Origin of the sequence: Crenobacter intestini, from assembly GCF_004919095.1 — a bacterium.
Lineage (GTDB): Bacteria > Pseudomonadota > Gammaproteobacteria > Burkholderiales > Chromobacteriaceae > Craterilacuibacter > Craterilacuibacter intestini.
Genome location: NZ_STGJ01000002.1, coordinates 110,801 through 165,570 on the forward strand (window position 1 = coordinate 110,801; position 54,770 = coordinate 165,570).

The 54,770-nt window shown below is 68.1% G+C and carries 53 protein-coding genes (2 of these 53 running past the window's edge); 31 read left to right on the plus strand and 22 right to left on the minus strand.

The genetic code is table 11. The features are described 5' to 3' along the window. A protein-coding gene (locus E5K04_RS03025) for a hypothetical protein (protein WP_136551437.1) crosses the window boundary here: on the plus strand, positions 1-140 show its 3' portion. The gene continues 202 nt to the left of window position 1, outside the view; 140 of the gene's 342 nt are visible here — the last part of the coding sequence; the start codon falls outside the window, past its left edge; it ends in the stop codon at positions 138-140. A gap of 48 nt (positions 141-188) precedes the next feature. On the opposite strand, the gene ccsB is transcribed toward E5K04_RS03025, so the two are convergent. The 3 genes from ccsB to E5K04_RS03040 form a co-directional block, all read right to left on the minus strand. Continuing rightward, entirely contained in the window at positions 189-1,337 is a 1,149-nt protein-coding gene (gene ccsB / locus E5K04_RS03030) for a c-type cytochrome biogenesis protein CcsB (protein ID WP_136551438.1), read from the minus strand. Further along, positions 1,327-3,351 (minus strand): cytochrome c biogenesis protein ResB, encoded by a 2,025-nt coding sequence (locus E5K04_RS03035; RefSeq protein ID WP_136551439.1) that lies wholly within the window; start codon positions 3,349-3,351, stop codon positions 1,327-1,329. The genes ccsB and E5K04_RS03035 overlap by 11 nt, the downstream gene beginning before the upstream one ends. Before the next feature lie 73 nt (positions 3,352-3,424). After that, a complete protein-coding gene (locus E5K04_RS03040; protein WP_136551440.1) occupies positions 3,425-4,039 on the minus strand; it encodes a c-type cytochrome in 615 nt (204 codons plus the stop codon). A 90-nt stretch (positions 4,040-4,129) separates the two neighbouring features. Here E5K04_RS03040 and yihA point away from each other — a divergent pair, with 90 nt between their 5' ends. Continuing rightward, positions 4,130-4,744 (plus strand): ribosome biogenesis GTP-binding protein YihA/YsxC, encoded by a 615-nt coding sequence (gene yihA, locus E5K04_RS03045; protein WP_136551441.1) that lies wholly within the window; start codon positions 4,130-4,132, stop codon positions 4,742-4,744. Between the two features lie 127 nt (positions 4,745-4,871). Here yihA and E5K04_RS03050 read toward each other — a convergent pair whose 3' ends face one another. From E5K04_RS03050 to E5K04_RS03065, 4 genes are all read right to left on the minus strand, one after another. Beyond that, the gene (locus E5K04_RS03050) at positions 4,872-5,666 is read right to left on the minus strand and encodes an outer membrane protein OmpK (RefSeq protein ID WP_136551442.1); all 795 of its coding nucleotides are present in this window, start codon (positions 5,664-5,666) and stop codon (positions 4,872-4,874) included. A 118-nt stretch (positions 5,667-5,784) separates the two neighbouring features. Further along, complete coding sequence (locus E5K04_RS03055) at positions 5,785-6,120, minus strand: MGMT family protein (protein ID WP_205700283.1); 336 nt, start codon at positions 6,118-6,120, stop codon at positions 5,785-5,787. After that, positions 6,120-6,770, minus strand: coding sequence for an MBL fold metallo-hydrolase (locus tag E5K04_RS03060; protein WP_136551602.1), 651 nt, complete (start codon positions 6,768-6,770; stop codon positions 6,120-6,122). The genes E5K04_RS03055 and E5K04_RS03060 overlap by 1 nt, the downstream gene beginning before the upstream one ends. A gap of 70 nt (positions 6,771-6,840) precedes the next feature. Next, entirely contained in the window at positions 6,841-7,104 is a 264-nt protein-coding gene (locus E5K04_RS03065; protein ID WP_136551443.1) for a GIY-YIG nuclease family protein, read from the minus strand. Positions 7,105-7,296: 192 nt separating this feature from the next. Here E5K04_RS03065 and E5K04_RS03070 point away from each other — a divergent pair, with 192 nt between their 5' ends. After that, positions 7,297-8,754, plus strand: a complete 1,458-nt coding sequence (locus tag E5K04_RS03070) for a DUF2252 domain-containing protein (RefSeq protein WP_136551444.1) — start codon at positions 7,297-7,299, stop codon at positions 8,752-8,754. Here the strand turns inward: E5K04_RS03070 and E5K04_RS03075 are convergent. The 3 genes from E5K04_RS03075 to E5K04_RS03085 all read right to left on the minus strand — a co-directional run bounded on the left by E5K04_RS03075 (position 8,726) and on the right by E5K04_RS03085 (position 10,158). Continuing rightward, positions 8,726-9,157 carry a hypothetical protein gene (locus tag E5K04_RS03075; protein WP_136551445.1) on the minus strand — a complete coding sequence of 144 codons (432 nt, stop codon included), beginning with the start codon at positions 9,155-9,157 and terminating at the stop codon, positions 8,726-8,728. The two genes, E5K04_RS03070 and E5K04_RS03075, sit on opposite strands and share 29 nt — an antisense overlap. Positions 9,158-9,234: 77 nt before the next feature. Then, positions 9,235-9,534, minus strand: a complete 300-nt coding sequence (locus tag E5K04_RS03080) for a hypothetical protein (RefSeq protein ID WP_136551446.1) — start codon at positions 9,532-9,534, stop codon at positions 9,235-9,237. 48 nt (positions 9,535-9,582) lie between these two features. Beyond that, complete coding sequence (locus E5K04_RS03085; RefSeq protein WP_136551447.1) at positions 9,583-10,158, minus strand: hypothetical protein; 576 nt, start codon at positions 10,156-10,158, stop codon at positions 9,583-9,585. A gap of 171 nt (positions 10,159-10,329) precedes the next feature. Between E5K04_RS03085 and E5K04_RS03090 the strand changes: the two genes are divergently transcribed. Continuing rightward, positions 10,330-11,055, plus strand: coding sequence for a response regulator (locus tag E5K04_RS03090; protein ID WP_136551448.1), 726 nt, complete (start codon positions 10,330-10,332; stop codon positions 11,053-11,055). Next, positions 11,052-12,356: an ATP-binding protein gene (locus E5K04_RS03095; RefSeq protein ID WP_136551449.1), complete on the plus strand. Its 1,305-nt coding sequence runs from the start codon at positions 11,052-11,054 to the stop codon at positions 12,354-12,356. Before E5K04_RS03090 ends, E5K04_RS03095 begins: the two co-directional genes overlap by 4 nt. 27 nt (positions 12,357-12,383) lie before the next feature. Here the strand turns inward: E5K04_RS03095 and E5K04_RS03100 are convergent, their stop codons facing one another. Beyond that, positions 12,384-12,569: a YgaP family membrane protein gene (locus E5K04_RS03100; RefSeq protein ID WP_136551450.1), complete on the minus strand. Its 186-nt coding sequence runs from the start codon at positions 12,567-12,569 to the stop codon at positions 12,384-12,386. Positions 12,570-12,635: 66 nt separating this feature from the next. Here E5K04_RS03100 and E5K04_RS03105 point away from each other — a divergent pair, with 66 nt between their 5' ends. After that, complete coding sequence (locus tag E5K04_RS03105) at positions 12,636-13,331, plus strand: hypothetical protein (RefSeq protein ID WP_136551451.1); 696 nt, start codon at positions 12,636-12,638, stop codon at positions 13,329-13,331. Positions 13,332-13,335: 4 nt separating this feature from the next. Here E5K04_RS03105 and prfA read toward each other — a convergent pair whose 3' ends face one another. Together prfA and hemA are read right to left on the minus strand one after the other, a co-directional pair. Beyond that, positions 13,336-14,412, minus strand: coding sequence for a peptide chain release factor 1 (gene prfA, locus E5K04_RS03110; RefSeq protein WP_136551452.1), 1,077 nt, complete (start codon positions 14,410-14,412; stop codon positions 13,336-13,338). Continuing rightward, on the minus strand, positions 14,409-15,671 hold the full coding sequence (gene hemA / locus E5K04_RS03115) for a glutamyl-tRNA reductase (RefSeq protein ID WP_136551453.1): 1,263 nt from the start codon (positions 15,669-15,671) through the stop codon (positions 14,409-14,411). The genes prfA and hemA overlap by 4 nt, the downstream gene beginning before the upstream one ends. A gap of 117 nt (positions 15,672-15,788) precedes the next feature. Between hemA and pdxH the strand changes: the two genes are divergently transcribed. Both pdxH and E5K04_RS03125 read left to right on the plus strand, forming a co-directional pair. Next, on the plus strand, positions 15,789-16,430 hold the full coding sequence (gene pdxH, locus E5K04_RS03120) for a pyridoxamine 5'-phosphate oxidase (RefSeq protein ID WP_136551454.1): 642 nt from the start codon (positions 15,789-15,791) through the stop codon (positions 16,428-16,430). 37 nt (positions 16,431-16,467) lie between these two features. Further along, entirely contained in the window at positions 16,468-16,935 is a 468-nt protein-coding gene (locus tag E5K04_RS03125) for a YehS family protein (RefSeq protein ID WP_136551455.1), read from the plus strand. Here the strand turns inward: E5K04_RS03125 and E5K04_RS03130 are convergent, their stop codons facing one another. The 6 genes from E5K04_RS03130 to E5K04_RS03155 all read right to left on the minus strand — a co-directional run bounded on the left by E5K04_RS03130 (position 16,936) and on the right by E5K04_RS03155 (position 22,225). Next, on the minus strand, positions 16,936-17,847 hold the full coding sequence (locus E5K04_RS03130) for a sensor domain-containing diguanylate cyclase (RefSeq protein WP_136551456.1): 912 nt from the start codon (positions 17,845-17,847) through the stop codon (positions 16,936-16,938). Positions 17,848-17,957: 110 nt separating this feature from the next. Continuing rightward, positions 17,958-18,515, minus strand: coding sequence for a TIGR00725 family protein (locus E5K04_RS03135; protein ID WP_136551457.1), 558 nt, complete (start codon positions 18,513-18,515; stop codon positions 17,958-17,960). Further along, entirely contained in the window at positions 18,499-19,314 is an 816-nt protein-coding gene (locus tag E5K04_RS03140; protein WP_136551458.1) for an ABC transporter permease, read from the minus strand. The genes E5K04_RS03135 and E5K04_RS03140 overlap by 17 nt, the downstream gene beginning before the upstream one ends. 12 nt (positions 19,315-19,326) lie before the next feature. Next, positions 19,327-20,403, minus strand: coding sequence for an extracellular solute-binding protein (locus E5K04_RS03145; RefSeq protein WP_136551459.1), 1,077 nt, complete (start codon positions 20,401-20,403; stop codon positions 19,327-19,329). 29 nt (positions 20,404-20,432) lie between these two features. Then, on the minus strand, positions 20,433-21,461 hold the full coding sequence (locus E5K04_RS03150) for an ABC transporter ATP-binding protein (RefSeq protein ID WP_136551460.1): 1,029 nt from the start codon (positions 21,459-21,461) through the stop codon (positions 20,433-20,435). Continuing rightward, positions 21,458-22,225 (minus strand): ABC transporter permease, encoded by a 768-nt coding sequence (locus tag E5K04_RS03155; protein ID WP_136551461.1) that lies wholly within the window; start codon positions 22,223-22,225, stop codon positions 21,458-21,460. The genes E5K04_RS03150 and E5K04_RS03155 overlap by 4 nt, the downstream gene beginning before the upstream one ends. A gap of 125 nt (positions 22,226-22,350) precedes the next feature. Here E5K04_RS03155 and E5K04_RS03160 point away from each other — a divergent pair, with 125 nt between their 5' ends. After that, positions 22,351-23,292, plus strand: coding sequence for a LysR substrate-binding domain-containing protein (locus E5K04_RS03160; protein ID WP_136551462.1), 942 nt, complete (start codon positions 22,351-22,353; stop codon positions 23,290-23,292). Between the two features lie 62 nt (positions 23,293-23,354). Here the strand turns inward: E5K04_RS03160 and parC are convergent, their stop codons facing one another. Then, on the minus strand, positions 23,355-25,700 hold the full coding sequence (gene parC, locus E5K04_RS03165) for a DNA topoisomerase IV subunit A (protein WP_136551463.1): 2,346 nt from the start codon (positions 25,698-25,700) through the stop codon (positions 23,355-23,357). 64 nt (positions 25,701-25,764) lie between these two features. On the opposite strand from parC, the gene E5K04_RS03170 reads away from it, so the two are divergent. The 8 genes from E5K04_RS03170 to oppF all read left to right on the plus strand — a co-directional run bounded on the left by E5K04_RS03170 (position 25,765) and on the right by oppF (position 36,162). Next, positions 25,765-26,223 carry a GNAT family N-acetyltransferase gene (locus E5K04_RS03170; RefSeq protein ID WP_136551464.1) on the plus strand — a complete coding sequence of 153 codons (459 nt, stop codon included), beginning with the start codon at positions 25,765-25,767 and terminating at the stop codon, positions 26,221-26,223. 89 nt (positions 26,224-26,312) lie between these two features. Continuing rightward, a complete protein-coding gene (locus tag E5K04_RS03175; RefSeq protein ID WP_136551465.1) occupies positions 26,313-27,425 on the plus strand; it encodes an efflux RND transporter periplasmic adaptor subunit in 1,113 nt (370 codons plus the stop codon). Then, positions 27,422-30,445 (plus strand): efflux RND transporter permease subunit, encoded by a 3,024-nt coding sequence (locus tag E5K04_RS03180; RefSeq protein ID WP_136551466.1) that lies wholly within the window; start codon positions 27,422-27,424, stop codon positions 30,443-30,445. The genes E5K04_RS03175 and E5K04_RS03180 overlap by 4 nt, the downstream gene beginning before the upstream one ends. A gap of 165 nt (positions 30,446-30,610) precedes the next feature. Next, positions 30,611-32,224: a peptide ABC transporter substrate-binding protein gene (locus E5K04_RS03185; protein ID WP_136551467.1), complete on the plus strand. Its 1,614-nt coding sequence runs from the start codon at positions 30,611-30,613 to the stop codon at positions 32,222-32,224. Between the two features lie 118 nt (positions 32,225-32,342). After that, on the plus strand, positions 32,343-33,263 hold the full coding sequence (oppB, locus tag E5K04_RS03190; RefSeq protein WP_136551468.1) for an oligopeptide ABC transporter permease OppB: 921 nt from the start codon (positions 32,343-32,345) through the stop codon (positions 33,261-33,263). A gap of 10 nt (positions 33,264-33,273) precedes the next feature. Next, the gene (locus E5K04_RS03195; RefSeq protein WP_136551469.1) at positions 33,274-34,185 is read left to right on the plus strand and encodes an ABC transporter permease subunit; all 912 of its coding nucleotides are present in this window, start codon (positions 33,274-33,276) and stop codon (positions 34,183-34,185) included. 11 nt (positions 34,186-34,196) lie between these two features. Beyond that, the gene (locus E5K04_RS03200) at positions 34,197-35,186 is read left to right on the plus strand and encodes an ABC transporter ATP-binding protein (RefSeq protein WP_136551470.1); all 990 of its coding nucleotides are present in this window, start codon (positions 34,197-34,199) and stop codon (positions 35,184-35,186) included. Further along, entirely contained in the window at positions 35,179-36,162 is a 984-nt protein-coding gene (oppF, locus tag E5K04_RS03205; protein ID WP_136551471.1) for a murein tripeptide/oligopeptide ABC transporter ATP binding protein OppF, read from the plus strand. The genes E5K04_RS03200 and oppF overlap by 8 nt, the downstream gene beginning before the upstream one ends. Positions 36,163-36,179: 17 nt before the next feature. On the opposite strand, the gene E5K04_RS03210 is transcribed toward oppF, so the two are convergent. After that, positions 36,180-36,947, minus strand: a complete 768-nt coding sequence (locus E5K04_RS03210) for a tRNA threonylcarbamoyladenosine dehydratase (RefSeq protein ID WP_136551472.1) — start codon at positions 36,945-36,947, stop codon at positions 36,180-36,182. A 174-nt stretch (positions 36,948-37,121) separates the two neighbouring features. On the opposite strand from E5K04_RS03210, the gene E5K04_RS03215 reads away from it, so the two are divergent. The 3 genes from E5K04_RS03215 (at position 37,122) to E5K04_RS03225 (ending at position 39,240) form a co-directional block, all read left to right on the plus strand. Then, positions 37,122-37,361: a hypothetical protein gene (locus E5K04_RS03215; RefSeq protein WP_136551473.1), complete on the plus strand. Its 240-nt coding sequence runs from the start codon at positions 37,122-37,124 to the stop codon at positions 37,359-37,361. A 110-nt stretch (positions 37,362-37,471) separates the two neighbouring features. After that, on the plus strand, positions 37,472-38,506 hold the full coding sequence (gene ltaE / locus E5K04_RS03220; RefSeq protein WP_136551474.1) for a low-specificity L-threonine aldolase: 1,035 nt from the start codon (positions 37,472-37,474) through the stop codon (positions 38,504-38,506). Further along, positions 38,503-39,240, plus strand: coding sequence for a sulfite exporter TauE/SafE family protein (locus E5K04_RS03225; protein ID WP_136551475.1), 738 nt, complete (start codon positions 38,503-38,505; stop codon positions 39,238-39,240). The genes ltaE and E5K04_RS03225 overlap by 4 nt, the downstream gene beginning before the upstream one ends. A 1-nt stretch (position 39,241) precedes the next feature. Here E5K04_RS03225 and E5K04_RS03230 read toward each other — a convergent pair whose 3' ends face one another. Further along, complete coding sequence (locus E5K04_RS03230) at positions 39,242-40,282, minus strand: AraC family transcriptional regulator (protein ID WP_136551476.1); 1,041 nt, start codon at positions 40,280-40,282, stop codon at positions 39,242-39,244. Positions 40,283-40,403: 121 nt separating this feature from the next. On the opposite strand from E5K04_RS03230, the gene E5K04_RS03235 reads away from it, so the two are divergent. From E5K04_RS03235 to E5K04_RS03285, 11 genes are all read left to right on the plus strand, one after another. Further along, complete coding sequence (locus E5K04_RS03235; RefSeq protein WP_136551477.1) at positions 40,404-41,702, plus strand: hydantoinase/carbamoylase family amidase; 1,299 nt, start codon at positions 40,404-40,406, stop codon at positions 41,700-41,702. Then, positions 41,696-42,352, plus strand: a complete 657-nt coding sequence (locus tag E5K04_RS03240; protein WP_136551478.1) for a glutathione S-transferase family protein — start codon at positions 41,696-41,698, stop codon at positions 42,350-42,352. The genes E5K04_RS03235 and E5K04_RS03240 overlap by 7 nt, the downstream gene beginning before the upstream one ends. Positions 42,353-42,660: 308 nt before the next feature. Next, positions 42,661-43,434, plus strand: a complete 774-nt coding sequence (allE, locus tag E5K04_RS03245) for a (S)-ureidoglycine aminohydrolase (protein ID WP_136551479.1) — start codon at positions 42,661-42,663, stop codon at positions 43,432-43,434. A gap of 57 nt (positions 43,435-43,491) precedes the next feature. Then, on the plus strand, positions 43,492-44,520 hold the full coding sequence (locus tag E5K04_RS03250; protein ID WP_136551480.1) for an aspartate/ornithine carbamoyltransferase family protein: 1,029 nt from the start codon (positions 43,492-43,494) through the stop codon (positions 44,518-44,520). A gap of 126 nt (positions 44,521-44,646) precedes the next feature. Then, the gene (locus E5K04_RS03255) at positions 44,647-46,101 is read left to right on the plus strand and encodes a YfcC family protein (protein WP_136551481.1); all 1,455 of its coding nucleotides are present in this window, start codon (positions 44,647-44,649) and stop codon (positions 46,099-46,101) included. 175 nt (positions 46,102-46,276) lie between these two features. Further along, positions 46,277-47,707, plus strand: a complete 1,431-nt coding sequence (locus E5K04_RS03260; protein ID WP_136551482.1) for an NCS1 family nucleobase:cation symporter-1 — start codon at positions 46,277-46,279, stop codon at positions 47,705-47,707. Between the two features lie 216 nt (positions 47,708-47,923). Then, positions 47,924-49,354, plus strand: coding sequence for a YfcC family protein (locus E5K04_RS03265; RefSeq protein WP_168929140.1), 1,431 nt, complete (start codon positions 47,924-47,926; stop codon positions 49,352-49,354). Between the two features lie 43 nt (positions 49,355-49,397). Beyond that, complete coding sequence (allB, locus tag E5K04_RS03270; protein WP_136551484.1) at positions 49,398-50,765, plus strand: allantoinase AllB; 1,368 nt, start codon at positions 49,398-49,400, stop codon at positions 50,763-50,765. Positions 50,766-51,124: 359 nt separating this feature from the next. Next, on the plus strand, positions 51,125-52,561 hold the full coding sequence (locus E5K04_RS03275; RefSeq protein ID WP_136551485.1) for a YfcC family protein: 1,437 nt from the start codon (positions 51,125-51,127) through the stop codon (positions 52,559-52,561). Between the two features lie 62 nt (positions 52,562-52,623). Then, positions 52,624-54,000, plus strand: a complete 1,377-nt coding sequence (locus E5K04_RS03280) for a YfcC family protein (protein ID WP_168929141.1) — start codon at positions 52,624-52,626, stop codon at positions 53,998-54,000. A gap of 228 nt (positions 54,001-54,228) precedes the next feature. After that, positions 54,229-54,770 carry the start of a M20 aminoacylase family protein gene (locus E5K04_RS03285; protein WP_136551487.1) on the plus strand. It continues 631 nt past the right edge of the window, so only the first 542 of its 1,173 coding nucleotides appear in the window; the start codon lies at positions 54,229-54,231; its stop codon lies off the right edge, out of view.

The window sequence follows — 54,770 nt, forward strand, 5'->3', positions numbered from 1 at the left end:
GCCTGCAGTTCTTCAACCCGGCCTCCGGCAATATCGGCTTCCGGCTGGTCGCCGAGCCGGGCGTGCTCAGACTGTTCGAGTATGGCCCAGCCCTTTCCGCCAAGTGGCGGCGGCTGTTCAGCCGCTGCGCGGGGCTCTGACGCGACAAGACCCGGCGGATGCCGGGTCTTTTTCATGGCGCCGCGTGTTTACAGGCCACCGTACGAATGCAGGCCGCTGAGGAACATGTTGACGCCGACGAAGGCGAAGGTGGTGACGAACAGGCCGACCACCGCCCACCACGCCAGCGGCTTGCCGCGCCAGCCCTTGACCAGCCGCACGTGCAGCCACGCCGCGTAGTTCAGCCACACGATCAGCGCCCAGGTCTCCTTCGGGTCCCAGCTCCAGTAGCCGCCCCACGCGTCGGCCGCCCACATCGCGCCCAGCACGGTGGCGATGGTGAAGAACAGGAAGCCGATCGCGATCGCCTTGTACATCACCTCGTCGAGCACTTCCGGCGGGGGCAGGCGGTCGGCGAGCCAGCCGCGCATCACCATCAACTGGGCGATGCCGAGCATGGCGGCGATCGCGAACGCACCGTAGCCGACGAAGTTGGCCGGCACGTGGATCTTCATCCACCACGACTGCAGGGCAGGGATCAGCGGCTGGATCTCGTGCGCCTGGCGGTCGAACGCGTACCACACGATGAAGACCACCGCGGCGCTGATGATCAGCAGCACGAAGGCGCCCATCTGCCGCGCGGCGAACCGCCCTTCGTAGTAGAGGTACATCAGCGCGGTGATCAGGCAGAACAGCACGAATACTTCGTACAGGTTGGACACCGGGATGTGGCCGATGTCCGGGCCGATCAGGTAGCTCTCGTACCAGCGGGTGAACAGGCCGGCGAGCCCCATCACCGCCGCCGCCCAGGTCAGCCCGCTGCCCATCTTTTGCAAGGTCGCCGAGCGCGCGAGCACGCCGGCCCAGTAAGTGAAGGTCGCCAGCACGAACAGCGTGCACATCCACATGATCGACGACTGGCTGGAGAGCAGGTACTTGAGCCAGAACGCGTCCTGCGCGCGGGAGAGCTCGTGGTCGTAGACGCCGATCGCGGCCAGCGAGACGAGGCCGGACAGCGGGAAGTACCAGCGCCAGTCCTTCCAGAACCAGCCAAGGCCGATCAGGCCGAGCGCGGAGCCGGCTAGGATGGCCTCCTCGTAGACGTCCATGAAATGGTCGTAGTGCCAGAAGGCCACCGCGCAGGCGATCAGGATAACGACGGCGTACGCCCAGTCGAGCGGGCCGGGTTTGAGCCAGGACGCGCGCGGGCCCAGGTTGAGGGAATGGCTAGCTTGCATTGCTTGCTCCAACTTGCTGTTGCAGTGCTGCGTGTTGATGTTCGAAATCGCGGTCGAGGTCGCGGTTGTGCCGGTTCGACGTCATCGCCAGGTGCATGCGCGCGCCGTGGAAGACTACCCACAGCCTGACTTCACGCACATAGAACATCAGGATGATGCCGATGATCAACAACAGCGAACCGAGGTAGACGAGGTCCTTGCCCGGCGAGCGGGTCAGCTGCAGCCCGGACGCCTGTACCTGCTCGAAGCCGGTCAGCTGCAGCAGGACCGGCGCGCCCAGTTCGTGCAGGGCTGAGCTGGCGACTAGGGTGTCGAGCATGAAGCGGTACTTCGCCTCGTCGACCGGGGCCGGCGCGACGCCGGCCTGGCGGTCGGCGACGTCCATCACCACCGGCACCGTGCCCTGCAGGATCTTGATATAGGTCTGCGCGATCGCCTGGCGCTTGTCGGCCGGCACCTTGTCGTCGATGAAGGACTCGAGCGCCGGGAAGCCGCCCTCGGCGAAGCGGGCGAGCACCCACTTCACGCTGTCTTCGAACTGGCGGGATAGCGCGGGGCTGATCGCACCGCCCGAGAGCGCCTGCGCCGCGGTGCGGCGGGCGATCTCGTCGTACAGTGCCGGGTTGGCGAGCGCGGCGTTCAGGCGCATGAAGCGGTCGACCGCCATGCCCTCGTCCAGCGGCAGGCGCAGGTACTGGAAGGGCTGGCCGACCTCGGCGCGCACGCCGGTGATCAGGTATTGCCGGCCGTCCTGCGCGATCGGCGCCATATAGTGGTGGAACTCGCGTGCCTGCCCCTGCTCGTCGCGCAGCTTGTAGGTGATCGACGGGCCGAGGTTGCGCACATGTTTCTCCTTGCGCACCTCACGCACGTCCTTCATCTTCTGGCCGAAGTCTGTGCTGCCCGGCTGGGTGTCCATGTCCTCGATATTGAACACCTTGAGTTCGCCAAACTCGAGGTTGAACGCCTTGTCGCCGAAACGCAGCGGCTGCGACGCCATCGACACGCCCTTGATCGGCACCGGCTTGCCGTCCGGCTGTGCGACGTTCCACGCGTTGAGCGTCAGCGGCGAGCCGCCGTCGCCGAAGCTGGCCTGGTAGATCGCGACGCCGTCGACGACCAAGGGCTTGTTGACCTCGATGGTCGCCTCGGTCGCCTTGCCGGTCGCCTTGTCGGTGACGACCAAGTCGCTGGCGAACAGCTTGGGCATGCCGTTGCTGTAGTAGTCGACGTGGAACTTCTTCAGGGTGACGATGAACGGCAGCTCCTGCACCAGGTAGCCCTTGCCCGCGTTGAGGAACACCACGTCGGCGCTGCGCCCCTCGCCCACGGTCACGTTGCCACGGAACGACAGGTTGCCCGTGTCCAGCCGGCTTTGCGCCGGGACCTGGCTTTGCGGGACGTCGCGCGTCTCGGGGACGATGCGGCCGGCGAGCTCGGCGAGTTTCAGCGGCAGGTTACCGTCGAGCAGGCCGCCGATGCAGATGACCACCATCGCGATATGCGCGAAGAAGTAGCCGAGCTTGTTGGCCGAACCCTTCTTGGCGGCGAGCACGACGCTGCCGTTTTCGCGCCGGAGCTCGCGTACGCTGAAGCCTTCGGCCTGCAGGCGTTGGCTGACCGCTGCCGGGTCGGCGTCGCCGGGCACTTCGCAGCTATGCTGCATCAGCGAGAGCGAGGTGTCGGACGCCTTTTCGCGGTAGCCCTTCATCTCGCGCACGAAGCCCGGGCCGTTGCGCACGATGCACAGCGTGGTCGACAGCACGAGGAAGGCGAGGATGGTCAGGAACCAGCCCGAGTGGTAGACGTCGTAGAGGCCGAGCAACTCGAAGAGCTGGAACCAGAACTGGCCGAACTCGAAGGCGTAGTTGGGGTAGGGCTCGTTCTGCTTGAGCACCGTGCCGATCACCGATGCGATGGCGAGGATGGTCAGCAGGCCGATCGCGAAGCGCATCGAGCTGAACAGCTCGTACAGCCGGTAGGGGAGCGTGGTGTTGCGTTTTTTGGATGACATGGCATTGAGGATGAATAAGGGGGTGCCTGCCCAGGCACCCCCTTATGAGTGGGCGTCGCGCAAAAAGTTGCGTTTAGCGCAGGCCGGAAATATATTCTGCGACCGCCTTCATTTCGGCATCGCTCATGCGCTTGGCAATGTCTGCCATGATCGCGTTGCTCCGCATCTCGCCTAGCTTGTAGTCGTGCAGTTGCTTGACAATGTAGGCGGCGTGCTGGCTACCCAGACGCGGGTACTTCTCCGGCAGGCCCTTGCCGGCCGGGCCGTGGCACGACATGCACGCCGGCACCTTGGTCGACGCCACGCCGACGCGGTAGATTTCCTTGCCGAGTGCCAGCTGCGTCTTGTCGGTCGCGTCGCGCGGCTTGACCTTCTGTTCGCTGAAGTAGGCGGCGAGGTTGGCCATGTCCTGGTCGGACAGCGGTGCGACCATGCCCATCATGATCGGGTCCTTGCGCTTGCCGTCCTTGAAGTTGTGCAACTGCTGCAGCAGGTAGCTTTGGCTCTGGCCGGCCAGCGTCGGGTTGGTCGAGGCGACACTATTGCCGTCGACTCCGTGGCAGGCCGCGCAGACCTGTTCCACGATGACCTTGCCCTTGGCCGGGTCAGCCTTAGGCGCGGGCGCCGCGGCCAGGGCGGAGCCTGCCGCCAGGGCGGTCGACAACGCCAACAGCGTCTTGAATTTCATGGTCACTCCTTAGAAAGAATGCTTGTATATCCGTGAAAGAGGCATTTTCAATCGTGCTATTCTATAACAACTGACTTGTCCGTTACTACCATGCCCATCTTCCAGAACGCCAGTTTTTATACCACCGTCAACCATCTCAAAGACTTGCCGCCCACCCTGGCGGAGGTCGCTTTTGTCGGCCGGTCGAACGCGGGCAAGTCCAGTGCGATCAATACCCTGACCAACCGCACCCGGCTTGCCTACGTGTCGAAGACGCCGGGACGCACCCAGCACATCAACTTTTTCGACCTGGGCAACGAGCGTTACCTGGTCGACTTGCCCGGTTACGGCTACGCGCAGGTGCCCGAGCCGGTGCGCGCGCACTGGGTCGAACTGCTCGGGCGCTACCTGGCGACACGGCAGAGCCTGGTCGGGCTGATGCTGATCATGGATTCGCGCCATCCGCTGAAGGAGCTGGACTGGCGGATGCTTGAATTCTTCCTCGGTACCGGGCGCCCGGTGCACATCCTGCTCTCCAAGGCGGACAAGCTGTCGCGCCAGGAGCAGGCCAAGACGCTGAAGGAAGTGCGCGCAGAACTCTCGGCGTACCCGCAGGTGAGCGTGCAGCTTTTTTCCAGCCTGAAGAAGAGCGGCTGCGAGGAGGTCGAACGGGTGGTCGAGGGTTGGTTCGGCGGGCAAGGAACTTTGCCGCCGGACGCAGTCTAAGCCTGCGGGTGCTGAGGAGCGCCTGCCCGTCCGATGCTTGCCGGACGGGGCCTTGGAGGTACAGGGCGCTGTCCCGGACGTTTTCGTCCGGGACTTTTCTTTTGCGCGCCAGACGCGCAAGCGTTGATCAGAAGTTGTACTTGACCGAGTAGATCATCGCGTTCTGGTAGGTCGCCGATCCGAGCTTGTCGTCGGCGTAGCGGTACTGCACGCCGGTGGTCAGCGACTTGTTCACGTTCCACCACAGCGCGACCGCGCCGTTCTGGCCGGCCTTCTTGCCCTGCGTCACGCCGCCGTCCGGGTTGCCCATGGCGAGGAAACGGTCCTTGCGCGCGAACTCGGTTTCGTGCCACTGGGTCAGCGACATCGACTGGCCGAACGCGGTGAAGTCGTAGCCCGCGACGTAGCCGGCCATCCAGCCGTTGAAGTGCGCACCGACGCCGGACTTGAGCTCCTGGTGCGCGCCGATGAACGGCTTCACCCAGAAGTTGCCCGAGCGCCAGCTGGTACCGAGGCCGAGCACGCGGTTCTGGTCGAAGAAGCCGTGGTGGTCGCGGGTGTCGTACAGGTGCGTGTACACCTGCAGCGGCAGGCCGCCCACTTCGGCTACGTTGAAGCGGACGACGGCCTTGGCCGCATAGCGGCGCTGGTCGCGGCTGTCGCTCTCGGTCGAACCCATGCCCGGGTTCTCGATGTCGAAGAAGCCGTACGCCTCGCCCCAGTCGCCGCCGCAACCGCCTTCCAGCTCGAGGAAGGCGAAGTCCTTCTTGCCGCCGAAGGCGCCGGCGTTGGTGCGGGCGGTGGTGCCGTCGGACCAGTCGAGCCAGTTGACGCTGACGTTCTTGAACGACCAGTCGTTGGCGGCGAGGGCGGTGGGGGCGGCCAGGGCGCAGCCCAGGGCGATGGCGGAGCGGAGCAACATGATGAAAATCCTGAAACGGTGAGGCAAAAACGCCGGCAGGGCGGCGGCTGGCGCGCAGGATATAGGCAGATCGTCGAAACGCAAAATTATTGCCATTTGCGCGTTGTTTTCTTGTAAGTCAGCCTTTTGTCATTGATGGCGGCATGCTGCCGCCGGCGACCGGCCAGCCGCAGCGCCTGAGGTCGACGCGGCCGGACGGCAGGAAGGCGACCCCTTCGTGTTCGAGCAGCGCGCGCTGCCAGTCGTGCTGTTCGCTGCCCGGCCGCGCGAGGCGGCCGTCGGCGTGTACCACCCGTTGCCACGGCAGCGCCGGCATGGCCTTGAGCACGTGCGCGACATGGCGGGCGTGGTGCGGCCACCCTGCGGCGGCGGCGAGCGCGCCGTAACTGGTGACGTGCCCGGCGGGTACGGCCCGGAGCGCGTCGGCGACGCGCTCTGCGAAGCCTGCGTCCATCAGCCGAAGCGCGGGTCGGCGACGAAGGGGTTGAAGCGGCGCTCCTCGCCTATCGTCGTCTCTGGGCCGTGGCCGGGCAGCACCCGGGTGTCGTCGGGCAGCGCGAACAGCTTGCCGCGGATCGCCGCGATCAGCGCCTCGTGGTTGCCCATCGGGAAGTCGGTGCGGCCGATCGACCCGGCGAACAGCACGTCGCCCGCGATCAGCAGGCCGGCGGCGGCGCTGTAGAACACCACGTGGCCGGGCGTGTGGCCCGGGCAGTGGATGACGGCCAGCGTCTCGTCGCCGACCGTCACGCTGTCGCCGTCGGCGAGCCAGCAATCCGGCGTCAGCGGATCGCTATGCGCGAAGCCGAACATCTTGCCCTGCTGCGGCAACTGGTCGAGCCAGAAGCGCTCGGCTTCCTGCGGGCCCTCGACGGGGACGCCCAGCGCCTTCGCGAGTTCGGCGGCGGCGCCGGCGTGGTCGATATGGCCGTGGGTGAGCAGCAGCTTCTCGACGGTGACGCCGTTCGCCTGGACGCGTCCGAGCAGCTTTTGTGCGTCGCCGCCGGCGTCGACGATGGCGGCGCGCAGGGTGCGGTCGCACCACAACAGGGTCGCGTTCTGTTCGAAGGGGGTGACGGGGATGGTCTCGTAACGCAGGGCCATGGCAGTGGCTTCCGGGATAAATGCAGGATGGGTCGATTCTGGCACGCGCCGGCGCGCGCAGAAAGTCCCGTCAGCCGCCGTGCCGGGCGAGCAGCGCGCGTTTCTCGCGCACCGGCAGCGCCTTGAACGCGTGTTCGGCCTTGAGCGCGGCCGACTTGTCGGGAAACTCGATGGTCAAGCGCACGCGCTCGGGCGGGTGGCTGCGTGTATAGCGCGCGCCGCGGCCGCGTTGGTGCTCGGCAAAGCGGCGAGCCACATCGAGCGCGACGCCGGTGTACAGGCTGCCGCCGCGGCACTCGAGCACGTACAGGAACCAGGGGCGGGGTGTGGACAAGGGTGTGGACAAGCTGTGTGCCGGCTGTTGGGAAGCTGTGGGTCGGGTGTGGATCCACGCGAGTTGAAGGCTGCGCGTGCCGGCAGTGTACCGCCCAAGCGGCACCCCGCCCAAGCGGCTGCCGCATAATGCGCGGGCGCGCCGCGTGACGACGGCGTAAAATCGCAGGCAGAACGACAACGGAAACCCATCATGCCGAGCAACCACCACCCCCGTTTCGAAGAGCTGCTCGAGGCCGGGCGCGCCCGCCGCAAGCACTGCCCGCGCAGCGCGCTGTCCGTGTGCGGGCTGGCCGCGGAGCGCGATCCGGTCGCCATCGTCCAGCAAAGCAGCGAGGGAAGGGTGCCGGCGCTGGTGCCGCTGCGCTACGCGCGGATGGCGGCGTCGCCGTTCGCGTTCTTCCGCGGCCTGGCGATGGTGCAGGCGGCCGACCTTGCCAGCCAGCCGCACTCGGGGATCCTGGTGCAGGCCTGTGGCGACGCGCACCTGATGAACTACGGCTTCTTCGCGTCTCCCGAGCGCAACCTGCTGTTCGACATCTGCGACTTCGACGAGACGCACCAGGCGCCGTGGGAGTGGGACGTCAAGCGGCTGGCGACCAGCCTGGTGCTCGCCGCGCGCACGCTAGGCCTGTCCGACGCGACCGGCCGCGGCATCGTCGAGGCGGCCACCGGCACCTACCGGCGCCGCATGAACGAGTACGCGCGGATGAGCCAGATGGACGTCTGGTACAGCAAGGTCTCGTTCGACCAGCTATGCGCGAGCGCGCACAACGACCACCTGCGCGAGCAGCTCGACCGCCTCGGCCAGCGCGCGCGCAACCGCACCCACCAGCGCCTGCTGCCTAAGATCACTGCCGACACCGGCGCCCGCCTGCAATTGCGTGATACCCCGCCCACTCTGTTCCACCTGCACAAGCCAAGCTCGCTGCTGCCCGAAGACGACCAGTGGCTGGCCGACGGGCTGGCCGACCCGGCGTTGCAGCCGATGATGGACGACTACCTGTCGACGCTGAAGGAGGACCGTGCCCTGCTGGTGCGCCGCTTCAACAGGGTCGACATCGCGTTCAAGGTGGTTGGCGTCGGCAGCGTCGGCACGCGTTGCCTGGTGATCCTGCTGCAGGACGACTACGACCAGCCCCTGTTCCTGCAGCTGAAGGAGGCGCGGCCGTCGGTGCTCGAGCGCTTCACCCAGCCTTGCGTGCACGGCCATCAGGGCAAGCGCGTGGTGTTCGGCCAGCGGCTGATGCAGGCGGCGAGCGACGTGTTCCTCGGCTGGACGACGGGACCGGCTGGCCGCCATTTCTACGTGCGCCAGCTGCGCGACATGAAGGCGTCGGCCGACCTGGAGAATTTCGACGCCGAGACACTGCGCGCGTACGGGCAGGCGTGCGCGTGGACGCTGGCGCGCGCGCACGCCAAGTCCGGCGGGCAGGCCGCGGTGATCGCAGGCTATATGGGCAATTCGGGCAAGTTTTCCGACGCGCTGTCGCGCTACGCGCTGCTGTACGCGGACCAGGTCGAGTCGGATTTCGAGGTGTTCAGCCGGGCGATCGCGGACGGCGTGCTGCCGGTCGATGCGTCGGTCGACATCGGCCCGTTCGGCAGCAAGCGCCCGTCGATCAAGGCGTCTGTTGAAGACGCCGGCTGACGCACTGGCGTTCCACCGCGCCGAGTTGGCCCAGACAGGCCGCCTCGGCCTCGGCCTGGCGCGCGCAGCGTGCACGGTCAGGCGCGCGCGCGCAGTCGCGTTGCGGCAACTGGGCGAGCACGCACAGGCGGCGCGCCTCGCCCTGTTCGGTGTCGCAGGCTTGCTGGGCTTTTTGCAGCGCTTCGCAGCGGGGGCGGTCGCGGTCGCGGCGGCAGTCGGAGGCGGGGGTGAAGGTGTCCAGGCAGGCGCGCTTGTCGGCGCCGGGTACGTCGGTGCAGCTCGCCTCGCCTGCGTGGATGGCCTGGCAGCGCGCGGGCGCCGTGCTCGCGGCGCAGGCAGCGTGGGCGGCGAGCACCGGGCCGGTGGCCAGCCACAGGACAAGCCAGAACGCCAGCTTGCGCATCTTGCCTCCTTGGTCGATGACGCGGACAGCAAGCTTGTGCCCGCGCCATCCATGCTATACGAATCCGTGGCCGCGTGTCAGTCCGGCTGCGCCTTGCGGCGGCGCTTGTCGCGCCAGTAATGGCGGGCGTCGTCGTCGAACGCGTCGTCCGGTGCCAGGCGCCGCTGTTCCTGGCCTTGCTGGCGGCGGGCCTCCTTGTGCAGCCTGTGCAGCTGGCGTTCGGCCTCGGCGCGGCTCAGGTCGCCGTTGGCGAGTGCCTCGCGCACGCGCAATTCGCGCAGGCGGTGCGAGGCCTGCTTGTCGCAGTCGTCGTCGGCGAGCGCGCGGCCGTTGCCCGCAAGGCACAGCAGCGCAATCAGCAGGAGGCGGATGGGCATGGCGCGATTGTAGGGCGGGCGGCAGATGCCTGCCACCCGCCTGCTACATCAAGGCTTGGCCGGCGCGCCGTGGTATTTGCGCTGCATCTCGTCGCGCAGCGTTTGCAGCTCGGCGCGCTCCTTGGCGTCCACCATGCCATCGGCGCGGGCTGCCTGCATCTTCGCGCGCATCGTGTCGCGGTCTTTTTGCCACGCGGCCTGCTGCTCGGCGCTCAGCCCGGCCGGCGGCTGCATGTGTCCGCCCTTGCCCGCCTTGCCGCCGCGTGCGCCGCAGAAGCTGGCCGGCAGCGCGTCACGTGCCGGGCCCTTCACGTCGTTTTCCGCCAGCATATGCGTCTTTTCGCGCAGCGCGCCGCGCAGCTTGGCAAGTTCGGTGCGGGATGCCTCGTCCAGCGGCTGACCGGCCTGCTTGAGCGCGCGGTAGCGTGCGCGCAGCGCGTCGCGATCCTGCTCGAGCGTCTTCAGTTCGGCGTCGGTCAGCGCGCCGGAGAGGATGGCTTCGCGCAGCGGCGAGGCCTGGCACTTGCCGCCCGCACTCTTGCCGGTGCCGGCAAAGGCGTTGCCGCCGGCGGTGAGGGCGAGTGCGGCCAGCATGACGGCCAGGGTCTTGTTCAGCGTTTTCATGGTGTTGTTCCTCTTGTGCTCAGGTTTGACGTTGCCAGTGTAGGTGGCAGGTGTTGCCGGTTTTTGGCGCCGGGCGCGGGCTTTGTTAACGAGTGTGTCGGCTGCCGGCCGCCTTAACACTCGCTTGCGTGCCGGCTGACCTTTGCGCGCGTGCGCGTTAAGCTGAGTGCCATGGAAAACGCCAAGATTCTGGTCGTCGACGACGACGCCAAGCTGCGCGACCTGTTGTCGCGCTTCCTGGTCCAGCAGGGGATGAGCGCCGAGACGCTGCCCGACGCGCGCGACATCGAGCGCAAGCTCGCGCGCAACCGGCCCGACCTGGTCGTGCTCGACGTGATGATGCCCGGCGAGGACGGGCTCGCGGTGGTGCGGCGCCTGCGCGCGCAGGGCGAGACCATCCCGATCATCATGCTGACCGCGCGCGGCGAGGACATCGACCGCATCCTCGGGCTGGAGATGGGTGCCGACGACTACCTCGCCAAGCCGTTCAACCCGCGCGAGCTGACCGCGCGCATCCAGGCGGTGCTGCGCCGCCACCATGCGACGCCCGCGCTGAACGCCCGCCACGACGCCGAAGACGCGGTCAGTTTCGGCGGCTTCACCCTGCACCTGGGCCGGCGCGAGCTGGTCGGCGAGCGCGGCGTGGTCAGCCTGACCAGCGCCGAGTACGCGGTGCTCTCGGTGCTGGCGACGCACCCGCGCCGGCCGTTGACCCGCGAGCAACTGATGGAGATGGCGCTGGGCAAGGGCGGCGGCGACTCGCTCGACCGCAGCATCGACGTGCACGTGTCGCGCCTGCGCAAGGCGCTGGACAACGGGGACGGCAAGACCCGCCATATCCAGACCGTGTGGGGTTACGGCTACGTGTTCGTGCCCGACGGGCTGCCGCGCGAATGATCCGCCTGCGCACGCCTTCGCTGTTTGTCCGCCTGCTGTTGCTGGTGGTGTTCGCCGTGCTGATCACGCAGGCGGTCACCCTGTGGATGGCGGCCGCCGAACGGCACCGCCTGATCGGCGAGCAACTGTACGCCGAGGTGCTCGACGCGCTGGCCGGCGCCGAGGAGGCGCTGGACGGGCTGGGTGCGGGGGCGCGCGAAGAGTATCTGCTGACGCAGAACCGGCCGGGCTTCCCGCACCTGCTGCCGGCGAGCGCCGACATCGGCATCGCCTTCCACGACGGCGACACCCCGCTGACCCGCGAATTGTCCGCGCGCCTCTCCCGGGCGCTGGGCGAGCCGGTCACCCTGCGCATGCGCCTGTTTGAGGGGCGGCGCGAGCTGTGGTTCGCCGTGCACGTGCTGGGCGAGGCCTACTGGCTGGTGGTGCCGGCCGGGCGTTTCCAGGAGCGGCCGTTCGATACCACCTTGCAGGCGTCGCTGCTGGCGTCGCTGCTGGCGATCGCGCTCGCGTTCGCCGTCGCCTGGCAGGTGGTGCGGCCGCTGGCGCGCTTGTCGGCGGCGGTGCGCGAGCGCGAGGCCGGACGGACGCCGCAACCGGTGCCCGAGCGCGGCGTGCGCGAGGTGAGGGCGCTGGCCGAGGCGTTCAACCGGATGAACGGCGCGCTGGACACCGCCGAGCGCGAACGGCGGCTGATGCTCGCCGGACTGTCGCACGACTTGCGTACGCCGCTGACCCGGCTGCGCCTCCTGCTCGAGATGCAGGACGACAGCGCCGACCGCAAGGACATGCTGGACGACCTGGACGAACTGGGCCGCATCGTCAGCCAGTTCAGCGACTTCGCGCGGGCCGGCGAGACGCCGCGCCGCGAGACGGTCGCGCTGGGCGAACTGGCCGCCAGCGTCGCCGCCCGCTTCGGCAGGCTCGCGCTGCCGGCCGAACTCGCGCTGGAAGACGGGCTGACGGTGTTTGCCGACCCGCTCGCCATCGAGCGGCTGCTCACCAACCTGCTGGAGAACGCGCGCCGCTACGGCAAACCGCCGGTGCGACTGTCGGTGCGCGCGGCGGGCGGCGGGGTCGAAATGAAGGTGACCGACTACGGGGACGGCATCGCGGCGGCGCTGCGCGAGGCGGCGCTCGCGCCCTTCGAGCGGCTGGCGGCGCACCGCGGCACCGACGGCGGCAGCGGGCTGGGGCTGGCGATCGTCGCGCGCGTCGTCCGCCAGCACGGCGGCACGCTCGGCTTTGTCGACGAGGCCGACGGCGGCTTCAGCGTGCGGGTGTGGCTGCCGGCCGCATGAGGCGCGGGCGGCAGCGCCCGCCCGGGTTTACTTCTTGCAGGTATTGATGCCGAAGATCGCGTAAGGCGGGCACCAGCCCATCAGGCCGGTCGCGACCGGGACCAGGCCCAAGAAGGCCCACGGGCTTGCCGGGCCGACGAAGGCGAGGCTGGTGATGGCGAGGCCGACGACGACGCGGATCACGCGCTCGGTGTTGCCGATATTCTTCTGCATGACGGTTTCCTTTGAGGGTTGCGCCGTCATTCTATGTTTCGGTATATGAATAATCAATATATTTCCATGGATATTGTTGGCGGGGCGAGACAGCTGCTGATGGCCTTGCTGGTGCTGCTGGCCGGGGGTTGCGCGCAGTACCGGACGCCGACGGCGGAGAATTTCGGGCAGGACTGGACGGTGCAGTCCGGCCAGTGGGCGGTGGAGGACGGGGTATTGGCCGGCAGTTGTCCGCCGCATGCGGCGGACGCGCGCGCGTGTGGCCTAGCGGCCACCTCGGCCACGCTCCTGGCGCATGCCAGGCTGCCGGCGAATTTCCGCTTGCAGACGGTACTGACGCTGGAGCGGGGCTACGCGGCGTCATTCGGGCTGACCGGCGGCACGCCACGCCGGGTTGAGCTGACCTTCCATGCGGGCCGCCAGCGCCTGATCGTCAAGCGCCACGCGCCGACGCTGTGGCGCGCGCCGGCGTCGTTCCCGCTGGCGATCGGCTACGGACAGCCGATACGGGTCGACGTCGAGGTGTGTAACGGGTATGTGCAGGTGAGCGCCGACGGCCGGCGCGTCGGCGGCGGACATCTGGACGAGCTCGCGGGCGGCGGCCGCCTGCAGCTGGGGGTGACCGGTGCCGTGCGCTTTGCCGGGCTTGGCGTGCGGGCGCTGGACGGCCGAGAATGCGCGCGCGGCGCGATCCCGACCGATCCGTCCGGCATCCCGCGCGAGACCTTGCCGGACGATTTCGAGTTCGCGCCGTCGACCTGAACGCTCAGTCGGCGAGCGAGGCGAGCAGTTCGGCCTGGTGTTCGGCCAACAGGCCGTCGGTCAGCTCGGCCAGGTCGCCGTCCATCACCTGGTCGAGCTTGTACAGGGTCAGGTTGATGCGGTGGTCGGTGATGCGGCCCTGCGGGTAGTTGTAGGTGCGGATGCGCTCGGAGCGGTCGCCGGAGCCGACCAGGCTCTTGCGTTCGGCCGCTTCCTTCTGCTGCTGCGCGCGCAGCTGGATGTCGTAGATGCGCGCGGCGAGCACCTGCATCGCCGAGGCCTTGTTGGCGTGCTGCGAGCGGCCGTCCTGGCACTCGGCGACGATGCCGGTCGGCAGGTGGGTGATGCGCACCGCCGAGTCGGTCTTGTTGATGTGCTGGCCGCCGGCGCCGGACGCACGGAAGGTGTCGATGCGCAGGTCGGCCGGGTTGAGCACCACCTCGGCGATCTCGTCGGCCTCGGGCATCACCGCGACGGTGCACGCGCTGGTGTGGATGCGGCCCTGCGTCTCGGTCGCCGGCACCCGCTGCACGCGGTGGCCGCCGGACTCGAACTTCAGGCGCGAGTACGCGCCCTGGCCGATCAGGCGCACGATCACTTCCTTGTAGCCGCCCAGGTCCGACTCGGACGCCGACACCACCTCGACCTGCCAGCGCTGGCGCTCGGCGTAGCGCGTGTACATGCGCAAGAGATCGCCGGCGAACAGCGCCGCCTCGTCGCCGCCGGTGCCGGCGCGGATCTCGAGGAACAGGTTCTTCTCGTCGTTCGGGTCCTTGGGCAGCAGCAGCTTCTGCAGTTCGATGTCGAGCTCGGCGAGGCGCGCGCGCCCGTCCTCGATCTCGGCCTCGGCGAACGCCTTCATGTCGGGGTCGGCGAGCATTTCCTCGGCGGCCGCGACGTCGTCCTCGCACTGGCGGTAGGCGGCGAACGTCTCGACGACCGGGGTGAGGTCGGCGTGTTCGCGCGTCAGTTTCTTGAACGCGTCCATGTCGGCGGTCGCGTTTTCGCTTGCCAACAGGTGGGTGACTTCTTCGAGCCGCTCTGCCAGTTGCGACAGTTTGGCGGCGATCGACGGTTTCATGACGACTCCGGGTGTAGGCTGTAAAGCCGCGCGACCGCGTCGGCCAGCGCGTCTTCGTGTGCGCCGCCGCGCGCGGACAGGGCCTGCGTCGGCGGGTGCATCAGTTTGTTGGTCAGTTGCTTGGACAGCGCCTCGAGCACCAGTGCCGGGTCGGCGCCGCGCTCGAGCTGCTTGTGCGCGGCGGCGAGCGCGCTCTGCCGGGTCGCCTCCGCGTTGTCGCGCAGCGCGCGGATCATCGGCACGCGGCCACGCTGGGCGAGCCAGCCGAGAAACTCGGCGACCCGCGCCTGGATGATCGCCTCGGCCTCTTCGGCGGCGAGCGCGCGTGCCTCGCGGCCGACTTCGACCACGCCGGCGATGTCGTCGACGGTATAGAGGAACACGTCGTCCAGCTCGCCGACCTCGCGCTCGATGTCGCGCGGCACGGCCAGGTCCAGCATGAATACCGGGCGGTGGCGGCGCGCCTTGACCGCGCGCTCCATCAGGCCCTTGCCGATGATGGGCAGCTGGCTCGCGGTCGAGCTGACGATCACGTCGTAGTCGGCGATGATCTGCGGCAGCTCCGAGAGCGGTACCGCCGAGGTGCGGCCGGAGAGGCGGCCGGCCAGCGCCTCGCCGCGTTCGGCGGTGCGGTTGGCGATGGTGATCAGCCTGGGGTTTCTCGCCGCGAAGTGGGTCGCCACCAGCTCGATCATCTCGCCCGCGCCGATGCACAGCACCTTCAGCTCGCCGACGCTCGGGAAGATCTGCTCGGCGAGCTTGACCGCCGCGGCCGACATCGACACCGAACCGCCGCCGATCTCGGTCTTGCTGCGCACTTCCTTGGCGACCGCGAAGGTCTTCTGGAACAGGCCGTTGAGCAGCGTGCCCAGCGTGCCGGACGCCTCGGCCGCGCGGACCGCGTCCTTTATCTGGCCGAGGATCTGCGTTTCGCCCAGTACCATCGAGTCGAGCCCCGACGCGACGCGGAACGCGTGGCGGGCGGCGCCCGAGGTGTCGAGCTGGTACAGGTAGGGCTTGAGCGTTTCTAGCGGCAGGTCGTGGAATTCGGCCAGCCAGCCCAGCGCCGCCGCCGGGTCGGGGCTCGCGCAGTAGACCTCGGTACGGTTGCACGTCGACACGATCGCCGCCTCGCGGGCGGCCTGCGAGCCGACCAGGCTGGCGAGTGCGCCGGGCAGCGTGTCGGCCGGGAACGCCAGTTTCTCGCGGATCGCGAGCGGGGCGGACAGGTGGTTCAGACCGAAGGCGACAAGCTGCATGGACGTGCGGCCGGGGTGACAAATAAGCGGTGATTCTATCCGAAATGACGGACGCGCGCAGACCCCGCCGGCCCGCCGCGTTATCATGGCGGGCTATCCGATTAGCCGGGAGCTGCCATGTCGATCAATCTCGCCGATATCCGCCAGGACTACGCGCGGCAGGAGCTGTCGCCCGACGACTGCCTGTCCGACCCGGTCGCCCAGTTCGAGCGCTGGCTCGCCGAGGCGATCGAGGCGCGCGTGCTCGAGCCGACCGCCATGCACGTCGCCAGCGTCGGCGACGACGGGCGGCCGAGCGCGCGCATCGTGCTGCTCAAGGGCGTCGAGGACGGCCAGTTCGTGTTCTATACCAACTACCACAGCCGCAAGGGGAGCCAGATCGACGCGCAGCCGTGGGTCGCACTGACCTTCTTCTGGCCCGAGCTCGAGCGCCAGGTGCGCGTCGAGGGGCGCGTCGCCCGCGTCGCACCCGAGGTGTCCGACGCCTATTTCGACAGCCGCCCTTACACGAGCCGGCTGGGCGCGTGGGCGTCCGAGCAGAGCAGCGAGATCCCGTCCAAGGCCGAGCTCGTCAAGCGCGCGGCGATGTTCGGCGTGCGCTACCCGCTGAAGGTGCCGCGCCCGCCGCATTGGGGCGGCTACGCGGTCGTCCCTGACCGCGTCGAGTTCTGGCAGGGCCGGCCCAGCCGCCTGCACGACCGCGTGCTCTACACCCTGCACGACGACGCAAGCTGGCGCATCGCCCGCCTCGCGCCGTGACGGCCCCGGCTGCCAACCCTTGAATTGACGGAAACACATGCTCAACAACGATATCCTGCGCCAGGTGCGCTACGCGCTCGATTTGCGCGACAACCAGTTGCCGGTGCTGTTGCGCGACGGCGGGCTCGACCCGGAAGGCGTCGACTTCCGCGCGCTGCTCGCACGCGAGGACGAGGAGGGATTCAGGCCGTGCAACGACAAGGTGCTTGCCGCCTTGCTCGACGGCGTGATCGTGCTCAGGCGCGGGCGCCGCGCGGACGCGCCGCCGCAGCCCCTCGTCGGCCGTCTGTCCAACAACCTGATCCTCAAGAAGCTGCGCATCGCGTTCGAGCTCAAACAGGAAGACGTGCAGCAGTTGCTGGCCGACGCGGGCCTCTTGATGACCGAGAGCGAACTGGGCGCGTTCTTTCGCAAGCCCGGCCACAAGCACTACCGCGAATGCGGTGACCAGGTGCTGCGCAACCTGCTGCGCGCGCTGTCCGCCAAGCTGCGCCCGGCGGCCTGATCAGGCGTCGCCGCCGACGATGCAGTCGCGCCCGGCGCGCTTGGCCTGGTAGAGGAGCGCATCCGCCGCACGGTACGCGGCGTCGCTGTCGGGCAGGCCTGCCGCGTCGACGACGCCTGCGCTGAAGGCCAGCGTCAGCGTTGCGCCGGCGCCGATAGGGAAGGGCTGCTCGCGCAGCAAGGCTTGCAACCGTGCGAGCGTCGTCATGGCGGCACAGGGTTCGGTCGCAGGCAGCAACACGGCAAACTCCTCGCCGCCCAGCCGGATCGGCACGTCGCCGGCGCGCAAATAGGTGCGCAGCAGCTCGGCGAAGCGGCGTAGCGCCGCGTCGCCGGTCGGGTGACCGTAGCGGTCGTTGACCGACTTGAAGTGGTCGAGGTCGATCAGCGCGAGCGTCAGCGGGCGCCCCTGGCGGCGGTGCTCGGCCTGCATGCGCGGCAGCAGCTCGTCGAAGGCGTGGCGGTTGGCGAGCCCGGTCAGCGCGTCGCTGGCGGCCATATAGCGCAACTGCTGTTGCAAGGCCTTGTGGCGGGTGATGTTGAACACCGTCCACGCGACGCAGGGCGCCATGCCCGCGGGCAAGTCCTTCAGTGGCGCGATCCGTGTCTCGAACCATTGTTCGCCATGCGGCCCTTCGCGGCGGTTGCCGTCGCACTCGGTGGCCGATAGCGAGAATTCGTAGTGGGTGGCCTCGCCGCGCGTGAGGGTCGCGCGGATCCAGCCCAGGAAGCGGTCGGCCTTCGCCTGCGGCAGCACCTCGTGCAGCGTGCGACCGATCAGGTAACGCCCGCTGTCGTAGTCGTCACGGTCCTTGCCGCCGATCACGTCGACGTAGCGTCCGCCGTCGTCGATGACAAAGATCGGGTCCGACAGCGCATCCGCCACCGCCCGCAACAACTGTCCTTCCAGCATCCGATATGCCCCTTGAGAGAGCGTGCCATCTTTCCCTTTGCCGCGGCGCTTGTCAAACCTCAAGAAAAAACCGCCCGTGACGGGCGGCTTGCGTTAAGGGCAGGGCTGGTTCAGCCGCCGAGGTCGCGGTTGCCCTGCGGCGAGAATTCGAGCAGCCAGCGCGCAGTGGCTGCCAGCAGCGCGTCCTCGTCGTCGAAGGCCTGCACGCCCGGCAGTTCGGGCGCCATGCAGATCGAGAACACCGGCTTCTTCCACTGCAAGGCCATCGCGATCTCGGAGTGCGTGCCCAGCCCGCCGCCGACGGCGACCAGGCAGGCGCCGGCGCGGGCGACCAGCATATTGCGCGACAGGCCAAGGCCGGTCGGCAGCGAAACGGTCAGGTAGGGGTTGCCGTAGGCCGCGTCCTCTTCGGGCAGCAGGCCGACGCAGGTGCCGCCCGCGTCGTGCGCGGCGCGCGCGGCCGCCTGCATCACGCCGATCTTGCCGCCGCAGACCAGCGGCACGCCGGCGCCGGCGAGGGCGAGGGCGAGGCGGTAGGCGCAGTCGACCTGCGCTTCGCTGGCTTCGCGCGGGCCGACGATGGCGACGGGTTGCGCGAGGCGGTCGGGCCCTTGCTGGCGACGGGCCAGCAGGTCGAGCAGGTGGGCGGTCTCAGTGGAATGTTGCATGTTCACGGCGTTGACTGAAGTAGTCGCCCAGACCGAGCACCAGCGAGCACAGGGCCAGCAGCACGATTGACAGGGCGGAAGTGACGGGGAAGTCCGCGCCGCCGTCGCCGATCTTGGCGTACAGCAGCAGCGGCAGGATATTGACCTGGGTGCCGACCAGCGCGAGCGCGGTGCCGTAGGTGCCCATCGCCAGCGCGCTGACCACGGCGCACGAGCCGAGCACCGACGGGCCCACTTCGGGCACCACCACGTCGAAGAACGCGCGGCGCGGCGTCGCGCCCAGCGTGCGTGCCGCTTCGATCGGGCGCAGGTCGAGGTTGGCGAACACCGGGTACAGCGTCAGCGCGACGCGCGGGATCAGGTAGTACGCGTAGGCGAAGGTCAGCCCGCCCACGGTGTACACCCAGCCGCCGATCTCGGCGGTGTCCGCGCCGAGGTAGCCCAGCAGCTGGGTGACGAAGCCGGCGCGGCCGAAGGCGAGGATGAAGCCGTAGGCGATCACCATGCCGGAGAACGCCAGCGGCAAGCCCAGCATCGCCATCAGCTTGTCGCGCCAGAACGGCGACGCCTGCGCGAGCTGCCAGGCGACCGCGACGCCGACCAGTGTGGAGAGCACGCCGGCCGACAGCCCGAGCAGGGCCGAGTTGACGAGCGCCGGCCAGAACAGCGGGTCGGCCAGCATGCGGCCGAACGCCGCGCCGTTTTCGGACAGGGCCTCGGGCACCAGCGCCAGAAGCGGCAGTACGAAGAAGAGGCCGATAAAGGCGAGCGCGGGCCACGCGCCGAACCGCTGCATCATGTTGGGCTTTCCTTACTTCGACAGCGCCGCGCGCGACCAGGCCGCGTCGACGGCGGCCTTCTGCTGCTGGGCCTTGATGACATCGACCGGCTTGACCTGCGGTGCGGCAGGCATCCTGGCCTTGACCGCGGCCGGCAGCGCGACGCCTGCCACCGCCGGGCGCACGAAGCCCTCGGCGAACAGTTGCTGGCCCTTGCTGCTCATCACGAAGTTCAGCCACAGCTTGCCGGCATTCGGGTTAGGCGCGTTCTTGACCAGGCTCATGCCGTATGGCGCGGCCGCGCTGCCTTCCTTCGGGATCACCACGGCGATGCTATCCTTCATGCCGTCCATGTACTTGGCCTTCAGGCCGTCGTTCTCGTAGCCGATCCAGATCGGGATCTCGCCCTTCAGGAACTTGGCGTACGGGGTGGTGCCCTCGACGCGCAGCACGTTGCCGGCCTTGTGCAGGCGGCCCAGGTAGTCGGTACCGGCTTGCGGCTTGTCCATCGAGCCGCCGTTGCCGAAGGCGGCGGCGAACACCGCGACCTGGCCCTGGCCGGTCGAGCGCGGGTCGAGGTAGACCACGCTGTTCTTGTACTCGGGCTTCAGGAGGTCAGCCCAGCCTTGCGGCACGTTCTTGACCAGCTTCTTGTTGACCAGGAAGGCGACGTTCAGCGAATGCACGCCGAACCACTTGCCGGAGGCTTCGCGCATCACCGGGCTGACCTTGTCGAAGTTGACCGGCTTGAACGGCGCGACCACGTCCTTGCCAGCGGCGTCGACCGCCGACTGCGCGAAGTAGTACGCGGTGTCGGCCTGCGGGCGGCGGCGGGTCTTCTCCAGCGCGACCACGGTCGCGGCCGAACCCAGGTCGTTGTAGGTCAGCTCGACTTCCGGGTAGCGCTGCTTGAATTCCTTGAACAGCGACTTCCAGTTCGCCCATTCCGGGCCGGTGTCGAACGACACCACGATGCCTTCCTTGGCGGCGGCGTTATACAGCGCCTTCTCGCCCGGGTAGAGCTCGGGGCCGCTAAAGGCCATCGCGGGCATGGCGAACAGGGTGGCGACGGTTGCAGCGAGCAACTGGCGGCGGTTCAGCAGGGTCATGACAGTCTCCAGGTCCTTTTAGGGGGTGTTCAGTCGGCGAGCAGCCGGATGTGCTCGGGGGCGACGGCGATCGAGCCGGCCGGCGCCACGCGTGCTTCGCCCAGCCACGGTTCGCTGCCGCCAGCGGGCACGAAGTCGTAACGGTTGTACGAGCCCAAGTAGCGGTTGAGGGTGACGCGGCCTGCTATGCGGTTGGCGGTCCCCTCGGCCGGGTCGGCCTCGACATGCTCGGGGCGGACCAGCAGCTTGACGGCGCTGCCGGTGGCGCGGCCGGCGGTGTCGCAGGCGAGCGTCGCGTAGCCGGTGTCGACGCGGTTGTCGGCGCACACCGTCGCCTCGACGATGGTCGACAGGCCGACGAAGCGGGCGACGATCTCGTTCTTCGGGTTCTCGTAGAGCTCGGTCGGCGTGCCGTATTGCAGCACGCGGCCCTGGTCGAGCAGGGCGATGCGGTCGGCCATCGCCAGCGCCTCTTCCTGGTCGTGGGTGACCAGCACGGTGGTCGCGCCGAACTGCTGCTGCAGCTGGCGGATCTGGTCGCGCAACTGGCCGCGGATCGAAGCGTCGAGCGCCGAGAGCGGCTCGTCGAGCAGCAAGGCCTGCGGGCTGTACGCCAGCGCGCGCGCCAGCGCCACGCGCTGCTGCTGGCCGCCGGACAACTGTGCCGGACGGCGCGCGGCCAGTGCGCCCAGGCCGACCAGCTCGAGCATTTTCTGCGACTTTTTGCGGCGCTCGTCAGTCTTGACGCCGGCCATCTTCAGGCCGTAGGCGACGTTCTCCAGCACGGTGAGGTGCGGGAACAGCGCGTAGTGCTGGAACATCATGCCGATATGGCGCTCGTGCACCGGCATGTTGGAGAGGTCGCGCCCACCCAGCACGATGCGGCCGCTGTGGCCGGTGATCAGGCCGGCGGTCAGGCGCAGCAAGGTGGTCTTGCCCGAGCCGGACGGGCCGATCAGCGCGACCAGTTCGCCGCTGTCCAGCGAGAGGTTGATGTCGTGCACGCCGATGGACGTGCCGCGGTACTGGAATCCGACGTGTTCGAACGAGAGGCTCATGCTTTTTTCGATGCCAGGGTGGAAGTCAGGGAGGCGACGGTGGCCAGCAGCAGCAGGATCACGGTCGCCGCGCACGCGAAGCCGGTGGCGCCGTAGAAGGCCTGCAGCAGCACGACCGGGTAGGTGCGGTTCTGGAAGCCGACGATCAGGTTGGAGAGCTGGAATTCGCCGATCGACAGCGCGGCGACCATCACCAGGCCGGACAGCAGGCTGTAGCGCAGGTTGGGCACGATGATGCCGAAGAAGCGCTCGAGCGGGCGCGCGCCCAGCGTGGCGGCGGCCTCTTCCAGACGGTCGAGCCGCTGGTGGCGCAGGTCGGTGACCAGCGCCTGCGTCAGGTACGGCAGCGTCAGCACCACGTGTGCGGCGATCAGGAGCGGCGTGCTGCCCAGCCACGGCATCGCGTCGGTGTTGAACACCAGGATGTAGCCGAAGCCCAGCGTGATGGTCGGCACCGCGACCGGCAGCAGCGTCAGCAGGCGGGTCGCGAAGCGGTTCTTCTGCTTCGCGCCGTGCACCAGCGAGTAGGCCAGCGGCACGCACAACAGGGTGTTGATCACGCAGGCGGCGCCACCGACGATCAGGCTGGTGACGAAGGCGCGCGTGAAACTGCGGTCATCCCACAGCTCCTGGTACCACGCGAGCGTGTGCCCTTCGGGCAGCAGCGCGTTGACCCAGGTCTCGCCGAACGAGCCGACCAGGATCAGCGCGATCGGCAGCACGAGGTACAGCATGTAGGTAAAGGAAACCAAGCGGATGAACATGGGGCGCCTGACTAAAGCCTGCGGGGAAGTCGCAAAGCCGGTATTATATTAGCGACTGCTCACATCCGAATGATTAAACATCAGCCGTCGTTTGCGCGGTTGGCAAGCGAGGCGACCGATTATCAATGAAGCGAATCTGCCCGAGCATCCATGAACTGCTGGCCTTCGAGGCCGTCGCCCGCCACCTGTCGGTGACACTGGCTGCCGACGAGCTGTGTGTGACCCCGAGTGCGGTCAGCCGGCAGATTTCCGGTCTGGAAGTGTTCCTCGGCGTCGAGCTGTTGGCGCGCGTCGGGCGCTCCTTCGTGCTCACCCACGCCGGCCGCCATTACCTGCAGCGCATCCAGCCGGCGCTGCGCATGCTGGAGAGCGCGTCGAGCGACCTGATGAGCAGCCAGCACGGCCGCGGCACCCTGTCGGTGTCGTGCGTGCCGACCTTCATGACCAAATGGCTGATCCCGCGCCTGCCGGCGTTCGGCGAGGCGTACCCGCAGGTGATGCTGGCCTTCCACCAGCACCTGTCCGGCCGCCAGGCGCAACCGCACGACGTCGACATCGCGATCCGTTACGGTAGCGGCCACTGGCCGGGCGTGGTCGCCGAGGACATCGCCGGCCGCCATTTCGTGCTGATCGCGGCCCCCGAGTCGGTGAGCGGCCTGACGCTGCCGCAATCGGCACAGGACCTGGCCGACGCGCGCATCCTGATCCACCAGGGCGAGCCCGACGCGTGGGCGCAGTGGTGCCGTGCGCGCGGCCTCGCCGCGCAGCCTTTGCGCAGCGGCGCGCGCTTCGAGCAGTACAACTCGCTGATCAGCGCGGTCGAGGCCGGCATGGGCTACGCGCTGGTGCCGCGCTGCCTCGCCGCGACCGAGATCGCCGCCGGGCGCGTCGTCGAACCGTTCGACAGTGCCGAACTGCTTGGCCAGGGCCACTATCTGTGCTACCGCGAGGAGCAGCTCGAGTCGCCGGTCTTCCTCGCCTTCCGCAACTGGCTGCTCGAGGAAGGGCACAAGTGCGGCGGCCCGGGCCTGCCCGAGCAGCAGAACGTGATCCCCGAGTTCGAATAAGCATCCGGCGGATACAAGAAGGGGGAGGCCATCGGCCTCCCCCTTTGTCTTGCCCGGTGTGCTTACAGCGGGTCGCCGATCGCGCCGACCTGCCACTTCTTCGGCATCAGCTTGCCCTTGCGCGCGCGCTTGCCGGCGTATTCGGCCAGCGCGAGCTTCTCGTCCGACACCTTGCCGCGCACCGAGGTGACCGCAAGCAGCGCGCGCTCGGCGCTGACCAGGCCGAACGCGGTGACCGCGTCGCCCTCGTCGAGCGCCATCAGCGTCAGCCCGCGGCCCTTGGCCATTTCCTTCAGTTCAACGGCCGGGAAGGCGAGCAGGCGCCCGTTGCTGCTGGCGACCACCAGCTGGCAGTTGTCCAGCGGCTGGCCCACGCGTACCGGCGAGAGCACCTTCTCGTCGTCGCCCACCGTGAGGAAGGCCTTGCCGGCCTTCACGCGGCCGGCCATGTCGGCGATGCGCGCGACAAAGCCGCAGCCGCCGCTGCCGCCGACCACGAAGCGGGTGTCGTCGGGGCCGGCCAACAGCCAGGCGACCTTGGCGTTATCCTGCACGTCGATCAGCGAGGTGACCGGCACGCCGTCGCCGCGGCCGGTCGGCACCACCGACGCGTCGACGGTATAGGCGCGGCCCTTGCTGTCGAGCACGATCGCCGGCCACACGGTGCGCGTCTCGACCGCGCAGGCGAGGCCGTCGCCGTCCTTGAAGGCGAGCAGCGACAGGTCGACGTTGTGGCCGACGCGCGCGCGCAGCCAGCCTTTCTGCGACAGGATCAGCGTCACCGGCTCGTCGGCCGCGCGCTGCTCGAGCACCGCGCGTTCGGCGACCTCGATCAGCGAGCGGCGCGCGTCGCCGTACTTCTCTGCGTCGGCCTTGATCTCGCCGATGATCAGCGCGCGGAACGCGGCGGCGTCGGACAGCAGGTGCTGAAGGCCGTCGCGCTCTTCGCGCAGCGCCGACAGCTCCTTCTCCAGCTTGAAGCCTTCCAGGCGGGCCAGCTGGCGCAGGCGGATCTCCAGGATATCCTCGGCCTGCGCGTCGGACAGGCCGAAGGCGGCGACGAGCTCCGGCTTGGGCTCGTCCGCCTCGCGGATCACGCGGATCACCTCGTCGATATGGATGAACGCGATCATCCGCCCTTCGAGGATGTGGATGCGCTGGTTGACCTTGTCCAGGCGGTGGTTCAGGCGGCGGCCGACCGTGGTGTGGCGGAAGTCCAGCCACTCGGCGAGGATCTGGCGCAGGCCCTTCTGCGCCGGGCGGCCGTCCAGCCCCAGCATCACCAGGTTGAGCGGCGCGTTGGTCTCCATGCTGGTCTGCGCGAGCAGCACGTTGACGAACTCGTCGACGTCCTGCCGGCTCGACTTGGGCTCGAACACCAGGCGCACCGGCTGTTCGCTGTCGGACTCGTCGCGCACGCGGTCGAGGATGGAGAGCATTAGGCTCTTCAGGTTCTGCTGGTCCTGGCTCAGGGTCTTCTTGCCGGACTTGACCTTGGGGTTGGTCGCCTCCTCGATCTCGGCGAGCACCTTCTGCGCCGACGAACCCGGTGGCAGCTCGCTGACCACCACCCGCCACTGGCCGCGTGCCAGCTTCTCGACTTCCCAGCGCGCGCGTACGCGCACCGAGCCGCGGCCGTTCTCGTACGCGGTAAGGATGTCGGCGGCCGGCGTGATGATCTGCCCGCCGCCGGGGAAGTCGGGCCCCGGCACGAACTGCATCAGCTCATGGGTGGTGAGCGCCGGGTTTTCCAGCAGGGCGACCGCGGCGGCGGCGACCTCGCGCAGGTTGTGCGGCGGGATCTCGGTGGCCATGCCGACCGCGATGCCGGACGCGCCGTTGAGCAGCACCATCGGCAGGCGCGCGGGCAACAGCGCCGGCTCCTCGAACGCGCCATCGTAGTTGGGCACGAAGTCGACGGTGCCCATGTCGATCTCGCCGAGCAACAGTTCGGCCAAGGGGGTCAGGCGCGCCTCGGTGTAACGCATCGCCGCCGCGCCGTCGCCGTCGCGCGAGCCGAAGTTGCCCTGGCCGTCGATCAGCGGGTAGCGCAGCGTGAAGTCCTGCGCCATGCGCACCATCGCCTCGTAGGCGGAGGCGTCGCCGTGCGGGTGGTATTTGCCGAGGATCTCGCCGACCACGCGGGCCGACTTGACCGGCTTGGCGCCGGCCACCAGCCCCATGTCGCGCATCGCGTAAAGGATGCGGCGCTGCACGGGTTTCTGGCCGTCGGCGACTTCGGGCAAGGCGCGGCCCTTGACCACGCTCATCGCGTACTCGAGGTAGGCGCGCTCGGCGTACAAGTCGAGCGGGATCCAGCCGTCGTCGTCACCGGCAGGCGGCGTGGCGGCGGGCGGGGGCGGCACCGGAGTGTCGGGAAGGTCGAAGAGGTCGGGTTCCTGGTTCATGCTGACGCGCCGCGCGCGGGCGGCGTTATGATGTTCGGTGGATCAATAGAGCGAGGATTGTACTATGCCCACCAAGGTCACGTGGCGTTGCCACGGTTTTGACGACTTTTCCGCGTCGCGCCTCTACGACGTGCTCGCCTTGCGCGACCGCGTGTTCGTCGTCGAGCAGCAGTCGATCTACGGCGATGTCGACAGCGTCGACCGCGACTGCCTGCACTTGCTGGGCGTGGATGGGGCGGGCGCGCTGGTCGCGTACGCGCGGCTGATCGCGCCGGGCGACAAGTACCCGGACGCCACGGCGATCGGCCGCGTGGTGCTCGAGCCCGCGTGCCGCGGCACCGGCCTTGGCCGCGTGCTGATGGCCGAGGCGGTCGCCGCGTGCGCGCGCCACTGGCCCGACGCGCCGATGATGCTCTCCGCGCAGGCCGACAAGCTGGGCTTTTACCAGGCGTTCGGCTTCGTGCCGGTCAGCGAGCCTTACGACGACGGCGGCATCCTGCACGTGACCATGCGCCGCGCCTGAGGGCGAAATGGTTAAGCGGTGTTAATGGCGGGCGCCGCCGTCATGAAGAGCGTTTAAGATGGCGGCCAATGAATGGACGGATGCCGCCGATGAAACACCTGCTCTCCCCGCTTGCCCTGTGCCTTGCGCTGGCTGCCTGCCAGCCCGCCTCCGACAAGGGCGCCCGCAAGGGGCCGCCGCCGACGCCGGTGACGACCGAAACGGCCAGGCTTGCCGACATGGCGCGTGTCGCGCGCGCGTGGGCCGAGGTCGAGCCGGTGGTCGCGCCCGAGGTCGCCGCCGAGAGCAGCGGCCGCGTGCTCAAGGTGCTGGTCGACGCCGGCCAGCGGGTGGCGGCCGGGCAATTGTTGGCCGAGGTCGACCCCGGTAGCGCGCGCGACGCGCAACTGGGCGCCGAGGCCGACGCTGCCCGTGTCGGCGCGCTGCTTGCCGAGCAGCGCTCGACGGTCAAGCGCAACCGCGCGCTGATGGAGCAGGGCTTCATCTCGCCGGCCGCGCTCGAGGCGTCGACCGCGCAGCTCTCTGCGCTGGAGAAACAATTGTCCGCCGCCGAGGCGCTGGCGCGCAGCAAGGGCCGCGACAGCGCGCGCACGCAGATCCGCGCGCCGATGGCCGGCGTTGTCGAGGCGCGCGAGGTGAACCCCGGCGACTACGTGACCCCCGGCAAGACCGCTTTCCTGTTGAACGCCGACGGCGGGCGCCGGGTGCGCCTCGCGCTGGGCGGCGCCGACGGCGACGCGCTCGCGGTCGGCATGCCGGTGCGCCTATCCGCGCACGGCAAGACGCTGACCGTGCGTATCGACGAGGTGCGCGCCGGGCTGGATACGGCGAGCCGCGCGCGCGTCGCGTGGGCGATGCTGCCGGCCGACGCGCCGTGGCGGGTCGGCGAGGCGCTGGACGCCGAAATCGAGCTCGAGCGCCGGCAGGCGCTGTCGGTGCCGGCCGCCGCGGTAGTCGAGCGGCCAGGCGGCAAGGTGGTGTACCGCGTCGAGGGCGGCCAGGCGGCCGAGCGCAAGGTGACGGCCGGCGCCGAGGCAAACGGCCGCGTCGAGCTGCTGGCCGGGGTGCAGGCGGGCGAGCGCATCGCCGTTGACGGCGCAGGCTTCCTGTCCGACGGGGCCAAGGTCAGCGAAGGGCAGGGCGGCAAGGGTGGGGTGGGCGGCAAGGGCCAGGCCGGCACCGGCAAGGGAGCCGGCGCATGAACTGGATCGAGCTGTTTGTCCGCCGCCATGTGCTGAGCTTCGTGCTCTCGGCGGTGGTGGTGCTGTTCGGCGTCGTCGCCTACCAGAAGATCGGCGTCGACCGTTACCCCGAGATCGAGCAGCCGACGCTGTCGGTATCAACCTCGCTGTCCGGCGCGACGCCCGAGGTGATCGACCAGAGCGTCACCCAGGTGGTCGAGTCGGCGGTCAACAGCGTGCCGGGCATCGACATCCTCGAGTCGACCTCCAGCCCGGGGCGCTCGCAGGTGAAGATCACCTTCAACCTCGACAAGGACATCGACGTTGCCTTCAACGAGGTGCAGTCCAAGCTCGAACGCGCGCGCCGCCGCCTGCCGGACGAGGCCGACGCGCCGGTGGTGACCAAGACCGACGCCAACGCCAGCCCCATCATCTGGCTGACGCTGTCCGGCGCGCGCAGCGAGCGCGACCTCTACCAGTTCGCCAACAACGTGATCCGCAAGCAGCTCGAGTCGGTCGACGGCGTCGGCGAGGTGTGGGTGCGCGGGCGCGGCGAGCGGGTGATCCGCGTCGAACTCGACCCGGCGCGCCTCGCCGCGCACGGCCTGTCGGCGCAGGACGTGAAGGCCGCGCTCAAGCGCGAGCACCGGCAGGACGCCGGTGGCACCATCGAGTCCGGCCCGCGCGAGTACCTGGTCGACCTCGACCAGGAGTTCCACTCGGTGTCGGCGCTCAAAAACCTGGTGATCGGTTGGCAGGGCGAGGCGCCGGTGCGCCTCTTTGACGTCGCGCAGGTGCTCGACGGCGAGGGCGACCTCAAGAGCTTCGCGCGTGAGGGCGGCAAGCCCGCGGTCAGCATCGGCATCGTGCGCATCCCCAACACCAACACCGTCGCCATTGCCGACGAGGTGCTCGCGCGCGTCGACGCGATCTCGGCCAACCTGCCGGCCGGCCTCGCGCTCAAGGTGTCGTCCAACTCGGCCGACTTCATCAACGAGATGGTCGGCGCACTGAAAGACCACCTGTTCGAGGGCACGCTGCTCGCCGCGCTGGTGGTATGGGCGTTCCTGCGCAACTGGCGCGCGACGCTGATCATCTCGCTGGCGATCCCGGTGTCGCTGTTGGGTGCCATCGCGCTGATGTACTTCATGGGGTACACCTTCAACACCATCACCCTGCTCGCGCTGTTGCTGCTGATCGGTGTGGTGGTCGACGACGCCATCGTGGTGCTCGAGTCGGTGCACCGGCGCGAGGAGGGCGGCGAGGCACCTTTCGAGGCGGCGGTACGCGGCACCAACGAGGTGATCTTCGCGGTGGTGGCGGCGACGCTCAGCCTGGTCGCGATCTTCATGCCGGTGCTGTTCCTGACCAGCACGGTCGGCCGCCTGTTCTCGACCTTCGCGGTGGTGGTCAGCGTCGGCGTGCTGGTGTCGCTGCTGGTGTCGGTGACGCTGACGCCGATGCTGTGCTCGCGTTTCCTGAAGGCCGAACCGTCGCACGGGCGCGTCTACCGCGCCTTCGAAGCGGCCTTCGATTGGCTGGAGACAGGCTACCGGCGCCTGCTCGCCGCCTCGGTCCGCCACCGCGGCGCGGTGCTGGCGGGCTCGCTCGCGCTGGTGATCGCCGGCGGCGGCGTCGCGCTCCTGATGAAGTCCGAGTTCTACCCCGAGGAAGACGAGGGCCGCTTCATGGTGATGCTGAAGACGCCAGTCGGCTCCAGCCTCGCCTACACCGACGCGCGCACCCGCGCGGCCGAGGCGGCGCTGATGAAGCTGCCCGAGGTCGACAGCGTACTCGCGATTGTCGGCGGCTTCGGCGGCAACTCGGCCAACCAGACCAATATGATGGTGCGCCTGAAATCGCGGGACGCGCGCGAGCGCAGCCAGGGCGAGGTGCTCGCCGAGGTGCGCCGCAAGATGGGGGCGGTCGCTGGCGCCCGCGTGTCGGCCTTCCCCTTCCCGCGCGTCGGCGAGAGCCGCGGCGGCAAGCTGCAGTTCTCGGTGGTCGGCCCCGACCTCAAGGAGATCCAGCGCATCAACGAGGCGCTGCAGGCCAGGCTCGCCGCCGAGCCGGGCATCGGCCGCGCAGACGCCAACAGCGAGAGCCAGCTGCCGATGCTCGCCGTCGACGTGCGCCGCGAGGCGGCGGCTAAGGCCGGCCTGTCGACGCAGGACGTGCTGGAGGCGGTCAACCTGCTGACCGCCGGCAGCGACGCCGCGCAGTTCTCCGACGGCGACGGCGAACGCTACGACATCCGCCTGAAGGCCGCCGGCGGCAAGCTCGCGACCGCGGCCGATTTGTCGGCGATCTATCTGCGCAGCAAGGCGGGCGAGCTGGTGCCCCTGTCGGCGGTCGCCGAGGTGCGTCCCAAGCTCGGCCCCTCGCAGATCGAGCGGATGGCGCTGATGTACTCGGCGGGGATGTCAGCGTCGCCGACCATGCCCTTGGCCGAGGCGATGGCGGTGGTGCGCGCGGCGGCCGAGCCGCTGCTGCCGCCGGGCTACCGCGTCGAATTCAAGGGCGAGGCGCGCGAGCTCGACCGCTCGGGCGGCGAGCTGATCACCGTGTTCGTGCTGGCGAGCCTGATGCTCTACCTGATCCTCGCCGCGCAGTTCAACAGCTTCCTGCAGCCGGCGCTGATCATGCTGGCCGAGCCGCTGGCGCTGGTCGGCGCGCTGGTCGCGCTATGGCTGACCGGCCACTCGCTCAACGTGTATTCGGTGATCGGCATGGTGCTGTTGATCGGCCTGGTCGCCAAGAACGCGATCCTGCTGGTGGACGTGACCAACCAGCACCGCGCGCGCGGCATGGCGGTCGACGAGGCGCTGCTCGCGAGTTGCCCGCTGCGTTTGCGGCCGGTGCTGATGACCTCGCTGACCGTGGTGCTCGCCATGCTGCCGGCGGCGTTCGGCTTCGGCGCGGGCGCGCAGAGCAACGGCCCGCTGGCGGTCGCGGTGATCGGCGGCATGGTCAGCTCGACGCTGCTCACCCTGCTGGTGATCCCGGCCGCGTACTCGCTGCTGGAGGGGCGGCGGCAATGAATGAGGCATTTCTGCCGCTGGGGCGGCGGATTGTAGATTGTTTTTTGTGTTTTTTTATTGCAATGGAAATTTAATGGTCATAATCTGCGGCTAACCCCGCCGAACTAGGGTTTCCCCTATGTAGGGTCCGCGGCGGGCAACTTCATAGAGGGAGAGAAGCAGAGCATGCGCAAGACCACCGTATTGTCGACGATCGCGTCGTCCGTCCTCCTCGCGCTGGCGGGGCACGCCATGGCCGCCAAGATGCCGGCCGGTACCCAGCTGGCCGCCAAGCAGGAGCTGATCCGCAACAATGGTTCCGAGCCCGAGTCGCTCGACCCCGCGCTGGCCGAGTCGGTCGGCGCCAACAACCTGACGCGCGACCTGTTCGAGGGGCTGACGGCGACCGACGCCGACGGCAAGGTGGTGCCGGGCGTCGCCGAGAGCTGGAAGCAGACCGACCCGACGACCTGGGTGTTTAAGCTGCGCAAGAACGCCAAGTGGAGCAACGGCACGCCGGTGGTCGCCGCCGACTTCGTGTACGGCTGGCAGCGTTTCCTCGACCCGAAGACCGCGTCGCCCTACGCGTCGACCTACGGCGTGTTCGTGCTCAACGGCCTCGAGGTTTCCGAAGGCAAGAAGCCGGTGTCCGCGGTCGGCATCCGCGCGGTCGACCCGTATACCGTCGAAGTGAAGACCCCGTACCCGGTGTCCTTCCTGCCGGACGTCGTCTCCAACCTCAACCTCGGCCCGGTTAACAAGGCCGCGGTCGACAAGTTCGGCAAGGACTGGACCAAGCCGGGCAAGCTGGTGTCCAACGGCGCCTTCATGCTCAAGGACTGGCAGGTCAACTCCAAGGTGGTGATCGAGAAGAACCCGCAGTACTGGGACAAGGGTAACGTCCAGCTGGGCAAGGTGACCTACCTGCCGGTCGAGGACGGCTTTGCCGACGTCAAGCTGTACCAGTCTGGCGAGAACGACTGGGTGTACCAGCTGCCGCCGGCGACCTACGAGAAGTACAAGAAGGAAATGCCGAAGGACATCCGCAATGCGCCGATGCTCGGCCTGCGTTACTACTCGTTCAACAACAAGGACGCGCTGATGAAGGACAAGCGCGTCCGCCAGGCGCTGTCGATGGTGATCGACCGCGACCTGCTCGCGCAGAAGATCACCGCCGACGGCCAGGTGCCGGCGTACGGCGTGATCGTGCGCGGCGTCTCCGGCGCCGACGTGACCGCGTACGAGTGGTCGAAGTGGCCGATGGCCAAGCGCGTCGAGGAGGCGAAGAAGCTGCTCGCTGCCGCGGGCGTCAAGCCGGGCGCCAAGGTCAAGTTCACCTACAACACCTCCGAGTACCACAAGAAGATGGCGCTGTTTGCCGCGTCCGAGTGGAAGAGCAAGCTCGGCCTCGACACCGAGATGGAGAGCATGGAGTTCAAGGTGCTGCTGAAGAAGCGGCACGACGGTGACTTCCAGATCGCCCGCAACGGCTGGGTGGCCGACTACAACGACGCGACGACCTTCCTGACGCTGGTGCAGTGCGGTTCCGACCAGAACGACAATGGCAACTGCAACCAGAAGGCCGAAGAGCTGATCAAGCAGGGCAACCAGAGCACCGACCCGGCCAAGCGCAAGCAGCTGCTGACGCAGGCGGCCAAGCTGGTGATGGACGACTACCCGATGCTGCCGCTCCTGCAGTACACGGTGCCGCGCCTGGTCAAGCCTTACGTCGGCGGTTACTCGACCAAGAACCCGATGGACCGCTACCGCAGCAAGGACCTCTACATCATCAAGCATTGATCGCAGTGTGCCCCGGTGGCGTATCGCCGCCGCCGGGGCCGTCGCGGCGCCGCGCCGACCCGGCGCGGCGCGTCGATGAGCATCCAACCATGCGCGACCCCGCGCGCGGAGCCTTCCCATGTGGTCCTACACGTTCAGACGCGTGCTGATGACGATCCCGACGTTGCTCGCGGTCATCACGGTGTGCTACCTGCTGCTGCACCTGACCCCCGGCGGTCCGTTCGATTCCGAACGCAAGGTGTCGGCGGCGGTGCTGGCCAACCTGCAAGCCAAATACCACCTCGACCTGCCCCTGTGGCAACAATACCTGTACTACCTGAAGAGCCTGCTGCAGGGCGACCTCGGTGCCTCGTTCCGTTACGCCGACTGGAGCGTCAACGACCTGGTCGCCAAGGCGCTGCCGGTCTCGGCGACCATCGGCGGGCTGTCGCTCCTGCTGTCGCTGCTGATCGGCGTGACGCTCGGCACCTTCGCCGCGCTGCGCCAGAACAGCGCGGTCGACTACCTCGTGATGCTGCTGGGCAATATCGGCAGCGTGGTGCCGTCCTTCGTGATGGGGCCGGTGCTGATCCTGATCTTCGCGATCTGGCTGCCCTGGCTGCCGGCCGGCGGCTGGATGGATTTCGACGTGCGCTACATGCTGCTGCCGATGGCGCTGCTGACCTTCATCAACGTCTCGACCATCGGCCGCGTGATGCGCGGCAGCCTGATCGAGGTGATGTCGAGCAACTTCATCCGCACCGCGCGCGCCAAGGGCCTGCCGACGCGCACCATCGTGCTGCGCCACGCGTTCAAGCCCGCGCTGATGCCAGTGGTGTCGGTGCTCGGCCCGCTGGCGATCTCGTCGATCACCGCGGCGATCGTCACCGAGTCGGTGTTTTCCTTGCCGGGCATCGGCAAGCTGATCGTCAACGGCGCCGCCAACCGCGACTACACGCTGGTGCTCGGCCTCGTGGTGCTGATCACGGTGCTGACCGTGCTGATCAACCTGCTGGTCGACCTCGCGTACGCGTGGCTGGACCCGAAGATCCGTTACTGAGGGGCGTGCGATGACTGCCAAAAGAACGACGCTGTCCGACACCCTGTCGGCGGCGCTCGACAACCCCAGCGTGCGCGGGCGCAGCCCGTGGCGCGACGCGCGCGAGCGCTTTTTCCGCAACAAGGCGGCGGTGGCGAGCCTGGTGCTGCTCGCGCTGATCACGCTCGCCTGCGTGTTCGGCCCGATGCTGCTGCCGCACAGCTACGAGGACACCGACTGGGACGCGATGTCGCTGGGGCCGACCCTCGTCAACTGGCACCTGTTCGGCACCGACGAGCTGGGCCGCGACCTCTTGGTGCGCTGCCTGATCGGCGGGCGGATCTCGCTGACCGTCGGCGTGCTGGCGACGCTGGCGTCGGTCACGCTCGGCATCGCGTGGGGCGCGACCGCCGGCTTCATCGGCGGCAAGGTCGACACCGTGATGATGCGCATCGTCGACATGATGTACGCGGTGCCTTACCTCTTGATCGCGATCCTGATGGTTACCCTGCTGGGCCGCGAGTTCTACCTCGTGGTGCTGACCATCACCGTGTTCTCGTGGATGGACATGGCGCGCGTGGTGCGCGGGCAGACGCTGGCGATCAAGTCGCGCGAGTATATCGAGGCCGCGCACGCGATCGGCGTGTCGACGCCGGCGATCATCTTCCGCCACATCGTGCCCAACCTGTTGGGCATCGTGGTCATCTACACGACGGTCACCGTGCCCGGCGTGATCCTGACCGAATCCGTGCTGTCCTTCCTCGGCCTGGGCGTGCAGGAGCCGATGACCAGCTGGGGCGTGCTGATCGAGGACGGCACCGGGGTGATGGAGTCCACGCCGTGGATCCTGCTGTTCCCGGCGCTGTTGCTGTCGCTGACGCTGTACAGCGCCAACTATATCGGCGACGGCCTGCGCGACGCGCTCGACCCCAAGGACCGCTGAGGAAACGCAAGATGAGTCTGTTGCAAGTTGAAAACCTGGGCGTCGAGTTCGCGACCAACGACGGCCCGGTCTACGCGGTCAACGGCGTGAGCTTCTCGCTTGCGCGCGGCGGCACGCTGGGCATCGTCGGCGAGTCCGGCTCGGGCAAGAGCCAGACCGTGCTCGCGCTGATGGGGCTGCTCGCCAGGAACGGCCGCGCCACCGGCCGCGCGCTGTTCGCCGGCGAGGACCTGCTGTCTATGCAGCCTGCCGCGCTCAACCGCGTGCGCGGCAACCGCATGGCGATGATCTTCCAGGATCCGATGACGTCGCTGAACCCCTACCTGACCGTCGAGCGGCAGATGACCGAGGTGCTCGAACTGCACAAGGGGATGGGCAGGCGCGACGCGCGCCGGCGCGCGATCGAGCTTCTGGACGCGGTGCGCATTCCCGAGGCGGCCCGCCGCGTCGACATGTACCCGCACGAGTTCTCCGGCGGCATGCGCCAGCGGGTGATGATCGCGATGGCCCTGTTGACCGAGCCCGAACTCTTGATCGCCGACGAGCCGACCACCGCGCTGGACGTGACGGTGCAGGCGCAGATCCTCGCGCTGCTCAAGGACCTGCAGCGCGACTTCGGTACCGCCATCGTGATGATCACGCACGACCTGGGCGTGGTCGCCGGCCTGTGCGAGCAGGTGGTGGTGATGTACGGCGGTCGCGTGATGGAGCAGGGCGGCGCCGAAGCGCTCTTTTACCGACCGACCCACCCGTACACGGTGGGCCTGCTCGGCGCGCTGCCGCGGCTGGACCGCGACGACGAGGAACTGGTCAGCATCCCGGGCAACCCGCCCAATATGGCGCGGCTGCCCAAGGGCTGCCCGTTCAGCGAACGCTGCGGCTACGCCGACGCGCGTTGCGTGGACACCCTGCCGCCGCTGGTCGTAAGCGGCGAGGTCATGCGCGCCTGCCACCGGCCGGCCGCCGAAATCACCGGCCACCAGGAGGTTGTCCATGGCTGAAAAACTGTTGTCGGTGCGCGGCCTGCGCGTCGAATTCAAGGTCCGCCAGCCCGGTGCCTGGCCGTGGGTGCCGCCGCGCACGCTGAAGGCGGTCGGCGGCGTCAGCTTCGAGCTGGCCGCCGGCGAGACGCTGGGGATCGTCGGCGAGTCCGGCTGCGGCAAGTCGACGCTGGCGCGCGGCATCCTCGGCCTGGTGCCGGCGGCGGCCGGCGAGATCGTGTGGATGGGCAAGCAGTTGGCGGGCGCCTCGGCGTCGACCTGGCACGCGGTGCGCCGCGACATGCAGATGATCTTCCAGGACCCGCTGGCGAGCCTGGACCCGCGCATGACGGTCGCCCGCATCATCGGCGAGCCGCTGAAGGTGCACCGGCCCGAACTGTCCGACGCCGAGGTGCTGGCCCGGGTGCGCGCGATGATGGTCAAGGTCGGCCTGCGCGAGGACATGATCAACCGTTACCCGCACGAGTTCTCGGGCGGCCAGTGCCAGCGCATCGGCATCGCGCGCGCGCTGATCCTCGAGCCCAGGCTGATCATCTGCGACGAGCCGGTCTCCGCGCTCGACGTGTCGATCCAGGCGCAGATCGTCAACCTGCTCAAGTCGCTGCAGCGCGAGATGGGGCTGGCGCTGATCTTCATCGCGCACGACCTGGCGGTGGTCAAGCATATCTCCGACCGCGTGCTGGTGATGTACCTCGGCCGCGAGATGGAGCTGGCCGGCAAGGACACGCTGTACCGCACGCCCAGCCACCCGTACACGCGGGCGCTGCTCTCGGCGATCCCCATCCCCGACCCGCGGCTCGAGCGCGGCAAGCAGGTGGCGATCCTGCAGGGCGATTTGCCCAGCCCGATCAGCCCGCCGTCAGGTTGCGTGTTCCGCACCCGCTGCCCGCAGGCCGAGGCGCGCTGCGCGGACGAGCAGCCAGCGTGGCGGCAGCTGGCAAGCGGCGCACACTGCGCCTGCCACTACGCGGCCTGAGCGGGCCGGCCAGCCGCCTACGCGCCGCGCGCGAGCGTGCGTAGCGCGTAGGCGGCGGCCGCCATGCCGAAGCTGGCGGTGACCGTCATGCTCGCGCCGAAGCCCGCGCAGGACAGCCCTTGCGGGCCGGCGGCGGCGTCGCAGGCCCCCGCCTGCGGGTAAACGAGCTGTTCGGTCGAGTACACGCAGGTTACCTTCATCTTCTTGCCTGGCTCGCGGGGGAAGCCGTGGCGGCGGCGCAGGTTGTAGCGCAGCTTGGAGAGCAGCGGGTCCTGCGTGACTTCGGCAAGGTCGGCCACGCGGATCTGCGTCGGGTCGAGCTGGCCACCGGCGCCACCGGAGACGATCAGCCTCTGGCGGCGCGCGACGCACCACGCGGCGAGCGCGGTCTTCACCTTCAGGCTGTCGATGCAGTCGACGATGAAGTCGAAGCCGCCGCCGAGCATCGCGTCCAGCGTTTCCACTTCGACGAAGTCCTCGATGGTGTGCACCTGGCAGGCCGGGTTGATCGCGTACACGCGTTCGGCCAGCACGTCGACCTTGGCGCGGCCGTAGTGCGGGTCGAGCGCCGGCAACTGGCGGTTGGTGTTCGATTCGGCGACGTTGTCCAGGTCGATCAGCGTCAGACGCCCGACTCCGCTGCGCGCCAGCGCCTCGACCGCCCACGAGCCGACGCCGCCGACGCCGACCACGCACAGGTGCGCGCCCTGAAAACGCTTCAGTGCGGCGTCTCCGTACAGGCGGGCGATGCCGCCGAAGCGGCGGTTGAGGTCGGCATCTTGCATGGCGGTTTCCTGCGGGGCAAAGCGGCGAAGGATACGGCAAAGCCGCGCGCACGGCCAGAAGCGGCCGCGCGCAAGTGGCTGATTGTGGAAAGAGTTTGCCCGCTGGCCTAGCCTGAGCAGAGGGTCATCGCAGACCTGCCCTTTGCAACCCATCCCGCAGGGAGAGCCGCCATCATGAAACCCCAACCGTCGTTCGACATCGACTTCGACAAGCACAACAACGCGTCGCTGCGCATTGCCTGTCCCGAATGCGGGCACGAAACCGCGCATCACCTCAAGTCGCTGTCGCCCGACAGCGATATTTTCTGCGGCAAGTGCAACACCAACATCACCCTGGACATGGAGGCGATCGCGCTGGCCAGCCGCGAGGCGGCCGAGATCCGAAAATCGTACGGGGTCGACGGCGGGGCATGACGTAGCGCTTGGATAGCTGTCACAATCGGGGCTAGTCTGGACGGCCCCGCACGACACCACGGCGGCATCGGCCGCCGTTTTTCATGCGCAGGATTTTCAGGAGAGAAGCGATGCAGTGGCTGGACGTACGCAGCGATACCGTGACCCAACCGACCCCGGCGATGCGCGAGGCGATGTTCGCCGCGGTGGTCGGCGACGACGTGTACGGGGATGACCCGACGGTCGCCGAACTGGAGGCGCTGGGCGCGCGCATGCTGGGCAAGGAGGCGGCGCTCTTCGTGCCGACCGGCAACTTCGGCAACCAGCTCGCGCTGTTGACCCACTGCCGGCGCGGTGACGAGGTGATCCTAGGCGACGACTGCCACATCGTCTGGCACGAGACCGGCGGCGCGGCGGTGATCGCCGGCGTGCAGCTGCGCACCATCGAAAGCGAACTGGGTGTGCTCGACCCGAGAGCCATCGAGGCGCGCATCCGCGTCGGCGAGGACATCCATTTCCCGCGCACCGGCCTGATCTGCCTGGAGAACGCGCATTCGAACGGGCGGGTGATCCCGCTGGACGTGATGGCCGAGACACGGCGTGTCGCCGACCGCCACAGCGTGCCTGTGCACCTCGACGGCGCGCGGGTGTTCAACGCGGCGACCCACCTGGGCTGCGACGTGCGCGAGATCACCCAGTACGCCGACAGCGTGATGTGCTGCCTCTCCAAAGGCCTGGCCGCGCCGGTCGGTTCCCTGCTCGCCGGCAGCCGGGACTTCATCGCGCGCGCGCGCCGCGGCCGCAAGCTGATGGGCGGCGGCATGCGCCAGGCCGGCGTGATCGCCGCGCCGGGCATCGTCGCGCTCAGGCAGATGAGCGGCCGGCTCGCCGAAGACCACGCCAACGCGCGGGCGCTTGCCGCACGGCTCGCCGCGCTGCCCGGCGTGTGGCTGGACGAGGCGTCGGTGCAGATCAATATGGTGTGGTTCCGTCTGGCCGATAGCGTGGACGTGACTGCGCTGATGGACGCGCTCGCGGACGCCGGCGTCAAGGCCAACCCGCCGGAAGACGGTTGGATGCGCGTGGTCACCCACTGGCAGGTCAGCGCCGCCGACGTCGAGCGGCTGGCCGACGTGTTCGAGGCCGCGCTGACCGACCGCGCATGAGCGTCGCGACCGACGCGCTGCTGTTCGGCGCGGGCCTTATCGCCGGCGCGCTCAACGCGATCGCCGGCGGCGGCACCCTGGTCACCTTCCCGGCCTTGCTCGCGGCAGGGCTGCCGCCCCTGGTCGCCAATGCGACCAGTTCGCTCGCGCAGTGGCCGGGCTACCTCGCGTCGGGCTACGCGATGCGGCGCGAACTTGCCGCGTCGCGTGCCGTGCTGCCCGGGCTCGCCGTGGCAAGCCTCGCCGGCGGTGTCGTCGGCGGCGTGCTGGCCAGCGTGGTGTCCGCCGCGCTCTTCATGCGGCTGGTGCCCTGGCTGATCCTGATGGCGACACTGCTCTTTTGGGCGGCGCCCAGGCTCGCGCGCCCCGGCGGCGGCCAGTGGCCGCGCACGCCGCTGCTGGCCTGCCAGTTGATGGTCGCCGTGTACGGCGGCTTTTTCGGCGGGGGGATGGGGGTGATGATGCTCGCGCTCTACGCGCTCGCCCTGCCGGGCGGCTTGCTCGTTGCCGGCGCGCTGAAGAACGGCTTGTCGGTGCTGATCGCCAGCGGCGGCGTCGCCGCGTTTATCGCCGCCGGGCTAATCGACTGGCGTGCGGGCGCCGTCACCGTCGCCGGCACGGTGGCGGGCGGCGTCGCCGGCGTCGCGCTGGCGCGGCGCCTGCCGGTTATCTGGCTGCGCCGCTTCGTCGTCGCGCTGGGGCTGGTGCTGACGCTGGTGTTCTTCCTGCGCTAGCTTAGGTGGCCACCAGCCGGCCGCGTTCGCGCAGCTCGCTCGGCGAGCAGGCGAACCAGCGGTGGCTGGCCCGGCAGAAGTTGCTCGGGTCGGAGAAGCCCAGCCGGTAGCCGATCTCGACGATGGGCAGCGTGCTGTGCTGCAGCAGGTCTTCCGCCTGCTGGCGGCGCGCCTGGTCGAGCAAGCCCTGGAACGACTGCGCCTCCTGGCTGAGCTTGCGCTGCAGGGTGCGCTGCGACACGCCCAGCGTCTGCGCGACCTCGCCTAGCCTCGGCTCGCCCTCGGGCAGGGTGCGGCGGATCTGCTCGAGCACGCGGTCGGCGAAGCGCTGCCGCTCGATGCGGCTCAGGTAGTCGCGGATCGCCTGCTCGTTCAGCGAGACCAGCATCGGGTTGGCGCCAGCGAACGGCTCGAGCATGTCGCTGTAGCTGAAGCCTATGCTGTCCTGCTCGGCGCCCAGGGTCACCGGTACGCCGAAGTAGTCGTCGAGGCGGGCCGAATACTCGGGGATCGCCGGGACCGCTAGCGCGACGAAGGTCGGCTTGATCGCGTGCTGGCTGAGCCGGCATGCCTGGCGGTGGATGAAGGCGAGCATCGCCACGCGTGCCGCGTGGTTGGGCTCGCTGCCGCCCAGCGTCTTGATCACCAGCGCGCTGCCGCTCCGGTCGTGTTTGAGCGCCATGTGCATGGTGCTCGAGATCACCTTGCAGTAGCGTGCCATCTGGCTCAGGAGTTCGGACAGGTTGGCGCTGGCGAGCATCGCCAAGCCTAAAGCGTGCAGCGAAGGCGCCTGGATTTCTTCGCCCATCTGCAGGCCGAGCAGCGGGTCGCGGGTGTGCTCGATCGCTGCCAGCCAGAAGCGGCGCACCTGTTGCGTCGGGTAGCGCGCCTCGGGCACGTTGAGCAAGCCGGCGTCCATGCCGCACTGGCGCATCAGGGGTTCGGGGTGGACGCCGTAGCCGCGCAGCGTCTGGCAGAGCGCGCGTATCCAGCTGGCGAGGATGGTCGGTTCGATCGGTGAGTGGTGCAGCGGTGTACTCATTCTTGCGTTCCCTCTTTTATATTTTTAGGTATCAAATGCTACCTCAATAGTGGCGTGCGCGGACAACATTTTGTCGTGCGCGCCCACATCCCCCGCCGGCGCAAGGCCTACACTGGCCGGCATGCAAGCAACCCTTCCCCTTTCCCGACCCAAGCTAGATGGCGAGCGCCTGCTCGAAGGCCTGGACACCCTGCGCGGCTTCGGCCGTTACGGCAGCGGCGTGCGGCGGACCAGCTTCGGCGAGGCCGACCTCGCGTCGCGCCGCTGGCTATGCGAGCGGATGCGCGGGGCGGGCCTTGCTGCACGCATCGACGGCGTCGGCAACGTGGTGGGCGTGTCGGGCAAGGCCGGGCCTGCCCTGCTGCTCGGCTCGCATTCGGATACCCAGCCTGTCGGCGGTTATCTCGACGGCGCGCTCGGCGTGATCGCGGCGATCGAAGTCGCCCGTGCGCTCGCCGTGTGCCCGGCGACCGCCCACCTCGCCGTCGACGTGATGAGCTTTGTCGACGAGGAGGGCTGCCATTACGGCTTCCTGGGCAGCCTGAGCGCGGCCGGCCTCATGACGCAGGCCGGGCTCGACGCCGCGCTGAGCCACGCCGGCGTGCCGCTGCCCGAACTGTTGCGCGCGGCCGGGCTGTCCGCCCGGGTCGAACCGCTGGACCTCACGCGCTACGCCGGTTTCCTCGAGCTGCATATCGAGCAGGGGCCGTGGCTGGACGACGCGGGCGAGGCGGTCGGCGTGGTGTCGGCGATCGTCGGCGCACGCAACCTCGACATCACGACGCACGGGCAGATGAACCACGCCGGCTCGACGCCGATGGCCCGCCGGCGCGACGCCGGACGCGCGCTGATCGCGCTCGCGCACGAACTCGACATGTTGCTTGGCTGTTTTGCCGGCCCGTACACGGTGTGGAACTTCGGGCGCATGGAATTCTTGCCCGGCGCGGCGGCGATCGTGCCGGAGGAAGGGCGCTTGCGGCTGCAGTTCCGCGACCAGGACGAGGCCTTGCTCGACCGCATCGAGGCGGCCGTCGGCGAACTGGTCGCCGCGCACGACGGGCGGGGCGGCGTCGAATGCAGGCTGGCCCGCAGCGGCGAGCCGACGCGTGCCGTGTGCATGGACGCGGGTCTGCGGGAGGCCTGCGTCCATGCGGCACAACAGCTGGCGCCCGGCGCTTGGCGGACGATGCCCAGCGGCGCGCTGCACGACGCCGGCATCCTCGGCCGCGTGATGCCGGCGGCGATGCTGTTCGTGCCGAGCATCGGCGGCGTCAGCCACAACGTGGCGGAAGAGACGCGGCACGAGCACCTGTGTCTCGGTGCCGAGGCCTTGCTGTCGGCGGTGTTGCGCTGGGCAGCGGATAACGGACGCCTTGCCGTGGGCGGGGCGGATAAACAGACAGGAGCGATGGAATGTTGACAGTTTACGGCCGGCGCAACTCGGCCAACGTGCAGAAAGTGTTGTGGATGCTGGGCGAGCTCGACCTCGACTACGAGCGGATCAACGTCGGCGGCAGCTTCGGTGGCAACGACGATGCGGGCTACCTCAGGCTGAACCCGAACGGCAAGGTGCCGACGCTGGTCGACGGCGAACTCGCGCTGTTCGAGTCGAACGCCATCGTCCGCTATCTGGCGGCCCGCTACGGCGGTGAACGCTGGTGGCCGGCCGACCCGGCGGTGCGCGCGGTGCAAGACAAGTGGTTGGACTGGCAGCTGTCGACGCTCGCCGACGCGCTGGGGCCAGTGTTCGTCGCGACCATCAAGACCGAACCCGAACGCCGTGACGAAGTGGCCATCGCCAGGGGCGCCGCCCGCCTGCACGGCTGCTGGCAGATCCTGCAGCCTGCGCTCGAGGCCGACCCCTACCTCGGCGGCGCCGAGCCGGGGATCGCCGACCTCGTGCTGGGCACGATGTTCGCCCGCTACCGCGCGCTGCCCATCGTCCATCTGGCCATGCCGGCGCTGGACGCGTGGTTTGCCCGCCTGTCCGGCCGCCCGGCCTGCCGCACGCATGTGCTGCGTCCGATCGGCACCACCCCCGAGGAATGGACCCGCCTCGAGCGCGCCTGATCCTTACCCTTTGCGTTTGTTCTCCTCCCTTGCCGCCTGTACCCCGGGCGGCTTTTTTCATGCGCGTCCGCCTGCCTTCGGCAGCTGTGGTACCGGTGCTTCAAGGCGTGTGGCAGGTGTCGGCGAGGTGGGGCTGGCAAGCGGAAAAAGCCGTGGCGCGTTCAGACAACGTGTTGTCGCCACGGGACAGAGGCGGCGCGAAACGGGGGAGTAGACTGGCTTCACTTTCAAAGACAAACCGAAGCAAGCTGAAAGTTGAACGAATTTGGCCGAATAAGGCCGCTAATTAACCGAAATTGGAGACAGTTATGCCTTACCCAGTTGGTCTGCTGAAGAACCGCTCCGTCGTAAAACATGGTGAATGGGCCGTGATCGCCCCCGAAGGCCGCGTGATCAACTGCATGCCGGGTTTCTCCGATTGCAAGATGACCATCCTGGCGACCCCGAAGATGGGCGCGAGCTTCATCCAGTTCATCGGCACCGTCGGCGCTGAAGGCAAGACCACCCTGAAGTACGGTGGCAAGGAACATGAAGAGAGCTTCGTCTACATCCTCGACGGCGAAGGCGAACTGAAGATCACCGTCGGCGGCGAGAGCAAGGTCTACGGCCAGGGCGGTTACGCCTACGCCACCGCCGGCACCGGCATCGAGTTCGAGAACGTCAACGGCAAGGAATGCCGCATCCTCCTCTACAAGCAGCGCTACGTGCCGCACCCGGATGGCCGCGCGCCGTTCAACGTGTTCGGCAACACCAACGACATCGAGTGGGTTGACTACGACGGCATGAGCAACGTCCACCTCAAGGACCTGCTACCGGTCAACGAAGCGTTCGACATGAACATGCACATTCTGTCCTTCGACCCGGACGGCTGCCACCCCTTCGTGGAAACCCACGTGCAGGAACACGGCGCCTACCTGTACGAAGGCGAGGGCCTGTACATGATGGGCGAGGACTGGATCCACGTTAAGGCAGAAGACTTCATGTGGTTCGGCCCCTTCACCAAGCAGGCCGTGTACGCGACCGGCCGTGGCCCGCTGACCTACATCTACTCGAAAGACTGCAACCGCGACGTCGAAATCTGAGCGCGGCGCCCGGCACACGAATACTCACTGAAATATTCACGATAAAAGGAAGCAATCATGGCACTGACCAAAGAATTCAAGGCTAAGGACATCCGCGAAACGCTGGCCGCTACCGGCATGAAGGGCAAGAACATCACCTTCCTGGACGACTTCAGCCGCGAACAGATCCTGTCGCTGTACCAGTCCGCCGAGATGCTCGAGCCGTTCATGCGCACCGGTACCAACCTGCTGCAGGGCAAGACGCTGTACACCCTGTTCTTCCAGCCGTCGACCCGTACCCGCTGCAGCCACGAAAACGCGATGCTGCGCCTGGGCGGCAACGTGATCACCGAAGCCGACCCGCTGCACAACAGCTCGGCCGCCAAGAACGAAAGCCTGTACGACAGCCTGCGTGTGACCAGCCAGTACGCCGACGTGATCGTGATGCGCCACCCGGACGACAAGGAAGCGCTCGGCGCGATCGAAGAGCTGGGCAGCAACGGCAGCCCGATCATCTCCGGCGGCTACGGCCACGTGACCCACCCGACCCAGGGCCTGCTCGACAGCTACAGCTGCTACCGCGCCTTCGGCGACCTGGAAAACGCCACCGTCGTGATCAGCTCGCCTGACCTGTCGCGTGCCCGCTCCGGCCAATCCTTCGCGCTGGCCCTGGCCGCCATGGGCGCCCGCATCGTGTACACCGGCACCAGCGAACTGCGCACGCCGGACATCATCCGCGAGAAGCTGACCCGCATGGGTGCCCGTTGGGAAGAGCACTTCGACCTGAACGTGAAGCAGCACGAAGAGCTGTTCGCCGACGTCGGCGCCGACCTGGTCTACCTGCCGGGCTGCTCGGTGAAGAAGGACGACCCGAACCGCGAAGACTTCATGAAGAAGCTCTCCAACCACTACATCTCCCTCGAGATGCTGGAGAACATCAAGAAGAAGACCGGCAAGGTGGTCGGCGTGCACCACTCGCTGCCGCGTAACCCGGGCGAGTTCGACATGGCGATCGACGCCACCGAACACGAACTGTACTTCAAGGCGATCGGCTTCTCCGTCGCGATCCGCATGGCCCTCTTGGCCGCGGTGGTCGGTGTGAACTAAGCGATGCGTCACTGGAAAGGGGGAAGCGATTCCCCCTTTTTTCCGGACCTCGATTGTTGTCTTCCGGCAGCTGCCGCCGGGCTTAGCAGGCGGCGGTTGCGGAACTACCTCATTGGAGATGCAATCATGGCAATCCCAAGCTCCTCCCCCGCTACCGGCGCCGCCGGCGCTGCTGCTCCCGCCAAGAAATCCGGCTTCAAGATGCCGGACATCTACATCGTCCTCGCCATCTTCATCATGGTGATGGCGGTGCTCACCTACATCGTCCCTGCCGGCCAGTACGAGCGCGAGAAGGTTCAGACCGCGCACGGCGTGAAGGAATTCGTCGTCGCCGGCACCTACAAGCAGATCGAGCAGCACCCGGTCGGCTTCATGGATCTGGTGACCGCCATTCCCGACGGCCTGAACCGCGCTTCCGGTATCGTGTTCCTGACCTTCCTGGTCGGCGCCGGCATGGGCCTGATCAAGCGCGCCGGCCTGATCGACATCGGCGTGCAAAAGCTCGCCCGTGCGGTCGGCAACAAGGAAGTGCTGATCATCCCTATCCTGATGACGCTGTTCAGCGCGCTGGGTGCCTTCATCGGCGTGCCCGAGCTGTCGCTCGCCTACCTGCCCATCTTGCTGCCGCTTTTCTACCGGCTGGGTTACGACGGCATGACCGCGATGGCCGTGTCGCTGCTCGGCCCGTGCATGGGCTTCATCTTCGGCCTGACCATCCCGGGTTCGGTCGGCGTCGGCCAGCAGATCGCGCAACTGCCGATCTTCTCCGGTTCCGGTTTCCGCGCCGTGATCCTGGCGATCGCCGTGCTGATGTCGGTGGCCTACACCATGTACTACGCGTCCAAGGTCAAGAAGACCCCGAGCAAGAGCCTGACTTTCGACACCGACATCGAGATGCGCGCCAAGCTGGCCGAAGGCGATCAGAAGGGCGAGATCACCGCGACCCGTCGCCAGATCCTGGCCGGCTACGCCTGCTTCGTGATGTTCCCGGCTGCGATCGCCACCATCCTGATCAACAACCTGGGCTTCGGCGCCATCGGCGGCCTGTTCCTGTTCATCGGCCTGACCGCCGCCGCGATCGCCGGCAAGAAGCCGCAGCAGATCTGTGATGACCTGAACGCGTCAATGCGCGACATTATGGTCGCCGCGCTGCTGTGCGGTGTGGCCAGCGCCATCGCGGTAGTGATGGACCGCGGCATCATCACCGACACCCTGGTGTACTACCTCGAAGCGATGCTGCGCGTGATCCCGCCGGAAGCTTCCGCAGTCGGCATCTTCTGGACCCAGTCGATCTTCAACTTCCTGGTGCCGGGTGCTACCGCGCTGACCGTGCTGACCCTGCCGGTGCTCTCGCCGCTGGCCACGCTGCTGGACATCCCGCAGCAGGTGGTGGTGACCGCCAACGCCTGGGGCGGCCAGCTGACCGACATCTTCTTCCCGACTTCCGGCTTCTTCGTCGCCACCCTGATGCTGGCCAAGGTCGAATTCAGCAAGTGGATCCGCTTCTACTTCCCGCTGATGATGGCGCTGGGCGTGATGTCGAGCGTCGCGCTGGTGGTCCAGCAGGCCATGGGCCTGTAAGGCTCCGGCCAGACCGGAAGGTGTGTCCCCGCACGGGCCTGTCGACACCGACAGGCCCGTTTTTTCTGGGGTGCGGCCGCGCCCGAGGGCGCGACGGACGGGACACGCCGTTTCGCTGCATTGCAGTGCCGCGCATGCCGCATGCGGGTGCTGCCGTTCGCAAAGGACTGTCCTGATGGCATCCAACGAATCCCTGTCCCTCCCGTTTACCCCGAGCGATCGCCTCGCCAACGAGGACCTGCTGCCGGTGGCCGAGCGCCGCTGGGCTACCTACAGCTTCTTCGCCCTGTGGATGAGCGATATCCACAGCCTGGGCGGCTACGTGTTCGCCGCCGGCCTGTTCTTCCTCGGCCTCGCCGGCTGGCAGATCCTGCTCGCGATGCTGGCCGGCATCCTGATCGTCAACCAGTTGCTCAACGGCGTCGGCGTGATGGGGCAGAAGACCGGCGTGCCCTACCCGGTGCTGGCGCGGCTGAGCTTCGGCGTGTTTGGCGCCAACATCCCGGCGCTGATCCGCGCGGCGGTCGGCATCGTCTGGTACGGCGTGCAGACCTGGCTCGCGTCGCTGTCGCTGGTGATTCTGGTTGAGGCCGTGTGGCCGGGCGCGTCGGCCGCGCTGCCAGGGCAGTGGCTGGGCTTGAGCACGCTTGGCTGGCTCTGCTTCATGTCGATGTGGCTGCTGCAGCTGGTGCTGTTCTGGCGCGGCATGGAGTGGGTGCGCCGCTTCATCGATTTTTGCGGGCCGGCGGTGTACCTGGTGATGTTCGCGCTGGCGGCGTGGATGCTGAGCCAGGCCGGCTGGGAGGCGTTCACCCTGCGCCTGTCCGACCGCGTGCTGAGCACGGCCGAGACTGTGTACGAGATGCTGGGCGTGGTCGCGCTGGTGGTCGCGTATTTCGCCGCGCTGCTGCTTAACTTCGCCGACTTCTCGCGCTTTGGCGTCAGCGAGCAGGCGGTGCGCCGCGGCAACTTCTGGGGGCTGCCGATCAACTTCATGCTGTTCGCGCTGGTGACGGTGATCGTCACCGCCAGCACGCTGGTGGTGTTCGGCGAGGCCATCCTCGACCCGATCGAGGTAGTCCACCGCATCGAGAACAAGCCGGTGCTGATCCTGGGCAGCCTGACCTTCGTCATCGCGACCATCGGCATCAATATCGTCGCCAACTTCGTGTCGGCAGCCTACGACATCGCCAACGTCGCGCCGCGCCACATCACCTTCGCGCGCGGCGGGCTGATCACCGCACTGCTGTCAATCGCGGTGCTGCCCTGGCAGCTGTACCACAACCCGGTGGTGATCAACCTGTTCGTCGGCGGGCTGGGCGCCTGCCTGGGGCCGCTGTTCGGCGTGATCATGGTCGACTACTACTGGACGCGCCGCCGCCAGGTGGTGATTGCCGACTTGTACAGCGAAGACCCGGCCGGCCGCTACTGGTATCAGGGCGGCGTCAACCTGCGCGCGGTCGCGGCCTTCGTGCCGGCAGCCTCGCTCGCCTGCATGGTGGTGCTGTGGCCGGGCGCAGGGCATCTCGAGGCGTACGGCTGGCTGATCGGCACGCTGGCGGCTGCTGCGGTCTACGCGCTGATCATGCCGCGCGAGCCGGCCTGACCGGTTGATGTCATACGGGTCCGTCCTTCATGCTGATCCGTATGGCATTTGTCTGTGCTGGCCATCTGCGTGGCGTGCCAGGACAAGAAAATGACACGAGCAGACAGGCGTAGAAAGTAACGACTCGCTACACTGCGTCCCGAGTCAAGCAGGCAGGTCCGGCCTTCGCTGCAGGGCCTGCCGCTTTGGACATAAACCTGGATGACAGGAGCGAGCATGTTGGGCACACACGCTTTGAAGGGCGGGAGCTTCCGGCTTCCGAATATCTACCTGATCCTGGTCGGCTTCATGGCTGTTGTGGCCTTGCTGACCCGCTGGATCCCCGCCGGTGCCTACCAGCGCACCGAAATGATGACCCCCGCCGGCCCGCGCATGGTTGCCGTCGCCGACAGCTTCCAGTTCCTCCCTTCCTCTCCCGTTACCCTCTGGCAGTTCATCACCGCGATCCCCGACGGCATGGTCGGCGCGGCCAACATCGTGTTCATGACGCTCTTGGTCGGTGGTTCGGTCGGCCTGATCCGCCGTACCGGCGTGGTCGACCTCGGCATCCAGTCGCTGCTCCGCGCAGTCGGCGGCCGTTCGCAACTGGTGATCCCGCTCTTGATGGCGCTGTTCGCGGCGATCTGCGGCTTTATCGGCGTGCCCGAGCTGTCAATCGCCTTCCTGCCGATGCTGCTGCCGATGTTCTACCGCATGGGTTACGACGGCATGACCGCGGTCGCAGTCGCGCTGTTGCCGACCACGCTGGGCTTCGCCTTCGGCATCACCATCCCTGGTACCGTCGGCATCGGCCAGAGCATCGCCCAGCTGCCGATGTTCTCCGCCGCCGGCTACCGCGCGGGCATGCTCGCGCTGGTGATGCTGGTCGCCATCGTCTACACCTGGCGCTACGCCACCCGCGTCAAGGCCAACCCCGCCGCGAGCCTGGTGTTCGATACCGATGCCGAACTGCGCACCCGCCTGCTCAGCACCCGCGGCGGTGACGCGGCCAACCGTTTCACATCGCGCCAGAAGCTCGCCGGCGTGCTGTGCGGCTTCGCGCTGATCGGCGTGATCGTCGCCATCCTCAAGTGGCAGTTGAGCTTCAACGCGATCAGCGGCCTGTTCCTCTCCGTTGCCGTCGCCACCGCCCTGATTGCTGGCAAGCGCGCCAATGCGCTGTGCGAGGACCTCGACGAGTCGTTCCGCGAGATCCTGGTCGGCGCGCTGATCTGCGGCCTGGCCCGCGCGATCTCGGTGCTGATGAGCCACGGCCAGATCGCCGACACCATCGTCTACGGCATCGTCGGCCTAGTGTCCGACTTCAGCGGTGCCATCGCGGTGATCACCGTCTTCCTGTGCCAGGCGATGTTCAACGCGCTGATCCCATCCGGCAGCGGGCAGACCGTGCTGACCATGCCGGTGCTGGTGCCGCTGGCCGACCTGTTGGGCATCACCCGCCAGACCATGGTACTCGCCACCCAGATGGGCGACGGCATGACCAACATCCTGTTCCCGACCTCGGGCTACTTCATCGCCACGCTGGCGATCGCCCGGGTCGACTACCTCAAGTGGCTGCGCTTTTACCTGCCGCTGTTCGGCGTGCTGCTCGCGATGGCGGCCGGCTCGCTGACGCTGGCGTACTCGATCGCGCTGGGGCCGTTCTGACCCCAAGGCAGCCACCCAAACTTCAACCATCAAGGAAATCCCAATGCTCGATACCCTGATCCGCAACGCGCGCCTGGTGCTGCGCAACGAAGTGGTGAACGCCGAACTCGGCATCCGCGACGGCAAGATCGCCGTGATCGCCGACCGTGTCGAAGAGCCGGCACGCGAGACCGTCGACGCCGCGGGCCAGTACGTGATGCCGGGCATGGTCGACGTGCACATGCATATTTCCGAGCCGGGGCGTACCGAGTGGGAAGGTTACGAGACGGGCAGCCAGGCGATGGCCGCCGGCGGCACCACCTCGTTTGTCGAGATGCCGCTGAACACCATCCCGGCGACCACCGACGTCGCCGCGATGGACCTGAAGATCGGCGCCGCCAGCGGCCAGTGCCACGTCGACTATGCGCTGATGGGCGGGCTCGTGCCGTGGAACTTCGACGACCTCAAGCCGATGTCTGCTGCCGGCGTCGCCGCGTACAAGTGCTTCGTCGCCACCTGCGGCTCGGGCAAGCCGGGCGACTTCAAGAACGTCAACGACTTCGAACTGTACGAAGGCATGAAGATTCTCGCCGAGACTGGCGACCTCCTGGTGATCCACTGCGAGAATGCCGCGCTGACCGACGGGCTGGGCAAGAAGGCGCGCGCCGAGGGCAAGAGCAAGGTGTCCGACTACGTCGCCAGCCGCCCGGTGTTCACCGAGGTGGAAGCGGTGCAGCGCGTGCTCTTGATCGCCAAGGAAACCGGCTGCCGCGTGCATATCGCGCACAACAGCTGCCCGGAAGCGGTCGACGCCATCCACCGCGCCATCGCCGACGGCGTCGACGCGTCGGTCGAGTCGTGCCCGCACTACTTCCTGCTGGCGACCGAAGAGCTCGACGCGATCGGCCCGCGCGCCAAGTGCTCGCCGCCGATCCGCGACTACGCCAACCAGGCGCGCATGTGGGAGTACCTCGCCGCCGGCAAGATCGGCATCCTCGGCTCCGACCACTCGCCGTGCACCTTCGACCTCAAGGACAAGGAAAACGCGTTTGACGCGTGGGGCGGCCTGTCGGCCTGCCAGAACAGCGTCGACGCGATGTTCGACGCCGGCGTCAAGCAGCGCGGCCTCAGTCCGACCCTGCTCGCGCAGGTGCTCGCGACCAACCCGGCCGAGCGCTTCGGCCTGAAGGACAAGGGCGAGATCGCGATCGGCAAGGACGCCGACCTGGTGTTCATCGACCCCGAGCAGTCGTACACGGTGACCGCCGAGGGCCTCTACTACAAGAACAAGCACAGCGCGTACGAGGGCCGCAAGATCGATTGCCGCGTCACCCGCACCGTGCTGCGCGGGCGCACCATCTTCGAACTGGGCAAGGACTTCGGCAAGGCGGACGGCCGCCTGATCCGCGTCACCGGCAAGCAGGGCCGCTAAGCCTGTTTTGCTGCTTTTCCACCAAGGCACCGGCACCGCACCGGTGCCTTTTTTGTCGTCTGCGGGGTGGCGGGCGTGGACTGTCCAGCCTTCATTCTGCTGCCGGAATTTGTCAGTACGTGCCATGCGCTGGCGTGCGATGACAGGTGTTTTGATGGGTTGATTTCTGCTGTAAGCCTTGCCAGGCAAGCTTTCTTGCGTTTCGTCAAACAAGTGTGGATGGTCGGACACGCTGGCGCGTAAGGACAGTGCGCGGGCTCGTGTTTGTCATTACGGTAGTGGCTACTCCCCGCCCGGGAAGCAGGCACACCGGGCCCGGTCGCCGCATCCGAATCGCAAACTTTCAGTGGAGATCAACGATGGCCATTCCTGTCCCAACCCCACCCGCGCCAGCCGCCGTGCAGGCACCCGCCAAGAAATTCGAGATCCCGGACATCTACGTGATCCTGGGCGCGATGATCCTGTTCGTCGCCCTGCTCAGCTACGTGATCCCGGCGGGCGAGTACCAGCGCGAGATCGTCAACGGCCGCGCGACGGTGGTCGCCGGCTCGTTCGCCTTCATCGAGCAGCAACCGGTGGGGTTCATGCAGGTGGTCGAGGCGATCCCGACCGGCCTCGTCAAGGCGGGCGACGTGGTGATCCTGACCTTGCTGGTCGGCGGCGCGGTCGGCGTGATCCGCGGCGCCGGCATCATCAACTACGGCATCGACAAGCTGCTGGGTGCGCTGGGTAGCCGAACCAGCCTGATGATCCCGGTGCTGACCTCGGTCGGCGGCGTGATCTCGGCCTTTATCGGCACGCCCGAACTGGGTATCGCCTACCTGCCCATCGTGCTGCCGCTGATGCTGCGCCTCGGTTACGACACCATGACGGCCACCGCGATCGCGCTGCTGGGCCCCTCGGTCGGCTTCGCGTTCGCGCTGACCGCGCCGGCGACGGTCGGCACCGCCCACCTGTTGGGCGAACTGCCGATGTTCTCGGGTGCCGCCTTCCGCTTCGCCTTCCTCGCGCTCGCGCTCTCGATCAGCACCGCCTTCATCATGCGCCACGCGGCGCGGGTGAAGGCCAACCCGGAGCAGAGCCCGACCGCCGAACTGGACGCGACGCTGCGCGCGCGCTTCGCCGGCGAGGAGAGCGCATCGGACAGCAGCTACACCCCGCGCCAGCGCATGGCCGGTGCGGCGACCTTGCTGATGTTCGTCGCCATCATCGCGGCCATCCTGCAGTTCAAGCTCGGCTTCATGGCGATCTCCGGCCTCTTCATGCTGATGGCGGTCGCCGCCTGCCTGCTGGCCGGACAGACGCTCAACGCGATCTGCGCCAGTTACAACGACGCGATGAAGGGCGTGATGGTCGGCGCGCTGATCTGCGGCATCGCCCGCGGCGTGTCGGTGGTGCTCGAGCAGGGCATGATCATGGACACCATCGTGTTCTGGCTGTCCGAGATGCTGAGCAAGCTGCCGCCGGCGGTCACCGCCTACGGCATCTTCGCCACCGAGTGGTTCTTCAACCTGATCGTGCCGTCCGGCTCGGGCAAGGCCGTGATCACGCTGCCCATCCTCTACCCGCTGGCTGACCTGGTCGGCGTCTCCCGCCAGATCGTGGTGCTCGGCCTGCAATGGGGCGAGGGCCTGGCCAACGTGATCCAGCCGACCGAAGGCTACTTCATGGCCATCCTGGCCATGGCCGGCGTGCCGCTGAACCGCTGGGTGCGCTTCTTCCTGCCCCTGATGGGCCTGCTGGTCGCGCTCGCGCTGGCCGGCCTGTTCGTCGCGCAATTGGCCGCGCTCGCCTGAAACCACCGATGGCCGGCCCCGCGCCGGCCTTTTTTGACCGTGCTCTTGTCGGGAGATTCGCCATGACAACCCCACGATCCAGAACGGCCGCCTGGCCGATGCCCGATGTCTACCTGATCCTGCTCGCCTTCGTGCTGTTGATGGGGCTGCTGACCTGGCTGGTGCCGGCCGGCAGCTACGAGCGCGAAATGCGCGAGACGCTGCTCGGCACCCGCGCGGTGGTACTGCCCGGCACCTACCAGTTGGTCGAGGCGTCGCCGGTCGGCTTCATGCAACTGGTGACCGCGTTGCCGGACGGGCTCTCCAGCGCCAGCGAGATCGTGTTCATGACGCTCCTGGTCGGCGGCGCGGTCGGCGTGATCGCGCGTGCCGGCATCCTCGAGTTCGGCATCCACCACCTGCTGCGCGCGCTGGGGACGCGCGCCGAGCTGACCATCCCGATCCTGATGGCGATGTTTGCGCTGTTGGCCGCCTTCATTGGCACGCCGGAGCTGGCGATCGCCTACCTGCCCATCATCCTGCCGCTGTTCCGGCGGCTGGGCTACGACGCGGTGACCGCGACGGCGACCGCGCTGTTGGCAACCTCGCTGGGCTTCACCTTCGGCATCACCGCGCCGACCACCGTCGGTGTCGGCCAGAGCATCGCCCAGTTGCCGCTGTTCTCCGGCGCGGCGGTGCGCGCGCTGGTGTGGCTGGGCGCGATCGCGCTGTGCGCGGCCTACGTGCTGCGCCACGCGCGGCGCACCCGCCAGGCGCCGTCGGACGAGGGCTCCCACGCGCTGCCGGTGTTCAGCGCCCGCCTGCGCTGGGCGGCCGGCGTCACCGCCTTGCTGTTTGTCGCGGTGATCGCGTCCATCATCGTGTTTGGCCTCAAGTTCAACGCGATCGGCGGCCTGTTCGTGCTGATGGCCGTGACCGGCGCGCTGGTGGCCGGGCGTTCGCCCAACGGCATCTGCGAGGACTTCAACGCCGCATTCCGCGACATCCTGGTCGGCGCGCTGATCTGCGGCTTTGCCCGCGCCATCGCGGTGGTGATGGAGCAGGGGCAGATCGCCGACACCGTCGTCCACCACCTGGAGACGCTGACCGGCGACATGTCCTCGTACGCGGCGCTGCTGTCGATCTTCGGCTTCCAGGCGCTGTTCAACCTGCTGGTGTCCTCCGGCAGCGGGCAGACCATCCTGACCATGCCGGTGCTGGTGCCGCTGGGCGACCTGCTCGACATCAGCCGGCAGACGCTGGTGCTGGCGACCCAGTTCGGCGACGGGCTGACCAACCTGGTATTCCCGACCTCGGGCTACTTCGTCGCGACGCTGGCGATCGGCAAGGTCGGCTACCCGGCGTGGCTGCGCTTTTACGCGCCGCTGTTCGCGACCCTCGCGCTCTACGCAGGAGCCGTGCTGTGCCTCGCGCACGCGCTGCGCTTCGGCCCGTTCTGAGCCGCGGCGCGCAAAGCCAAACGCTTGTCGGGTGCAGACAGGCCGGCGGCATGCGCGGCCGGTAAAGTGGGTTTGTGCACGCAGCCTGATGCCCGACAAGGATGGTTGGTCCCAGGCGCCGGTACCGCCCGGCCGGTCTTGCGTGCCGCCTCAACCGTACACCAAACCGGTTGAACTCCTGCAGGCACCGGTTTGACGCCGGTGCCTGAACCCATTGGAAGACCGCCCATGCTGACAGCCGAACGCCTCACCGAACTGACCGCCTTGCGCCGCGACCTGCACGCGCACCCCGAACTTGCCTTCGCCGAGCAGCGCACCGCCGCGCTCATCGCGCGTGAACTGGCGGCGCTGGGCTTGCCGGTGCACGAAGGCATCGGCGGCACCGGCCTCGTCGCGGTGGTCGAGGGCGCGCGCCCCGGCCCCGCGGTCGGCCTGCGCGCCGACATGGACGCGCTGCCGATGCAGGAGGGCAACACCTTCGCGCACGCGTCGCGCCACGCCGGCTGCATGCACGGCTGCGGCCACGACGGCCACAGCGCGATGCTGCTGGGAGCCGCCGGCGTGCTGGCGCGCTCGCGCGACTTCGCCGGCACCGTCTACCTGATCTTCCAGCCGGCCGAAGAGATGGAGGGTGGCGCCGTCGCCATGATCGAAGACGGCCTGTTCACCCGCTTCCCGATGCAGGCGGTGTACGGCCTGCACAACTGGCCGGGGCTGCCGGCCGGGCAGGTCGCGGTGCAGGCCGGTCCGATGATGGCCGGCATGGACTT

What these genes read in the sequence shown, in the direction of transcription:
- ccsB (WP_136551438.1), bottom strand. Translation starts at nt 1,337, where the DNA reads ATGCAAGCTAGCCATTCCCTCAACCTGGGCCCGCGCGCGTCCTGGCTC.
- E5K04_RS03035 (WP_136551439.1), bottom strand. Translation starts at nt 3,351, where the DNA reads ATGTCATCCAAAAAACGCAACACCACGCTCCCCTACCGGCTGTACGAG.
- E5K04_RS03040 (WP_136551440.1), bottom strand. Translation starts at nt 4,039, where the DNA reads ATGAAATTCAAGACGCTGTTGGCGTTGTCGACCGCCCTGGCGGCAGGC.
- yihA (WP_136551441.1), top strand. Translation starts at nt 4,130, where the DNA reads ATGCCCATCTTCCAGAACGCCAGTTTTTATACCACCGTCAACCATCTC.
- E5K04_RS03050 (WP_136551442.1), bottom strand. Translation starts at nt 5,666, where the DNA reads ATGTTGCTCCGCTCCGCCATCGCCCTGGGCTGCGCCCTGGCCGCCCCC.
- E5K04_RS03055 (WP_205700283.1), bottom strand. Translation starts at nt 6,120, where the DNA reads ATGGACGCAGGCTTCGCAGAGCGCGTCGCCGACGCGCTCCGGGCCGTA.
- E5K04_RS03060 (WP_136551602.1), bottom strand. Translation starts at nt 6,770, where the DNA reads ATGGCCCTGCGTTACGAGACCATCCCCGTCACCCCCTTCGAACAGAAC.
- E5K04_RS03070 (WP_136551444.1), top strand. Translation starts at nt 7,297, where the DNA reads ATGCCGAGCAACCACCACCCCCGTTTCGAAGAGCTGCTCGAGGCCGGG.
- E5K04_RS03075 (WP_136551445.1), bottom strand. Translation starts at nt 9,157, where the DNA reads ATGCGCAAGCTGGCGTTCTGGCTTGTCCTGTGGCTGGCCACCGGCCCG.
- E5K04_RS03080 (WP_136551446.1), bottom strand. Translation starts at nt 9,534, where the DNA reads ATGCCCATCCGCCTCCTGCTGATTGCGCTGCTGTGCCTTGCGGGCAAC.
- E5K04_RS03085 (WP_136551447.1), bottom strand. Translation starts at nt 10,158, where the DNA reads ATGAAAACGCTGAACAAGACCCTGGCCGTCATGCTGGCCGCACTCGCC.
- E5K04_RS03090 (WP_136551448.1), top strand. Translation starts at nt 10,330, where the DNA reads ATGGAAAACGCCAAGATTCTGGTCGTCGACGACGACGCCAAGCTGCGC.
- E5K04_RS03095 (WP_136551449.1), top strand. Translation starts at nt 11,052, where the DNA reads ATGATCCGCCTGCGCACGCCTTCGCTGTTTGTCCGCCTGCTGTTGCTG.
- E5K04_RS03100 (WP_136551450.1), bottom strand. Translation starts at nt 12,569, where the DNA reads ATGCAGAAGAATATCGGCAACACCGAGCGCGTGATCCGCGTCGTCGTC.
- E5K04_RS03105 (WP_136551451.1), top strand. Translation starts at nt 12,636, where the DNA reads ATGGATATTGTTGGCGGGGCGAGACAGCTGCTGATGGCCTTGCTGGTG.
- prfA (WP_136551452.1), bottom strand. Translation starts at nt 14,412, where the DNA reads ATGAAACCGTCGATCGCCGCCAAACTGTCGCAACTGGCAGAGCGGCTC.
- hemA (WP_136551453.1), bottom strand. Translation starts at nt 15,671, where the DNA reads ATGCAGCTTGTCGCCTTCGGTCTGAACCACCTGTCCGCCCCGCTCGCG.
- pdxH (WP_136551454.1), top strand. Translation starts at nt 15,789, where the DNA reads ATGTCGATCAATCTCGCCGATATCCGCCAGGACTACGCGCGGCAGGAG.
- E5K04_RS03125 (WP_136551455.1), top strand. Translation starts at nt 16,468, where the DNA reads ATGCTCAACAACGATATCCTGCGCCAGGTGCGCTACGCGCTCGATTTG.
- E5K04_RS03130 (WP_136551456.1), bottom strand. Translation starts at nt 17,847, where the DNA reads ATGCTGGAAGGACAGTTGTTGCGGGCGGTGGCGGATGCGCTGTCGGAC.
- E5K04_RS03135 (WP_136551457.1), bottom strand. Translation starts at nt 18,515, where the DNA reads ATGCAACATTCCACTGAGACCGCCCACCTGCTCGACCTGCTGGCCCGT.
- E5K04_RS03140 (WP_136551458.1), bottom strand. Translation starts at nt 19,314, where the DNA reads ATGATGCAGCGGTTCGGCGCGTGGCCCGCGCTCGCCTTTATCGGCCTC.
- E5K04_RS03145 (WP_136551459.1), bottom strand. Translation starts at nt 20,403, where the DNA reads ATGACCCTGCTGAACCGCCGCCAGTTGCTCGCTGCAACCGTCGCCACC.
- E5K04_RS03150 (WP_136551460.1), bottom strand. Translation starts at nt 21,461, where the DNA reads ATGAGCCTCTCGTTCGAACACGTCGGATTCCAGTACCGCGGCACGTCC.
- E5K04_RS03155 (WP_136551461.1), bottom strand. Translation starts at nt 22,225, where the DNA reads ATGTTCATCCGCTTGGTTTCCTTTACCTACATGCTGTACCTCGTGCTG.
- E5K04_RS03160 (WP_136551462.1), top strand. Translation starts at nt 22,351, where the DNA reads ATGAAGCGAATCTGCCCGAGCATCCATGAACTGCTGGCCTTCGAGGCC.
- parC (WP_136551463.1), bottom strand. Translation starts at nt 25,700, where the DNA reads ATGAACCAGGAACCCGACCTCTTCGACCTTCCCGACACTCCGGTGCCG.
- E5K04_RS03170 (WP_136551464.1), top strand. Translation starts at nt 25,765, where the DNA reads ATGCCCACCAAGGTCACGTGGCGTTGCCACGGTTTTGACGACTTTTCC.
- E5K04_RS03175 (WP_136551465.1), top strand. Translation starts at nt 26,313, where the DNA reads ATGAAACACCTGCTCTCCCCGCTTGCCCTGTGCCTTGCGCTGGCTGCC.
- E5K04_RS03180 (WP_136551466.1), top strand. Translation starts at nt 27,422, where the DNA reads ATGAACTGGATCGAGCTGTTTGTCCGCCGCCATGTGCTGAGCTTCGTG.
- E5K04_RS03185 (WP_136551467.1), top strand. Translation starts at nt 30,611, where the DNA reads ATGCGCAAGACCACCGTATTGTCGACGATCGCGTCGTCCGTCCTCCTC.
- oppB (WP_136551468.1), top strand. Translation starts at nt 32,343, where the DNA reads ATGTGGTCCTACACGTTCAGACGCGTGCTGATGACGATCCCGACGTTG.
- E5K04_RS03195 (WP_136551469.1), top strand. Translation starts at nt 33,274, where the DNA reads ATGACTGCCAAAAGAACGACGCTGTCCGACACCCTGTCGGCGGCGCTC.
- E5K04_RS03200 (WP_136551470.1), top strand. Translation starts at nt 34,197, where the DNA reads ATGAGTCTGTTGCAAGTTGAAAACCTGGGCGTCGAGTTCGCGACCAAC.
- oppF (WP_136551471.1), top strand. Translation starts at nt 35,179, where the DNA reads ATGGCTGAAAAACTGTTGTCGGTGCGCGGCCTGCGCGTCGAATTCAAG.
- E5K04_RS03210 (WP_136551472.1), bottom strand. Translation starts at nt 36,947, where the DNA reads ATGCAAGATGCCGACCTCAACCGCCGCTTCGGCGGCATCGCCCGCCTG.
- E5K04_RS03215 (WP_136551473.1), top strand. Translation starts at nt 37,122, where the DNA reads ATGAAACCCCAACCGTCGTTCGACATCGACTTCGACAAGCACAACAAC.
- ltaE (WP_136551474.1), top strand. Translation starts at nt 37,472, where the DNA reads ATGCAGTGGCTGGACGTACGCAGCGATACCGTGACCCAACCGACCCCG.
- E5K04_RS03225 (WP_136551475.1), top strand. Translation starts at nt 38,503, where the DNA reads ATGAGCGTCGCGACCGACGCGCTGCTGTTCGGCGCGGGCCTTATCGCC.
- E5K04_RS03230 (WP_136551476.1), bottom strand. Translation starts at nt 40,282, where the DNA reads ATGAGTACACCGCTGCACCACTCACCGATCGAACCGACCATCCTCGCC.
- E5K04_RS03235 (WP_136551477.1), top strand. Translation starts at nt 40,404, where the DNA reads ATGCAAGCAACCCTTCCCCTTTCCCGACCCAAGCTAGATGGCGAGCGC.
- E5K04_RS03240 (WP_136551478.1), top strand. Translation starts at nt 41,696, where the DNA reads ATGTTGACAGTTTACGGCCGGCGCAACTCGGCCAACGTGCAGAAAGTG.
- allE (WP_136551479.1), top strand. Translation starts at nt 42,661, where the DNA reads ATGCCTTACCCAGTTGGTCTGCTGAAGAACCGCTCCGTCGTAAAACAT.
- E5K04_RS03250 (WP_136551480.1), top strand. Translation starts at nt 43,492, where the DNA reads ATGGCACTGACCAAAGAATTCAAGGCTAAGGACATCCGCGAAACGCTG.
- E5K04_RS03255 (WP_136551481.1), top strand. Translation starts at nt 44,647, where the DNA reads ATGGCAATCCCAAGCTCCTCCCCCGCTACCGGCGCCGCCGGCGCTGCT.
- E5K04_RS03260 (WP_136551482.1), top strand. Translation starts at nt 46,277, where the DNA reads ATGGCATCCAACGAATCCCTGTCCCTCCCGTTTACCCCGAGCGATCGC.
- E5K04_RS03265 (WP_168929140.1), top strand. Translation starts at nt 47,924, where the DNA reads ATGTTGGGCACACACGCTTTGAAGGGCGGGAGCTTCCGGCTTCCGAAT.
- allB (WP_136551484.1), top strand. Translation starts at nt 49,398, where the DNA reads ATGCTCGATACCCTGATCCGCAACGCGCGCCTGGTGCTGCGCAACGAA.
- E5K04_RS03275 (WP_136551485.1), top strand. Translation starts at nt 51,125, where the DNA reads ATGGCCATTCCTGTCCCAACCCCACCCGCGCCAGCCGCCGTGCAGGCA.
- E5K04_RS03280 (WP_168929141.1), top strand. Translation starts at nt 52,624, where the DNA reads ATGACAACCCCACGATCCAGAACGGCCGCCTGGCCGATGCCCGATGTC.